This window comes from Bacillus sp. DHT2 (genome assembly GCF_026241455.1).
Lineage (GTDB): Bacteria > Bacillota > Bacilli > Bacillales > Bacillaceae_G > Bacillus_A > Bacillus_A pseudomycoides.
Window position 1 is genome coordinate 1 of the sequence record NZ_JAPHWH010000015.1, and the last position, 57,671, is coordinate 57,671.

Below are 57,671 nucleotides of genomic sequence, written 5' to 3' on the forward strand. Positions count from 1 at the left end.
GCGAAGTCTTCAAAGAGACTCCGCCTTTTCAACGTACAATGAACTTCAACAATTACTAGCTACTTCCTAAACATTGTTCCTCATTTACCAACCTGTTTATGCTTTTTTCAAACTTCGCAACAGAACCCCATTTCTCTATCGTTAACTTGATGGGCATGGGGTTACCATATCATTTCGAGAAAATTGTACGCTAAAGAGTTTTAAAAAATTTGTGTAGATTTAATAAATGTAATAAATCTTGATTCTATAAGGAATATCCAAGATTTCGAGATTATTTGTAATTATCTTGAAGTATTTGCACTAGAACTTCATAAAAAGATCGTAAGCTAAATAACAGTAAAATTAGGCCAGATACTTTATTTATAATTATTAAAGAATATGCATTTATTCGGGTCTTTAATAAGCTAACAACAATACTAAGAAATAACCACCATAGTATTGAACCTAAAAAAACTCCTAATACTAATATTAATTTCACCATTAAGTCAATATCTAAATTGGCTATTCCGAGTCCTGAAAAGATAGCAATAAAGGACAAAATCGTTATGGGGTTAGTTATTGTTAAAAAGAAAGTAGATGCATATGCCTTAAAATTTTGTTGATTTTTACTTTTAGTAAGTGTATTTGAAGGTTTTGATTTATAAGTTTTAACACCGAAATAACCTAAAAAAACTCCGCCAATTAGTTGAAACCACAATTGTTGATTAATCAAGTAGTTAGTAATTACTGTTAAGCTTAAACCTGCAATTAAACCATATACACCATCTGCTGTTGCTGCACCTAAACCTGACATAAATCCAACTAATCTTCCATTTTCAAGCGTTCTACGAATACATAAAATTCCGATAGGTCCTACAGGAGCTGCAATGCTAAAACCAATGATAAGACCCTTGATTAGGAATTCACTTGCCATTTTTTCCTACCTCATCAATAAAAAACTTATCTTTTTGCAAAGGAATTTTAAACGTTTCTTTCATTGTATCCATCACTATTGTTGTTTTTGTTCGAAGTACTCCCTCCAGACTTTTAATCTCATAACTAATCACTCTGTCTAAATCCTTGGTATTACGACAACGAATTTTCAATAAGTAGTCATCATCCCCCGCAATATGATGGCATTCTTGTACTTCCTCTAAATTAGTAATAAGGCGTAAGAATTCTTCTCTATATTTTGGCTTTTCTAATGAGACTGTTACAAAAGCTGCACATCCTGTACCTACATTTTCTCCATCTATCTTAGCGCCAATCTCTTTAATTACTCCATTACTAATCAAACGATTAACGCGATCGGCGACTGCTGGGGAAGATAATCCAATGTGAGATGCCAATTCAGCCCAAGTGATCCTACCATTATTCATTATTGATTGTATTATTTTATAATCATAAGAATCCAAGTTAATCAGCCTTTCTTTATTAAGTTTCACTCATTTTAATATTTATTTAACAAAGAATCAAGTGGAATTTTCCTTAATAATAAAAATATATCGTTTGAGTATTGCGAGGAAACAATGTTAAAGATAATAACTACTGCATTAAAGACAGTGAATTATTGGATTCAAATAGAAATATCAAGCTAAACTTGTTTTACTAAAGGGAAGCTCTAGTAAAACAAGCCCACCTAAAAAATCAAATTCTTAGTATACGAATTTCGCGTTTTGATAGTGAGCGCTCACAACCGTCAAATTCAATATTCAGACTATCCCCCAAATCAAAAGTGCATATTAAACAATAAAAGGCCCTAACACTCGATTTAATAGAGTATTAGGGCCTTTAAATATTATTATTTATTATTGTTGGTATGTGTAAAACAAAAAAACGGACCCAAGTATCAGTATAAATGCGATAAGGAAAATCTATTAGATTTATTTATCATATTTATTTAAAGGGCTCGTACCATGCCCCCATCAATAAGTAAGGCTTGGCCTGTTACATAAGAATTAGCTTCAGATCCAAGGAAAACAACCATCTTCGCAAATTCCTGAGGAGTACCATAACGACCGAGAGGTATATTTTTCTTTGACTGAGTCTGTATCTCATCTACTGTTTTTTCGGTTAATTCTGCTTTTAATTGATCAAGATGACGCGTACGGTCAGTATCAATTCTCCCTGGTGCTACAGTATTAATTAAAATATTCTCTGGAGCAAATTCGATTGATATTGATTTAGAGAGCCCTAGAATTCCAGCTCGGAATGTGTTGGAAAGTAGAAGGCCCTCAATTGGTTGCTTTACCGAAGTTGAGGCAATATTAATGATACGACCACCGCCTGAAGCACGCAGATGAGGTATTGCCCCTCTTATTAAGCGGACTACACTTAACAGATTCGTTTGAAAAACTTGCTCCCACACTTCATCTTCAAAATCATTAAATGTTCCTCCTGGAGGCCCCCCTGCACTAGTTATCAAAACATCCAATTTTCCAAAACGATTAATCGTTCTTTCAAATAAATTGTCGATATCTAAACGATTAGATACATCTGTAACACAATAATCTACTTCACTTCCTGTTAATGAAAAAATCTCATCAGCGGTCTTCTTTAATTCATCTTCATTACGTGCGGCAATCATTACCCGAGCACCTTCTCGTGCATATTCAGTTGCTATTGCTTTCCCCAAACCGCGACTTGACGCAGTAACTAATACTACTTTTTCTTTAAGACCTAAGTTCATCTTATTTTCCCCCTTATAATATTTTCCTAAGTTTTTAATAATATTTCATAATCAAATTACATCTTACGCATAGGAGAGGTAAGCGCTATAATTACCTCTAACGCTTTAGCTGATGCTGCAACAATGAAAACAGCTGCAGGATGATAAACATCTGAAATGAATGCACCTGCCATTGCACCTAAAGGCATAGCAAGGCGCGTTAAAACCCTTGAGAATCCTAATACTCTACCCATCATTTCCGATGGTACAGTTTCCTGTCTAACAGAGGTAGCGATAGTACTCCAAGCTACATTACAAGCTGCTACAGCAGCAAAAGCAATCCCAGGTGCTAACCAGAAATCACTCACAGCAGCAAAACTAAAACCAGCTACACCAACTGTTAGCAAAGATGGAATTAGAACGCGACGACGAAACCGCCTCTCTAACGGTACAACCATTAAACTTCCCAATAAACCACCAACTCCGAGGAGTGCATAGTTAAAGCTACTTTCCTCAGCACTTAATCCAAGTACTGAAATTAGGTAATACATTAAAACCCCAAATGCAGCAGTATAACCAAAATTTCCGACCATTGCTTGCAAAGATAAAGTGAGATTTAAACGATTATGAATTAGCCAGCGAAAACCTTCCCCCATTTCTCGGAATATACTACTTATTTTGTTATCTTTTGGGGAAGCCGAGTGTTTTAACGACGGTAACCACATCACAGCCAAGAGAGTCGCTACGAAGGAAATTGCATTTAACCATACGGTATTAAACCCACCAATTGCAGCTATTATTACCCCTGCGATTATAGGACCTATCATATCTGCAATTTGATTGATTGCTTGATATGAAGCGTTAGCTTTTGTTAAATCCTTACCAGCGATATTAGGGATAGCAGCAACAGTAGCCACATCAAACATTAATGAAAACACCGTAAGGATAAAAGAAATGACATATAAATGCCAAATTTCTAAAATCCCAAGTAGATGTAACCCTGGTATTAGGGCAACTAATAATGCACGAACTACATCAGTAATTATCATTATACGACGTCGATCCCAACGATCTACCACTACTCCGACAACAGGGCCAAATAAAACTATTGGTAAAACGCTAATGGCATATATTGAACCCATGATTACGACAGATTTAGTTAATTCATAAGCAATCCAAGGGATGGCGAATGTATAAAGTGAATCTCCTAACCTAGATATTAATAAACCCACTAAAAATGTTGTATATGATCGAGGGAAATTCAAAAGATGTTTTCTTTTGGAAGGCAACTCTAGCTCTTGGCTAGAGTGCTCCCCTTTACTCTTCTGCATTTCATTCTCCTCCTTTGTATTATTCTATTTTACGAATACATTCAAGTAGTTGATTAGCTAGTATATTTACCTGTGGAGATTTAATCATGGTAAAATGATTCCCAGGAACAATATAATGTTCTAATTTATTACCCGCCATGTTTTTCCACCCTAAAGTTATATCATCCTGCCAATGTTTAGCTGTATCAGAAGACACAAAGAGTTTAATATGTCCTGAGTAAGGTCCTGGGACATACTCATGCGTAGCTTTTGCATTATTTTGTAAAATAGAAATTCGCTTCCGAATCATAGAAGAATCGCTTATATTACCAAATCGATTCTGTATATCTGGATGGTTCATAAGGAAGTCTAGTTGATTTACCGGTGTCATCTGTGCAAATTCTTTTGGATTAATTGGTAATTCATCATCAAATAGGTTGACGAGTAAGGTTTCTATTTCACTATTTACATGGCTTGTTCCCTTATCAAAGATAGCCAGTAAAGACACTTCTTGCCCACGTTCTTCCAAGATACGAGCCATCTCATAAGCAATTATTCCTCCCATTGACCATCCACCAAGTAGGTATGGACCTTCAGGTTGGACATTTTGGATGGCTTTTATATACAAGTGGGCCATCTCTTCAACAGAAGATAAACATTGTTCTTTCTCCTCCAAATATACTGATTGTAAACCATAAAAATTTAGATCTTTACTAATACAACGTGCTAATTCTATATAATCAAAAACACTTCCCGTAATTGGATGTACACAGAAAAAGTTAGGCTTACCTGTACCAGTCCTGAATGGTACTAGAGCTGAATCGTAAAGGCGATTCTCCTGTGTATCATCAACATTAGTAGGCTGAACTTCAGTATGGTTCTTGCTTGAAGGCCGTGCAAGTTTCTTTAATTCATTTAAATACAATTCAGAAAGCATTTTAATTGTAGAACGTTTATATTGGCTCTTACTGTAGGACCACGTTATATGCAATTTGTTACCTTTTGCCACAGCATGAACGTTTAGAAGATGAGAACGATGATTATTCTGATCACGATCCGGTCCAGCTGATTCATTACTTAAAGTAAAATATTTTGTACTATTATCAAGTCGATCAAAATATCCTAAATAGTTAAACTTGATTTGTGGTTTCGGCAGGGAAGTAGCCTCATCACGCACGCCAGCTTCTGGATGAAGATAGCGAAGCATACTTAGACCAAATCCACCATGTTTCGGAATAGATTTTAATTGTTGATGAATATGAATAACACGCTCTTTTATTGATTGATTTTCCCATTCCTGTCCCAATTGTAATCGTATAGGGGTATGAGTAGTAAACCACCCCACTGTACGTGTAACATCAACGTCAGGAATATCAATCTGTCGACCATGTCCTTCAACATCTACTAACATCCCACTTCGTCCAGTCCAACCATTTAGAGTTTCAGAAAGAGCAGTGAGCAACATTGCATTTACATGTACCCCCCACTCGTTAGGCAATTTTTGTAAAATATAATTTGTTTCATCACAATCAAGAATCATTGTTTCTTCTTCAACCAATTCCTCTATATTACTTCCATCCTTGTAATCTATTGGTAGACTGGCCACACTATTCCCCAACAATCTTTTCCAATCTTGTAAGTCGATATATAAACTTTCATCTGAAGCAAACTCACTCATTCTCTTTGCCCAATCATGGAACGAAGTGAAGGGAGGTGATAATCTAGTAGGCTCACCTTGCAACAGCTGTTCACATAAACTATTTAAATCCTCTAACAGAACTCTCCATGAAACACTATCTACTGCCAAGTGATGAATTGTTATAAGTAGACGTGGAGTTCTGTTTTTTCCAAACCAGAAGTACACCATTCGGAAAATAGGCCCCTTCGTAAGATTTAGAGTTGATTGAGCCTCTTGTTTTGCCTTTTCAAACACTCGTACTATTTCATGTTCCGCTAATCCAGAAAGGTCTACGAATTGGAATGGTATAGGACTCACGTCCTCAACAACTTCTTGTTTCCATTCAGTTTCATTATTTTTAAAGCGCAAACGTAACGTATCATGATATAAAATCAATTCAGAAACTGCCTTTTGTAAAATCTCTGGTGGCAATGATTCTTTTACCTCGAGCAATAATGATTGATTCCAATGATGAGCAACTGAGAAATTTTGCTTAAAGAACCAATGCTGAATTGGTGTAAAAGGAACTTCTCCTACTGATGAAGTCTTAGGCGAACTAACTTCTGGCACCTCATTTATCACATTAGCAAGCTCAGATATTGTTTGATATTGGAACAAGAGACTCGGTGGAAGATGTAAACCTACTGCGTACGTTTTAGCCGTTAATTGCATACTCATAATTGAATCCCCACCAAGATCAAAGAAATTATCATGTATTCCAACTTGTTCTTTTCCCAGTACTTCGCTCCATATTTGAGCTAATATTTCTTCTCTTGAGTTCCGTGGCGGAACATAACCTTCCACAATTTCTATGCTAGGATTAGGTAACGCTTTACGATCTATTTTTCCATGAGCTGTGCGTGGGAGAATATCCAGCCAAACAAAAGCCACTGGGATAAGATGAGATGGTAGCCTTTCTTGTAAGAACTTACGTATTTCTCCAGTTTCTGGTTTTAAATGTTTTTTAGTAGGAACAAGATACGCTATTAAACGGTTCTCGTTATTTCCATATTGTTTTGGTATCACAATTACATCTTGAACTTCTGGATGTTTAAACAGCGTAGCTGCTACCTCACCTGGTTCGACGCGGTACCCATTGATTTTGATTTGATCGTCTATACGACCTAAGAACTCTAATGTACCATCCGACAAGAATCGAACTAAATCGCCAGTTCGATAGAGTTTTTCAGATGAATTAGATTGAAAAGGATTTAAAATAAATCTTTCTTTTGTAAACTCTTCATGATTTAAATATCCACGACTTACCAAGTTTCCGCTAATATAAAGTTCGCCAGTAACACCCCAAGGTACAGGCTCCATTTTTGAATCTAAGACGTAAACCTGTGTATTAGATAGCGGATAGCCAATAGGTACAGTATTTGTTTCGAATTTTTCCCCCGGTATAACTGGATAAACAAGAGCTCCTACTGTAGTTTCAGTAGGCCCATAATGATTATAGATTCTGCAAGAAGAAGCTTGTTCTTGTAACGAATATACCCATTGGGATAGAGAAGCTTCCCCTCCTAAAATTAAACAGTTCTTAGGCATAAAGGATTTAGCACCACACGCCGCTTCTAGTGCTGCAAAGTGTGAAGGCGCAATTTTTAAGCAATCAATAGTGTATTTTCTAAAATAATTCGCTAAAGAAAAAGCGTCCAATGCTCGTTCATAAGTAATTATATGCAAAGTTCCACCAGTGAGAAAACATGGAAAGAGAACAGTTTGGCTCGAATCTACTGTCAAAGGTTGGACCATTGCAAAGGTTTGACAGTCTTCTAGCTCACATGCCTTTACTACTGCATGCGCATAGTTAACAATTTGACTATGTTCGACAACAACACCTTTAGGGCGTCCCGTTGATCCAGTAGTATAGATAACATACGCGGCACAATCCGAATTAATATTTATTATTGGTGCAATATCACTTTCTTTCTCGATTCTATTCCATTCAGTGTCAATATTGACTTGATAACAATCGTAATTAAAAGTATCAGTAAGATAATGATGTGTTATTAGCGCTTTAATTTGGGCATCCTTTGACATAAACTCTAAGCGTTCAGCTGGATAATTAGTATCTAGAGGTACATAAGTACCGCCCGCTTTTAAAATACCTAACAAACCAATTATTGTATCTAAAGAACGTTCCATGTATAAACCAACTGTTACTTCTGGACCAATCCCTAACTTAAGAAGATAGTTAGCTAATTTATTAGAGAGATAATCTAATTCTCGGTAAGTAAGAGTTTCTTCCTCAAAGACACACGCTATCACTTCAGGCGTACGAGCGACTTGTCTTGTAAAGATATCAAGAAGAGATATCTCTTTGAAACTATTAAGAGTTGGACCTGAACCAATATCAAGAAGTTGCTGTTTTTGATGTGCTGTAGTTAATCCCAATTGTCGTATAGATAAATCCGGATAAGTAATAATACTTTCTAAAATGCCTTCATAGTTTTCTAACATTCTGATAATTGTTTGATGTTGGAAGAGAGTCGGATCATAAATAATTGTTGCCGTCAGTCCATCAGAAGTTTCCTGTAAATTTAAAGTAAGGTCGCATTTTGCTGTATCTGTAGTGAGATCAAGCTGTTCAATAATAAGATTTGGAAAACTCGGTAATTCTGATTTCTCCTCCATGACAAACATTACTTGGAATAATGGGCTGTAGCTCAAATTCCTTTCTGGCTTCAGAATAGACACAAGTTTCTCAAATGGTAAATCTGAATAGGCATGGGCTTCTAATACAGTTGATTTTACTTGTTCTAAAAATTTTTCGAATGATAATTCCTCTGATAACTTCGAGCGCAAGATAACTGTATTAACAAAGAATCCCACAGTATCCTCAGTCTCTAAGTGGCTTCGATTAGTAACGGGTGTACCAATGAGAATATCATCTTGATCTGAATACTTAGCTAGTAAAATTTTAAAAGCTGCAATTAATAATATAAACATGGTCACATCATTGGAACGTGCTAAATGACGTAGATGCTCTAGAAGTTGTTGCGAAAGATCATACTTTTGGATACTTCCCATATAATTTTTTATCTTTGGTCTCGTACTGTCAGTTGGTAGGGATAATAACTGTGGCGCATCCATTAAGCGTTCTTCCCAGTATTTAATATGATTATCCATTGTTTGATTTTCTAAAAGCTCTCGTTGCCATACAGCATAATCTACATATTGAATTTCCGGATCAGGCCAAGATAGTTGCTGTTCTTTATTTTGTGTTTCATAAGCAATTGCTAGGTCATTAAGTATAACCTTTACTGACCATCCATCTGTTATAATGTGGTGCATCGTCAAGAGTAAAATATACTCTTCTGGTTGCTGTTGTATTAAACAAGCCCTGAAAAGTGATCCTCCATCCAATTCGAAAGGTTTTTTTGCTTCCTTAGTTAACAATTCTTCTGTTTTCTGTTTATAGCTTGTTTTTGAAAGCCCGATAAGATTTACAAATTTCAAATCAACTTTAAGCTCTGTATCAATTACTTGAATTGGCCCATCTAAAGTTTTATGAAAAGTTGTTCTAAGGGCTTCATGTCTAGAGACAAGTTTTTTAAGGCTCTTCTCTAAGGCGATAACATCTAATTTTCCTGTGAGTCTTATACAAACTGGTACATTATAAGTTGCTGTACCAGGATGGAATTGCTCAAAAAACCAAAGTCTTTGCTGAGCATAAGAAAGTAACAACGGTTGATTTCGATCAATCCGTTTAGGTTGGCTATCTACTTTAAACTTAGATTGGTTCATAATAACCTTTGAAAGCTCTGCTACGGTAGGTGAAGCAAATAGGGAACGTAGCGGTAATTCTATCTGCAACGCTTTCCGAATACGTGCGATAACTTGAAGAGCAGTTAGTGATTCACCACCTAAATCAAAGAAGTTATCAAAAATGCCCACTTGATTCACCTTCATTACCTCAGCCATGATAGAAGCTACTGTATCTTCTACATCATTACGCGGAGGTACGTACTTAGTTCCAAAAGAAGAAGATGGGGCATCCAAAGATTCTAATGCTTGACGATCAACCTTACCATTAGGGGTAAGTGGTACCTCTTGGATTTGTACAAAAGTCATAGGAATCATATACTCCGGCAGTTTTCCTCTTAAAGATGAGCGTAATAACGGAGTAATCTCTACAATGTCCTGTTCTGTTAGCATTACATAGGCGATTATACGGTGCATACCAGGTTCTATCTCTGGCGCTAATACTACTGCATCTTTTACGCTAGGTAATTCTCGAAGTACCATTTCAATTTCTCCAAGTTCCACACGGAATCCTTTAATCTTTAATTGATGATCGGCCCGTCCTAAGAATTCAATTGTTCCGTCTGGCAAATAACGTGCTAAATCACCTGTTTTGTAAAGACGTGAATTGTCCTCGAAATCAAATGGATTATCAAAAAATCTTTCTTCTGTAAGTTCAGGACGATTAATATATCCTAGACCAACACATGCACCGCCAATGAATAATTCACCTATTACCCCAGGAGGTAACGGTTGTAAATCAGGTCCAAGAATGTAAGCTTTCATATTAGCAAAAGGACGACCGATTGGAATATTATTATTAAGCGGTAGTTCTTCTCCATTTCCCTCAAAGTAAATGCTATCAACTGTAGCTTCAGCAACTCCATATGAGTTGATAACCCGGGTTTGTGGACCACAAATTTTTTGAAGCTTGTTATATTCATCTGCATACCAATAATCTGCGCCAACAACCATAACTTTTATAATAGTGAAATCTTTACTTGTTTCCTCTACATACCTGATGAGATTCCGCATGATAGCAGGGAGGAAGAAAGCAAACTGAACATGTTCTTGACGAATAAGTTCATACAATTCAGGAGCGTCAAGCAACAATTCTTTTGGACATAGTAACAATTTTCCTCCTGAACACAGGGTCCGAAATACATCTGCTGTAAAAACATCGAAAGCGAAACTTGTCATTTGAAGGTTACAAGAAATTTCACTTAAGTTATAAGCTTTATCCCAAGCATGGTAGGCAGCAGTTAAACCACCATGTATATTCATTGCTCCTTTAGGTTTTCCAGTTGAACCCGAAGTAAATATCACATAAGCAAGATCTTCATTACAAGAAATATTAACAGGATTTTCACAACTTTCTTGATGAATTTTATAACAATCTTTATCCAACTGAATTATATTTACAGTTTGATTAGATAACTTGGAGGAAAGGTGTTCCCAAGTTACTATCATTTCCACACGTGCTTCTGCTAACATATGTGAGATTCTTTCTTCTGGATAATCCGGATCAAGTGGAATATATGCTCCTCCAGCTTTTAGTACCGCAAGGATAGAGACAACCGCATCTACTGATTTATCAAGGTATAATCCAACTAACGTATTCTGTTTCACTCCTAAACCTCGCAAATAATGGGCGAGATTGTTCGCACGTATATTTAGATCCCTATAGTTTAAACGTATATCTTTATCAACTATCGCAACCTTATCTGGTGTTAACATAACTTGATGTTCAAATAATTGATGTACCTTAATATCTTGTTCGTAAGGATCTTTTGTATCATTCCAATCTATTAATATATTCTTCTTTTCTTCAAATGAAAGTAAAGACTGTTCATCATGGCGAGCATGCGAACTTGCAGCCATATTATTTAAAGTACGGATGTAGTATTTTGCTATCATATCTAATTGGGGTTCATCAAACTCTGATGGATCCCAAGTTAAAACTAATTGAAGCTTGTCTTCTACTGTATCTTGAGTAAAATCTACTACAAACGGGTACAGTGGAGAAGATTGTTCGCATTTTTCAATTATCTTTATATCTGTTTGTTGTTCTAATTTGTCATAGACGTGAAAGTGAGTATAATTGAACATTGTTTCAAATAACTGATTTCCACCATTTATTTGAAATATTTTTGATAAAGGATATCGACGATAAGGTAATACCTTTCCTTCAGCATCTCTAACCGATTGAACTAAATCTATCCAAGTACCACCTTCTAGCTGAATACGAAGTGGTATGGTATTCAAAAATAATCCTATAAGACGATCGCTATCTGACGTTTCTGGGCGACCATGTAAAACTAAACCTGTTAGTACATCAGATTGCCCACTTAACATACTCAATACTTTTATATGTGCAGATAGTAGTACAGTGCGCAAAGATGAATAAGATTCTACGGCCAAATTCTTCAATCCATCTTGAATATCTTTAGAAATTGGGATAGTTAAACTATTATTTATATTTTCATTTACTACTTCTTTAGTAGACCAGCGTGGTATCTTTGTAACACTACAGTTTGCTAATTCCTCTTCCCAGAAAGACTCGAAATCCAATGAGGATGCAGCCTCTTTTTCTAACCTTACATATTCCGCGAAATTCAAATTAAGTGGTTCAAATTCTTTAACTTCTGTAGTAGTGCCTAACATTAGCTGATTATATATGCCCAGCAGTTCGGTAATCAGAATCGCTATACTCCAACCATCAATAATAGAATGATGGTCGCAAATTGTAAGTTGAAAGGTCTCTTCACAACGACGATGCACAGAACATCGTAGAAGGGGAGGATTTTTCCAATCTAACACATTTAATTCTTGATTCCACCAATCCTCCAGTTCAATAGACTGATGCTCCTGATTGAGGTGAGATATATCTTTAACCATTAATGGTATTCTTAATGATGACTGAACTAATTGGATTGGTTCGCTAAATTCTGTTAACGCAAAAGAGGTTCTAATAGTCGGATGCTTTTTCACCAATTTATCAAGTGCTTTCTCTAATGCAATTTTGTTAAAGGGAGCACGGATATGTAAAGAGATAACATGGTGATAAGCATTTCCTCCCTGACTATATTCACTATGGAAAATCATTCCCCGTTGCAGATGAGTTAGGGGATAGGCATCTTCTACTCCACCTGGTATTTGAGACTGATCGTCCTTGTTCAGTAGGTTAAATGGCTGATACTGTTCCTCCTGAATCGGTTTATTCTCCAGTTGTACAGCAAGAGCAAGCTCACGAATTGTCGGATATGAAAAGATTTGTTCAATCGTTAAATGGATATTGGATTTTCTCGCTATTGCAATTACTTGTATACTGCGAATGGAATCCCCACCAATTTGGAAAAAATTATGATCAATACCGACTGAATCTATATTTAATACATTTGACCAAATCTCTGAAAGTTTAACCTCTATTGGATGCTCTGGTGAAGTATAGATAGGCTCGTGGACAAGTTTTAAATTCGGTTTTGGTAGTGCTTTCTTGTCAACCTTCCCATTAGATGTTATAGGTAGGACAGGTAAAACTTCATAGACCGCCGGCACCATAAAAGCAGGTATCTTGCCCTTCAAGAAGTTGTATAATTCGGAAGAGGATGGGACATCTCCCTCATTTGGAACTACGTAAGCTACTAAACTTGAGATATTTGATTCAATAGAATGGACCACTACAGACTCTTTTATCATCGGATGCTCTCGTAAATTAGCTTCAATCTCATTTAGTTCAATCCGGAATCCCCGAATCTTAACTTGACTGTCTATTCTACCTACATAATCATAATCTCCATTAGACAACCTTCGAACTTGGTCACCTGTCCGATACAAACGGGCACCAGTATCAGGGGAAAATGGATTCGTAATGAATCGTTCGCTCTCAAGATCAGGACGATTATGATAACCTCGGGTCACACCAGCCCCACCTACATATAATTCTCCCGCTACTCCAACTGGAACTGGCTGTAAATATGGGTCTAGGACATATAGATCAAGATCAGATAAAGGCTTTCCTATATAACTTCGATTTCCACCTTTAATATCTTCCTTAGTAATCTTCCGGTAAGTTACATGTACTGTAGTTTCTGTAATACCGTACATATTAACAAGATCTAACTTTTCCCCCTCATGACGTTCCATCCAAGAACGTAATCGTGAAAACTCTAGTCGTTCTCCTCCAAAAATAATTAACCGTAAAGCTAGTCTATCGGATAAAGAAGAGTGTTTATCCACTTGGTCTAATTGCCAAAAAGCTGACGGAGTTTGGTTTAAAACGGTAACTCTTTCTTTAATTAAAAGTTTATAAAAATCTTCTGGTGAGCGTACAACTGAAGAAGGGACCACAACTAATTGTCCACCGTGTAATAACGCTCCCCATATTTCCCAAACTGAAAAGTCAAATGCATATGAATGAAATAGTGTCCAGACATCATTCTCATTAAAATGGAACCGATGGTTTGTTGAAGTGAAAAGGCGAACCACATTATCATGCTGAACCAAACAACCTTTTGGATTCCCAGTTGAACCAGAAGTATAGATAACATAAGCTAAATCCTTACCATGAGTTTTTAAGCTTGGATTTTTAGAGCTTTCTTTTTTTATTTCACACCAGTCTTTATCAATACAAATCATTCTTGTTTGATGAGGTGGTAGCTCTTGAACCAGATGTTCTTCTGTTACTAATATAGTTACATGAGAATCCTTTAACATAAAGGATAAACGTTCCTTCGGATAAGTAGGGTCAAGTGGTACATAGGCTCCACCTGCCTTTAAAATCCCAAGAATACCTATTATCATTGAAAGGGACCGTTCTACACAGAGACCAACCAAAGTGTCTGATTTCACACCAGACTTTCTAAGATAATGACCAAGACGATTCGCTTGTTCATTTAATTCGCGATACGTGATTCTTTGATCGCCATAAATAACAGCTATCGCATCCGGTGTCTTCTGAACCTGTAATTCAAACAATGTTTGTATACATGTGTCAGTAATCGGTTCATTATATGAATAATCATTTTTAGATAACAGCTGTGTAATTTCTTCTTTTTTCATAATTGGTAATTCTGATATTGACTGATCTACATTTGCTACAATACTTTCTAATAAAGTATTGTAATGAGTGGCCATTCTCCGTATTGTACTTTCATCAAATAAACTACTATTGTATTCTAATGATACTACAATCCCGTCTCTCTCATCTGAAACAAACATTGTAAAGTCAAATTTTGAAGTACCGTTATAAACTTCTTCGACACTCATAGTCAGTTCTGGTAATTGAATAACAGATAAGTTAGAGTTTTGTTGTGTGAACATAACCTGAAATAGAGGTGAATAGCTTCTATCTCGTTCAGGTTGCAATTTTTCTACGAGAGTCTCAAAAGGAAGATCTTGATGGCTATATGCATTGAGAGTCGTATCTCTCACACGTTGGAGCAACTCTCGAAAGGAAGGGTTGTTCGATAAGTCTGTCTTTAATATCAAAGTATTGACGAAAAAACCTATCAAGTTTTCGATTTCTTCTTGCTGTCGATTAGCAATTGGTGTTCCAATCGAAAGATTTTCCTGTCCTGTATAACGATACAGTAAAGTTTTAAATGCTGCGAGAAGTGTCATAAATAAAGTCGAATCTTCTTGGTGACTTAAGGCATGCAATTTACCACTCAGATCTTTTGACAAATAGAACTTTAAAAGATTTCCTCGATAAGTTTGTCTTTTAGGACGTGTATAATCTGTAGGAAGTTCTAATACAGAACTTTTGTCACCTAATTGCTGATTCCAATATTCTAATTGTTCCTTTAAAGTATCACTTTGTAACCATTCGTGTTGCCATAAAGAATAATCTGCATATTGAATTGGTAACTCGGGTAGGGTTACTGGTTTATTAAGTACATACCCTTCATATAGAGTTGATAACTCCCTGAAAAAGACTTTAGTCGACCAGCCGTCGAATACAATATGGTGTATATTTAAGATTAACCAATGTTCGTTTTTCTCAAGTTCCAGTATGCGCGTTCGTAAAAGTGGACCCTTCTGTAGGTTAAATGGACGTTTTGCTTCCTTCTCTGCAATTTTCATAGCTTCTTCTCTAATGTTTTCTTGTTTCATTACTGTAACATTAAAATCTAACTCTATAGAAGGATGAATTAATTGCATAATCTTATCTTTAGAAGTTACAAAAGTAGTTCTCAAAATTTCATGCCTCGAAATTATTTCTAGCAAACTTTTCTGCAAGGCATTCATGTTTAAATCCCCTTGAAACTTAAGAATAAAGGAGATGTTATAGGTAGCACTTAGGGGTAAGAATTGATCTAAAAACCATAAGCGCTGCTGTCCTGAAGAAGTCGGTAGTAGGAACAAATCTTCCTCTAGTAGACTATTTGGGGAACCATTATTTACAGAATCCATGCCTATTACTTCCTTTCTAATAATTTTCTCTCAATAAAATTATTTATATTTTAAATCAATGGTATGAGTGGAAAACAAATGGTTTTGATATCCCTACTATAAAAATGTTAATTTTCTGATTTCTAAGCTACTGCATCTTCTCTGACCAGTCCAAAGTTCTTCCATCCTAAATATCTTTCGTTAAGTGATATAAATAAAATCATCCCTGGTCCGACAGTAATAACAAATGCAAGTGTTCCAATACCAACTGGTCCGCCAAGGAGCCATCCTGATAAAACAAAAAGAACTTCAAATAGCATTTTGGCGTAAAAAAAATGCCACTTCCATTTATGAACAATTGTAATTGCTAACAAATCCATTGTACGAATTCCAATTCCACTCATAATAATGAGTGCTGAACCGTAAGCGGCAAATAATAACCCTATCACCATCACTAAATACGGAGAAAATAACAAATTAGTGAATTTCTCCATTCTTATTAGATTCCAAATATCGATTAGAGACCCTACGAAAAACATAGTGAAAAAGGGAGTAATAGGGGGAAGTTTTCGATTCCAAATGCTCCAGATTAATAAGAAGACAATAGCAATCAACCCAGATACTATACCTATTGTTAAACCAATATGTTTTACTATTCCTAATACCAGAACATCTAAAGGATCCGTGCCAAGTTTAGAATCAATAAAAAATTTGGCACCAAGTGAAAAGATAAAACATCCAGCAATATATAATAGGATTTTTTGCCTAGTCCAACCTAGTTCAATACTTTTCATGCCCAACCTCCATCACCATATTTTAGATTAAGAATAGAAATTCTCAACACCATCTATTTTTTTATCTAATTAGCTTTTTATATAATTCATAGAATTAAATTACGCTCATATGCAAGGCTGTTAATTACCCATCAACTTTTGCATATGAGCGATACAATTCAATTATTTACGAGAAAATTCTAGCGACGTAACAGGTGTAACATCACTTAAACCTTGGGTAACAGAAATATCTTCAGTAGGATAGTGAGCACGGTCAAATACTTCATAAACCCTTACCATAGTGCTATTAAGGTACTCAATGTCTATACCAACTTCTTCTGGAAAACCTTTAGAAATAATGAATCGATAGCTCGCTCCTGCTTTAACTGGAACGGAAATTGGCTGCCCGAGTGTTGAACCATCACTTGTTCGACGTCGGTAAATAACTGCACTATTTTTGTCTGAAAGGTTATTAATTTCCACATGACAAGCTTTAACATCTCCATGGTAGTTGAATTCCTTGGTGGAAATAGATTCACCTAAACCTGGTTGTAACTCTGGAACTTTTAAAGTTGCCGAACGCGCTGCCAGGTTAATAACCGGAAGTTCAGTTGTGCAATTTGCACAATATTTATCTGAAGCAAGACCGACAGAATGAGCATTAAGCCCGTAACGTTCAATCAATTTATGACCACATGAAGTACAGAAAGTATTCACACTCTCGGTATCATAACAATTCCCTAAATAAACATATTTAAGACCCATGCTCATAGCTAGCTCACGTTGTCTCTCCAAGCGGTCAATTGGAGTACGATCTACATGAGTATATTTATAATCCGGATGGAAGCGAACAAGATGTACTGGAGTTTCTGCTGAAAGATTGTTTAAAACCCAATCAGCTAGTCGCTTTGTACTTTCATCATTATCATTTTGATCGGTAACTAACAGGGAGCTGATTTCCACATGTTTTCCTTGATCAAAGACATATTTAGTAGCTTCTAATACCGGTGGAAGCCACCCTTTACTGATTTTTCGGTACCACTTTTCGTCCATTGATTTAAGAGAGACGCTAAAAATATCGATTACTTCACATAATTCGCGAGCACCTTCAAGGCTAATAAAGAAAGCCGATTTATATAAGTTAATTAGACCATGTTCTTTAGCAATGCGTCCGGTATCTAAAATAAATTCATGCCAAACCACAGGATCGTTATAAGTCCAAGAAATTATTGGAATCCCTCGCTCTAGAGCCGTTTCAACTACAAGTTCAGGTGTGTAGTATTGAACATCTTTATCTTTTACATATTTAGCTTGACTAGTCTGCCAGTTATGACAATAATCACAGTTCATCATACATCCTAAGTTTCCAAGAGATAAGATCTTTGATCCCGGAGCATAATGGAATACAGCTTCTGTTTCTACCGATTCCTCAGTGATTTGTGTCGCTTTACCATAATTTAGAGTTACCAATTTCCCATCTACATTTTTTCGAACATTACAAAATCCTGACTGTCCCTCAGACATAATACATTCACGAGGAGAAAGATGACATTGAACTCGACCATCCTCAAGCTTACTCCAAAGTTTTGCTTCATGATGCGTATTACGCCAATTTTGTTGATCCTGTGCCAATTTAAACAACTCCTTAATTTTTCAATTATAGATATTGAATATTAGAAAGAATAGCATTTCCTAGCTTACTAACACCCGAACGTATTTCTTCAGCAGAAGGGTAAGAGATTGTAAGTCTGCAAGCGTTATCATATTCACCCTCTGCAAAGAAAATTGGAGCTGAAGCGATAGATACTCCCTGTTCTAAAGCCGTTTGTTGCAGTTTTTGACTAGATAATCCCTCTGGAAGTTGTAGCCAAGCAAAAAAACCTCCGTCTGGTCTAGAACAATGTACTCCTTGTAAATCTAACTGTTGAAATGTTTCTAATAGCACATCACGTTTAACCCGATAAATTTCCCGTGCACGTGAGATATTATGATCTAAAAAACCATCCAAGCAGAGTTGATGAGCAACGCGCTGCATAATACCACTAGAACAGGTATCTGCAATATGTTTAAAATGCAAGGTTTTTTTCAATATTTCAGGTGATCCTATAATCCACCCCACACGTAAAGCTGGACAGAGTGTCTTCGAAAAAGTACCCAGTTGAATCACTAGATCAGGACCGCCTAATTCAAGTAGCGTAGGAGGCGGAGCTGAATCGTACCACAAATCATTGTATGGAACATCTTCAACAACCGGGATTCCATATTTTCCAGCAAGTTCAAGCAAACCCAGACGTCGTTCTAAAGTAGCGGTATAACCTGTTGGGTTGTGAAAGGTTGGTATTGTGTAAATGAATTTAGGTAACTTATTTTTTTTAGCCATCTCTTGTAACTTTGCTTCCAGTTTCTCTAAAATAATACCCTTTTCATCTATAGGAATAGAACAAATTTGAGCACCTGCAGCTTGAAATACCCAAAGCGCTCCATGAAAACTTGGAGATTCTGTCAAGACCCAATCTCCGGGATTTACCAAGACTTTAGTAATAACATCTAACCCTTGTTGAGCACCATGGGTTAGTAATATTTTCTCAGAGTTTATTTGAATTTTAGTTGTTGATGTTCTATCCGCAATCCAAGCACGTAAAGGTTCATCACCACTTGGTGAATTATACTGTAGAACTGAAGAACCTTCATGGTCAGTAAGTTTTTTTATAGCATAAGATACTTCCTGTACTGGAAATAGGCTAGGTTCAGGAAAACCTGCTGCCATTTGAATTACATTACTAGTAGCTCCAGATACAAGGTCACGATGATCTGAACGAGCTCGTTCAGCATATAGAGATTCCCAATTTATCATTTGAATCACCCTTTTAATTCTGCATGCTTAAGGGATTCTTCAGCCGCCTTAACTTCATCAACGTAATCTTCACGAACTGGCGCGAAGAAGTCCAATGCGATAGATTCCTCAAGAGCAAAGACTTGGTGTTCAACGCCTCCAGGAACAGTGAAACTATTGCCTTCTTCAACAAAATACTCCTTATTATCACAAATAACTTTAAGTCGTCCTTTTAAAAGGTATGCCAGCTGTTCGTGTGGATGACTGTGCAAAGGAAAGATTGATCCTTCACTCATGACATGTTCTACCAGCATTATTTTGTCATTATAAGCCAAAACTCGACGCTCAAGACCCTCAAATGGTTCCGTAAAAATTACACTTTCTCTTTTAATAATCATTTAAATTCCCCCTGTTTTACTGCCACTTAATAGGGCAGTATTGTTTATAGACTGGAACGATTTCCAATCTTTTACAAGAATACCATTTTTGTATTTTTTTTATCAATAGCAATTTTCTGACAAAATAATACAAAAATACTCATCCCCCCGTTTATCGTGTAATATTTTGTCGAAATTTACATAAACATAAACCGATTAGGGTGTTGATACACGACCCATTATTTGGTATATTCTGACTAGTTTAGAGGGGGCGATTTTATGAAAAAAAAATTCTGTTCAAAAACAAACAACACCTTTATATTACAGCTTCAATTAGATTCTGAGAAAAATAATAAATTAAACAAAAATCCTAATTTACAGCTTCCAATGTCTTCTAAGGATAACCACAAATGTGACAAAAAAATGAATAATTTTATCATCCCTAAAAAATTTAACCAAATGGTATCTGAATTTTGTTACGAAACAAAGATTCCAAAACAATTGTTTTTTTTAACAATTTTTAAATTTCTTCTTTATCGTTTTACAGGAAAAAAAGAAATCATTATTGGTTATGGATTAGAGATTCCTAAAAAGATTACTCCTTTGCATACACATATTACAGAAAGTAAAACATTTACCGAATTACTAGATTATGTGTATCAATGTTATATAAAAATTAATGAATATACGGAATCCCCTAATTTACAGGTAAGTAATTCGATTACAACTAGTGAAGATACATTAGTATCCCGATATTACAATATATTATTTCTATATAATGTTAGTGATGTAGATATCCTAAATCGTTTTGAGTTAATTCTCTCAATTGAAGAAGATCAAGAAAAAGTTGGATCTATCATATATGATATTAATTTATTTGAAGATACAGCTATCGAAAAGTTTATCGCCAGCTTTCAAGATTTACTAGTATCTATTCTAGCGAGTCCAAATGAACAACTATCTACTCTACTACTATCCGATACAAGCGAACAATATCAATTTTTAACTAAACCAAAAGAAACTTTTACTCCTTATCCAAATATAAGAGGTATTCATGAATTATTTGAAATACAGGCTTCACAAAATCCAGATGCTATCGCTGTTGTATATGAAAATAAAAAAATAACTTATGGTGAGCTAAATATGAAAAGCAATCAGCTAGCTCATTATTTAATTAATCTTGGAGTTGAACTAGATTCACTAATCGGACTTTACGTTGAACGTTCACCGGAAATGATTATTGGCATTTTGGCTATATTAAAAGCCGGAGGTGCATATGTACCAATTGATGCTAAATCTCCAAAAGAACGACTAATACATATGTTAAAAGACTCCGAAGTCTCAATAATGCTAACTCAAACAGATTTATTAACGAATCTACCAAAGAATAAAACTAAGCTTATATGTTTAGATAAAATGTCAGACGAAATCTCAAAAATGGATATACTTAATCCTCCGTTTCAAGGAACAGATCAAAACCTTGCATATGTAATCTACACATCCGGCACGACTGGAAACCCGAAGGGTGTTATGGTACAACATAGCTCTGTACTTAATCTTTCTAATGAACTACAAAATAAAGTGTTTGGTGCATATTCACAGAATCAAATGCAAATCAGTTTGAATGCTCCAATAACATTCGATGCATCTGTTCAACAGTTACAAATGCTTTTTTATGGGCATTGCCTATATATCTTGCCCGAAGAAGTTCGTCGTAATCCAGAAGTATTCTTATCTTTTATCCAAAGAAACAGGTTAGATGTTATTGACTGTACACCCTCTTTCCTCGAAGTATTAGTTCAATTGGGGTTACTTAACAATAGCCAAACTATACATAAACCAAGAATTGTTCTTGTTGGGGGAGAAGCTATTAATCCTCTTCTCTGGGAAAAATTAAAAGAATCAAATACTATCGATTTTTATAATATGTACGGTCCAACTGAATGTACTGTGGATTCCACATGTTGCAATATAAAAAAAGCTGGTAATATACCATCGATCGGAGAACCACTTGGTAATGTAGAAATTTATGTCTTAGATGAAAACCTATTACCAGTACCTATAGGAATTCCCGGAGAATTGTATATCGGGGGAGCTGGATTAGCGCGCGGCTATCTAAACCAGCAATCATTAACAGAAAAACATTTTCTTCTCAATCCTTTCTCTATAATACCGGGAGAACGATTGTATAAAACTGGGGATTGGGTACGTTATCTAGAGAATGGTGAACTTGAGTTTATAGGACGTCAAGACGAACAAGTTAAAATACGAGGATTCCGAATCGAATTAAAAGAAATTGAGATGGTCTTAGCCCGACACCCTCAAGTAAAACAGCAAGTTGTTCAAATTCACTATACTAAACAAAAAAACGCCAGAGTGATTGCCTATGTTGTTCAAGATAACGGAGCAAATACTTCTGAAATAAAGCTAAAAAAATTTTTAAAAGACTATTTACCCGACTACATGATTCCTACTTCAATTATTATATTGGACAGACTACCACTCACTTCTAACGGTAAATTAGATGTAGCTAATTTACCAGATCCCTATAACTATAACAGGGGAACACATAGCAAAGCTGTCGCAACTGAAATTGAATCTCAGTTGTTGAAAATTTGGAAAGAATTACTTGATATTCAATCTATTGCTGTTAACGATCACTTTTTCCATTTAGGAGGGAATTCTTTATTAGCCAGCCAAGTTATAGTACGTATTCGTAAGTTTTTTCAAGTTGAAATTCCAATGAACTTCATGTTAGAGAATCCCACCTTAGAAAAACTTGCAAATGAAATTACAAATCGAAAACAGATGGTTAGAAATCCGAACACCCCCTTAATTAACGCCGTTTCTCGAAAAGATTACTATGTAAAACAGTCTACAATTCAGGATGAATTAGAAAGTTCGAATAACCATGATAATACCTATAGTAGGGAAAAATACAATGGGAATGTCCAAAATGAAATTGAATTTGAAATAATGAAAATTTGGAACGAGTTACTTGGAATCCAATCTATTAATATAAACGATCATTTTTTCTATTTAGGAGGAAACTCTCTATTAGCCAGCTTGGTCGTGATACGCATGCGTAAAGTTTTTCAAATTGAAATTCCCATAAGCCTCATTTTTGATAATCCTACTTTATTAGGACTAGCAAACGAAGTCATAAATCGAAAAGATACGACCAAAAAACAGAATGTTTCTTTAATTAATCCTATTTCTCGTGAGAATTACCGTATAAAACGGCATATTATTCAAGGTGGATTAGAAAGCTTAAATGATAGTGAAAAATAGAATTCATCAATTTTTTCATGTTCTGAATTAAACAACATGAGCAGAATAAAAGTGAGGGAAATAATGATTGAATTATATGCTGTAAAAACTCCTACATATATTGAAAATCTTATATATGAAGAATTGTTGCACTCCATTTCATTAAAAAAACAAAAACGAATTCTAATGTATGCAAAACGAGAGGATGCTTATAAAACTTTAATCGCAGATATGCTCATAAGAACAATAATTTGCAGTAAATACAGCAATATAAAAAATCACGAATTAACTTTTACTTATAATATGTATGGTAAACCATCAGTGGAAAATTTATATTTTCCATTCAATGTATCTCATTCTGGAGATTGGATTGTGTGCGCCGTCCATAGGTTCCCCATTGGAGTTGATATTGAAAAGATACAACCTATTGATTTAAGTATTGCAGAGCATTTTTTTACTAAACAAGAATATGAATATCTATTTCAAATGAAGGACTATAAAGAGCAACTAAACTATTTTTATCAAATATGGACCATAAAAGAAAGTTATGTCAAAGCTCTTGGAAAAGGACTATCTGTTCCCTTAAACTCGTTTAAAATAGGAGAAGATTGTGAACAAGGGGCTAATTGGTTTATTAAGCAATATATGATTGATGAACTATATTGCTTATCGGTCTGTGCTAAAACAAACGAATTTCCCGAATACATAGACCACCAATTAGATTTCTCTCAATTATATAATTTGTACAAACAAATAAAAAATAACTAAATTTATATAAGGAAATCGATAATAGGAATTAAACCTTTTTGCCCTCCTTATGCTGGTAGTCCTGCTAACCTCTATTTGAAGTGGGAAAAGGTTTCAAAAGGCCTTTTATACAAATTTTATAGAATGTTATAAAAGGGATTATTATAAAAAACTATCCTTCCTTTCAAAAAAGGGGAGAGTTTTTTATTCTTATATATTATTACATCTTTAGATTCTTTAAACCCAATTTTTTTACACAAGTTACATTGAGAAATATTCATCTAATATAAAAAACAAGGAAATACAAGAACTATGTAAGAAATATTAAGATATAAAATTGAGCGGCTATTAATAGAGAATTATTATTTACATACATTGAATTTTAACTACATTAACAGGAAATTAATAAAGATAAAAAAATAGTTTGATAAATATCCATTAAGGAGTTGGAGAATGAAACAATCTAAAGTTGCTAATACAAAAGTTTTTGCATTAGGTGGTCTTGGTGAAATTGGGAAAAATATGTACGCGATTGAATATGAAAATGAAATTATTATTATTGATTCAGGCTTTAAATTTCCTGGACCAGAGTTACTAGGAATCGACTATGTTATACCGGATTATTCATATTTAGAAAATAATAAAGATAAAATAAAAGGAATCTTCATTACTCACGGGCATGAAGATCATATTGGAGGAATTCCATTTTTATTTAAACGTATAAAAACTACCATATACGCAGGAGATTTTGCCTTAGCTTTAATTCAAAGTAAATTAGAGGAGCATAATATCTCTGATATAGAAATGATAAACATTACTGATGATAAAGTGATAAATTTTCAATATATGAAGGTTCGTTTCTTTCAAACAACTCACAGTATTCCCGATTCATTTGGCATTGCTGTAACGACTCCTAATGGAAATATTGTACATACCGGGGATTTTAAATTTGATTTTACACCAGTAGGTACAGAAGCAAATCTACATAAAATTGCCGAAATTGGAAAAGAAGGAGTTTTATGCTTACTATCTGATAGCACAAATAGTGAAGTTAATGGTTTTTCAATGTCTGAGAATAACATAAAAAAATCGATAAAACAAATATTTTCTGAGTCAACAGGACGTATTTTATTTGCAACCTTTGCTTCTAATGTTCATAGAATTCAACAAGTTGTACAGGCCTCTATAGAAGAAAATCGGAAAATTTTGATTTTAGGAAGAAGTCTGGATAAGACCATTCTAATTGGAAAGCAATTAGGCTATATCCAAGCACCAGACAATATGTTTATTGGTGTACATGAAATAAATGATATTCCAAAGCAACAATTAACAATTATTTGTACAGGTTGTCAAGGAGAACCTATGGCCGCCTTATCTAGGATTGTTAGTGGTAATCATAAGCGCATTCAAATTATGCCGCAAGACACCATTGTACTTTCTTCTTCACCAATTCCCGGAAACATCTTGAGGGTAAATAGGATAATTAATCAATTATCTAAAATGCCCGTAAATATTTTTCATAACAAAATAAGTGCTATTCATACATCTGGACATGCTGCACAGGAAGAACAAAAATTAATGCTATCCTTATTTAAACCCCAGTATTTCATGCCTATTCATGGTGAATATCGCATGTTAAAAAAACACGCGGAATTAGCTGTGGAATGTGGAGTTTCTCCACAAAATTGTTTTATTATGGACAATGGACAAGTACTAGAAATTTCTAAAAATGAAGCAAAAATTAGTAAAGTCATTTCCAGCCAGGAAGTATATGTTGATGGTTTTGGTATAGGGGACGTTGGAAATATTGTATTACGAGACCGTAGATTACTATCTCAAGAAGGAGTAATTATTATAAGTATGAATTTAGATAGTAAAGAAAAACGACTAGTATCTTCACCTGCTATAGTAACACGTGGATTTGTATATATACGTCAATCCGATAGTTTGATAAAAAAGATAGAAAATCTCGTTTTACAGTGCATATCATCCTTGTTAATGGGGGGGATTATAAAATGGGCACAAATAAAACAAGCTGTTATAGAAGCATTAGAACCATTCTTATTAGCAGAGACTGGACGGCGTCCAATGATTCTTCCAATTATTATGGAAGTGTAAGAGGAAATCATTAAATGAAATATAGATATCTGGAAGAAGAAAAAGCAGACCGTACACGTCTCTTGAAAATTGGATGAGACCTATATTAGAGTAAAAAGAAAATGGTTTTATTTATACAAATAATCTCATAGAACAAGACCATCGGCATGTAAAGAGACGTTTTGCCAAATCCGCAGGATTTCAAAATCTTCGTCATGCTTCACGTACGATAAAAGGGGTTCTGGTGCAAAAATAAATTATAAAAAAAGTAGGACCTGAATTTCCTACTAAATTACAGATTATCATGCGATACCAAACAATTTATCAATGAAATCTTTTTGATTTTGGGCAGACTTTCCCCCTTGATGAAGTTGCTTCTTTTTCATCATATGCATCGCTTCTATGCTACTCAGTATGTAAGTGGCTGTACGGAATGATTTGAATCCTAACATCGAACGCACTCGCTTTTTAATAAATCGATGATCTTGTTCCACGATATTATTAAGATATTTCACTCGCCTTATTTGGATGCCTAATGGCATCTTTTTTTCATTCTTCAACTCTTCAATTGCTACAGGATAGGCGGGATTCTTATCGATGGTTATCACACGAGGCTGTGAAACATGAAAAGACTGCAAAGCTTTCTTGAAGAAACGCTTTGCAGCCTTGTGGTTTCTTGCTTTGCTTAGGTAAAAATCGATGGTATTTCCTTTCGAATCGACAGCACGATACAGGTACATCCATTGCCTTTTTACTTTGATATATGTTTCATCGACTCTCCAAGAGTCATTGGTTTTCTTGAGATGACGACGGATTCTTTTGTCTAATTCAGGACCATACTGATGAACCCAACGCATAATCGTTGTATGAGCAACGGATAAGCCCCGTTCCTCCATCATTTCCACCAAATCACGAAAGCTCAAGTTGTACCTTAGGTACCATCTTACTGTTTGCAAAATAATATCATGATGATAATGCTTCCACTTGAATAAATTTCGCTTTTCCATACTGATCACACACCTTTTTTAGAGTAATAGTATCAGTATGTCCAAGATTTAGAGATTACTTGCAATTATCTTGAAGTTTTCGCACCAGAACCAGATTTTTTGTATACATGTATAGCGTATGACTACCTTCTCAGCATAATATATACCTAATTTAAATTTTCACATGAGCATATCTAAGTTTTGGGTATAGAAAAGGCAAGCATTTAAATATGCTTGCCTTCGTTCTAACGACGATGCTCGACTAAATCAATTACCCCTAAAACAACATGAGCTAAACCAAATCCAAATACCGTATTAGCAATCATCTTATTAGAACCACGTGTCTGCTTAAGTGCATAACCTGCAGCTGTGACCGCTGTACCTAATGCAGTTGGAATTAATCCTTCACGAATATCCATCGTAATATCCTCCTAGCATCGTAGTTAGTAAAACATGTAGTATTTCACAATAAAATACTAACATAAAAATTAGTATGGTCGCTTTTTATATAAATATGTAAACACCAATATCAAGGAAATATATATAACTAAAAATCCTGAATTAATGTCCCAATCCATTCCAATAAAAATCTACAATGCTTACAGCTAAATCATCTATATTGGCAATCAGTGGCTTTTGATTTACATCTTTGTAATCACCTAAGTATAGCAAAGCAACAAAGGCATGAGTACTTAAAAGCGAGTGCCCTTTAGGGATTTCACCTTTTTGCATCGTTTTGTGTATTGCTTGATCCAATACTTGGTTCTGTTGCGAAGTTTGAAAAAAGCATAAACAGGTTGGTAAATGAGGAACAATGTTTAGGAAGTAGCTAGTAATTGTTGAAGTTCATTGTACGTTGAAAAGGCGGAGTCTCTTTGAAGACTTCGCCTTTGTTTATATAGGGCATGAATAGTCTCGATACCTTTTATCGTACGTGAAGCATGACGAAGATTTTGAAATCCTGCGGATTTGACAAAACGTCTCTTTACATGCCTATGATCCTGTTCTATGAGATTATTCAAATGTTTGATTGTACAATGGATTGTAGTTTGATAAAATCCTTGTTTTCTTAATTTGTTAAATGCGCAAAGTAATGCCGGCGCTTTGTCTGTAGTGAGAACCGTAGGTTCTCCAAAATGTTTTACTAATCTTTTCATGAAGGCATAGGCAGCCTGATGATCCCGTTTTTTACGAAGTTGAATATCCAATGTGTGTCCATCTTTATTAATTGCACGATAGAGATAACGCCATTCTCCCTTAACTTTGATATAAGTCTCATCCAAATGCCAAGATAAGCGTGCAGATTTATTTTTCACTTTCCAAATTTGATAGATGAGATTGCCATATTCATGAACCCATCGCATGATGGTTGTTGGGTGAACTGAAATACCACGTTCTTTCAGGATTTCAGATACATCGCGATAACTTAAAGAAAAGCGACAGTAGTAGCCGACAGCTACTAAAATAATATCTTTCTTGAATTGTTTTCCTTTAAAATATCTCATGTCTGATTCTCCTAGATCCTGTTTTCTAGAGTGTAGCTTCATGTAGAAAACTTTGCAACAGAACCCTTCTAATACTGATTGTGTTGCAGTACTTATAAATACTCAATAATGAATGCATATAAAAATCGCTTCTTATGAAAGTAATCTATCAAACTAGGTTCATATTTTATCATTTTTCCTCTTCTTCTTTGTATAAATCTTGATATTCTGTCAATACTCTTGATGACATGATACTTTTCCAATCCCCCTTGGAAAGCCGAGCAGTTAGCTTTTGCTAGCTGCTTTTTTTGTTCCTCAACATCAAACAAAATGGTTCTGGTGCAAAAACTCTTGTTAGGGGTCACCATACATGCCTATCTCCCGAAAAGGTTGCTTTTTTCTTAGATTGTTTAGAAAGAATACCGTTTTTTGTATTTAGGGGTAGTGAAAATTCTTAAGTTGATGGGCATGGGGGCACCATATCAAAAAAAGAAAATTGTACGTTTAGACATAATTTAGACACATTTTATCCGGTTCCCTGTACGTTAAGGGATTAGCTTGTATATTTGAGGAGATGTACTAGACAGATGTGAATTTAGGGGAATCCAATATTTTCTATTCAAATATGATAGAATAGAAATATATACAAAACGGAGGAAAAACAAATGAACTCAATCACAAAACAGTTTATTAATGATATCCGGCAAAGAAAGAACAATTATTTAGAAAATGTATTAATAGCAATACAACACCCTAAAAAAGAGCAATCTGAACAGGTCATTCAAAATATAGTAGAGAAGATGGATATGATGATCAGTTTAGTTACTACTTACATGGCTATTGAATCAGAATCTATAAAAGAATTAAAAGAGCTTCAGGAAGAAATTATTCATGCTCAAGCATATATTCAAAAACGAAAATTTGAAGAAACACAGAGATAAAACCCTGTGTTTTCACTTGGTCGTCTATGACGCTAATCTGTTATAAATCAAATTAGATGTAATTTGATTATTGTTTTGGCATAATCCATACAATTTGTTGAATGCGTACAATATACGGTACCGTATCTTCAATGAGCAAATGATCTGGTTTCACATCCTTTAACTTCCCTCTTACATTACCTCTTACAGTTTCAATAACCACATGTTTACCAATTACTGATTGTAATGTCTGATATACGTAGGGATTAGGTACACTTACCATATTTTGTTCACTAAAGTCATTTCCCTCCAAATAACTCATTCTATAAGACTCCTTTCTAACTTGCATTCTTTCTCTTAATATATGATATAAATCTTATAAATATGCTAGAAGGATAATTCATTATATGAACCAAAATAACATTTTAATAAGGTACGTTTTCTATTCCTAAATTACTAAAAAATTATTTATATAAGATTATTTTTACTAGTTAATAGGTAATGATATAGGGATATTTTGAATGTACATCTAGGTTGTTCCTTTCAAGATATTTATCATTTTATATACGTCCTTTATTAGAATACTGCTTATACTTTTTTTGAGATTCTTTAGTAATACGTACGTTAAGTAAAATTGCTAACAACAAAAACACTCCATATTTTCCCCCTGTAGCTCCTATGATAATCACACTACTACAAACAAGTACAATTAATAGGAAAAACGAAACTAAATAAATACGGTCATAGTTCTTTAACATCTTCTCGTATTTTATGCGTTCTTTCCTTGCATCCATCTAAATTCCTCCTTTAAATTATCCATTTCACTATAAAATAAATCTCGCTCTTAAAAAGAAAACAATATATCGTTTCAAATAATTAGTTTGTTTTTTTAGCAACTAATTTATATAACATAAAAAGAAATACTACCAATATTAAGCTTTCCACCATGATAATCCCGACCCTCTCCTTTCTTTCAATCCCATCACATCAGATGAAATTTATGTATATCCTATTATTATCAACAGCAAACAAAAAGGATCATCCCTTTTCGTAAAGGATCATCCTTTTCTTCGTTCATTCAACAATTTTTAGGTATTCCTGATTAATTAAAATAACAGCCGGTCCATCTATAAGAATTCCACCAACTTCAATTTTTTCATAAGACTCAACCTTAATAGAAGTAATCCCTTTCCGCTTCTTTAACTCGTTACTTAATTCTTGCGTTGGCATGTGTTTCATATCTTCACTCCTTCTTATTGTTTCATTAATCTTATTATGTTAAATGAATTATAAAAATGGTTTCTAGTTCTAGAAATTCCATCATTTTTTATCGTTGACCATATATTTAGATGTTAGCAACTCGCGTATCTCTTTTATGAAAAGAAGATAAATAATTACTATTCACTGTCTCAGTAAATGTAAAAAAATTCTTAAAGATAGAGATGAGATTGATTGTTTTTTCTTCTAGGAATAATGACTTAGATATATATACCTAAAACAATGAAAGCCCTACCTCTCTTTCATCCTTACGGCTCCTTGTCCGTGCCAGTGTGAATCAGGATTGCAAAAATCAAGTGACTATTTGATCGAGTTATTTGATGAAACTTCGAACGTTCGTAAAAGAAATGTAAAAATAAAAATGGATTAGATTGAAGTAATAACAAAAGAGGCTCCTACTCTAAAAGTGAGTTGCAGAAGTTGAATGTCTTTGAAATGATTTACTTTTAATAATAATCATATTCCCGAAAAATTCAGGATATTTTCGGGGGATGTAATACATTATCTATAATGAACCTTAACAGAAACTTTTTATTTGATTTTCAGTGATTCCTTTAATTAATCCTAGTTCACTAATCAAAAATTCATGTGCGTTATCCAACATTTTTTTTTCGCTTGTATTCAGTGCCTTTTCTTTCTTCATACGCATTAAATCACGTACAACTTCAGCACCTTCTTGTATTTCACCCGTTTTTATTTTGTCCGTGTTCACTTTATACCTTTGTTTCCACGGCAGTAATTTATCTGATTCTCCATGCTGAAAAATGTGTATAATGTGTTTTAATGCAAGTATATCAGTAACTGGGCGTATACTCGAACTCAATATTTTACCCGTAGGAATCATGACTTGCATATTACTGATTGACATTTTTATGACATAATACTGTTGTTTTTCCCCTGAGAATTCTTTTTCTTCTATGGCTTCAATTATACCTGCTCCGTGCATTGGATAAACAATGTTATCGCCAATTTGAAACATATAATCCACCTCCATATATGGTAACCTTCTTAACCTTAACATATATGTGATTTTTTATCAAATATTTAATAATATCATAAATTTATTTTTATCGTCAACCACTTTTTCTTTAAAAATAAAATTAAGTAAAAACAGCACCAAAATAATAGGAGGGAAGAGGAATTTCCCCGCGTATATTCTGAAACCTCTACTAATTAACGTAGATCAGTTTTCCCTTGAAAACGACCAAATCGATCCCGTATTTTTTTCAATCTTGTGTGGTACTCCAAAATCTCAATTCTTGCTTTTTCAGCTAGAAGTGCAATTGGTCGTAAGTCTTTTAACCCCCAATAATCAATCACTACATCAAGTACTTGATCAAAATATTGTAGTGGTCCATAGTTAGCTTCTTTTGCAATCACAGCCATTCTATTTTCAAAATCAGGCATGACAGCACCTGGCATTTTAAAATTTCTAATCACATTGGCAATATGATAGCAATAATTAGGTTCCAATTCCAAATGTGTTCGAATGACGTCTCGATAAAACGCATAATGAAGGGTTTCATCTTTTGCAAGACGGCGTAATAATGTAGCAAGATCTGGATCGTGCTTACTTGCAACCTTAGCTACATTATTGTAAAACACCATCGTTGCAAGTTCTTGTAGCGTCGTATACGTCATCGCTTCGATTGGTGTATGAAAATCAGCCTCAAATCCACCCTCAACGACTGACTTTCTTAATTCATGTAATCGTTTAGGGTTCACACTTCGAGTGAGTAGTAAATATGTCTCCAATAAATTCGAATGTTGATCCTCTTCTGAAGTCCAAGTATGTATAAAGTCTGTAATAACAGAAAGGGAGCCTTTAAAAGTCGCAGATAAATACGTTGTAAACCATGGTAAATTTACTTCTGTTAATAAAGCTGTTTCAATGGCCGTAATTACACCAGAAGGAAGAGTAACTTGACTTTCATCCCAAGGAACTCTTTTAAAGTCCATTCCCTTATCCCATGGTAAAAACTCATGATAACCCCAGTCTATCTTCTGCGCTCTTATTTTATGTTGTTCATGCAGTTCTTTTAAACGTGGTTCTAATCGGAAATCTAAATCATTTGTTAGCATATATAAGTGCCCCCTTTTCTTATCATAGATAGTAATTCTATTTTTACATTCATTTTTATCATTAAAAATTTTCTACAAATAAATATTACTTTCCTTTTTTTAAGTCAAACATAACAAATTTTTAACAAGCCTCTTTAAGAACGCTTTATTTCTATATGGGGTACAGACCGCAAATCAGAAAAAAACCACGTTAAGCAAATTTCAGCATAAAATGATGTGAATTTTGTCCCGTTAAGAGTATTTCAATGCAACACAACATCATTTAAACAGACTATAATAAAAAGAGGATACTATGTTCAATACGAGAGCATATTTCCTCTTTTTTTATACATAATGGAATTATTAATCAGATATTAATAGGATGGTATATGATATACACAATGTTTACAGAGGTTTATAAAAAAATCTAAGGGAACACCGTTCCACTCCCTTTTTAACTAAAGGGCAGTAGAGTTTAACAAGGGGGTACTTATGAGTTGTGAAAGTGTATTACACCAAATTGAAGTAGCTGTAAAAACAGTAATCGAAATAATAGGCAATTTAGAGGAAAACGATTTACAAAAAAGACCAACACCTAATAAGCATTCTATCGGGGAACTATTAGAACATATGGCAGTGATTTGTGAAGCTGATTGGCGTATTTCAAAAGAAGCAACGCAAGAAGAAATGGAAAATTTTTATTCAAGAGTATCATATAAAACCTTAGACTCAATAAAAGATGGTTTCCTTACCAATTTTGAATCATTAAAAAATAAATATATGAATTTATCCGAGGCAGAACTCCTATCTCAAACTACTTCATATTGGGATTTGACTTATACAAGATATGAATGGCTGTTAGAGATATTAGCACACGTTTATCATCATCGGGGACAATTACACGCTATGCTTGTTCACTGTTATGATAAAGACCCTAAAATCTTAATGTTTGAATGATATTTCTTCCATTAACGTGCGCTTTAGTTGAATTGCGTGTTACCTAGTAGGCTGTTTGACATATTGTACATGACCAGTATGCAAAATAGCTTATTTTCACAAGTTTTTTTGATATTAGGTCTTGATAAATGATGTTGTGTTGTATTACAGGGGTAGTGACAGGGTTCTTGCTATGAACCGCAAAGTAAATTCTTTAAATCATATAAAATAATAAGACCCGTTTTCATAAGTTTTCACTACTTTCTAATTTTGTTATTGGTAGTAAAAACTTAAAAGATTAATGCTATTTTACACACACTAACAACTTATTTAGATGTAAAATGTTAGATTAAGCGCTTGAAAATATATACAGTTGATGAGATAGCCTTAAAGGACAATTCGATCACTGAGCATTGACTATGATGGGGTTATTTACACGATTAGATCGTAGCACAAAGGGAAGAGGCGATAAACATGCAGTCAACGGAAGCGCATATGAAGGAAAAACAACGTAGAGAAAAAATAGAAATAATATTTAGTCACAGGGTAAAAGGAGAGAGTTATTTTCACGGTTCCTCCTATCAATGGAAAAACATTGTATACCAAAATTATAATAGGATACAACAAAAAGAGTTGAAAATTGAACAACTCATTTTCGAAATGGAAAAAGACGGGATTCGTTTTACGCAGCACCGTTCACTCATACACTATCCCGTCATTGATTTTGTAAAATATATAGCTAAGGTTTATAAGGAAACCCTCGAAATACAATAATCATATTCAAAGGAAACCTTTATAAAAAGTTTATTTTCGAAACTTTGTTAACAAAAAGCTCAAAAACTCATTACAATATTCTTTTTATTCTCAATACTCTTCGTTTTTGTTATAATATCAACCATAACGTATTATATTCGTTTGTATATCTTCATATTTTAGGGATTTTATTACACAAAAAGACAACTCTTAATTGGAGTTGTCTTTTATTTTTTTTGATATACATAATACTATTTTGATACAAAAACTTCAAGATTCTTACAACCAGAGAAAAAGTAGGATTTCTCATAGGAGAGATGCTACTTTAATTCCTCATATTCCTTCATTATTTTATAAAACGTGTTTTTCTTTAGCTCTAACATTTGCATAAACATAGTAGCTGTTATTTCTCCACTTTTCCATTTAGAATAAGTTTCTTCTATTATATGCATTTGTTGTTTGCTTAGGGTTGAAAGGTTCACTTGAGGACGTCCTAAATGTTTCCCTTGAGATTTAGCTACAGCAATCCCTTCTGCTTGTCGCTGATGGATTTTTTTACGCTCCTGATCTGCAACATAGGAAAGCAAAGATAAAAATTGATCTTCCATCAACCGACCCATGTCACCCATTTCACGAAACTTACGGCTATCGAATAAAGTTTCATTTTCTAACACAACAATATCAGCTTGTAATTCTCTTGTTATGTATTTCCACTCTGAAATTACTTCATCATAATTACGTCCCATACGATCTAAAGCATCTATGTAAACAATATCACCTGTACTTAATATTTTTCGTAATAATTGGTACTGAGGACGATCAAAATGTCGTCCACTTGCTTTATCGACAAAAATACGTCGAGCTTCCACTCCTCGTTCCATCATCTTATGTAATTGACGTTGTTCATTTTGATCTTTTGTACTTACACGTATATATCCATAAATATTTGCCACGTTTGAGACTCTCCTTACATTTGTTACCACAATTATACCACTTCCGTTTATAAAGGTATTCATTAAAAATAAACGTTTATAAAATAATTCCGTTCACCTTTATAAACTTGACATTTCAATGTTTCATAGATATTCTTTACATGTTTATAAAGGTATACCTTTGTAAACAGTGGTTTGTTTCACCAATTGGTAAAAGTAATATTCCAGTTGATATTTTAAAAACCATCGATTTTTCAGTACCAAATAGTCCATATTTGGCTGATAAATCGTCTTAGCGTACACCAAACACCTTGAATTGTGTCCGAATTGTGTCGTAACGTACAATTTTCTTTTTTTGATATGGTGAGGCCATGCCCATCAACTTAAGAATGGAAACAAAGTGTACTTTCATTTTGTGGGGTAAAGCATCCCTAAAGTAGAAGCATACTCTTAATAATACGCATACCAAATAAACCCTAACGGGTTTCATTTTTTAAATTATGCAACTTTCTTTTGTTTTTTCAATCCATTATACTCATAAACAACACCCATAATATCAAAGACAGTCTTCTTCTCATATCGATGAGATTTCCGTCCGTTCTTCTGTAGGAGGTGGAACAGGCGAATTAGGATCTTTGTTATTTCTTGGGTGTTTTGTTGTATGGCTTGATACAAAATCGATAAATGATCTTGAATCATTCCAATTGCTTTATATTCACTTAATTCTCTTTTCTTCTTTTTCAAAAGAAGTTCTCTCATTTTAAACATAGTAGAGGAGCACAGGAATATAGCGATTAGCTTCCCATATAATTGGCACTCCAATCGTTCTTGTTTTACATAACGATAATGGTCTATTTTGAAGAGGGATTTCCATGTTTTAAAAACAATCTCTATTTGCCAACGCAGCGTATATAACTCATGCACTTGTTCCATCGGAACCCATTCCCAAGGCGTATTCGTCACGTACACGTTTAATCCCGCTATAATTTTACTTTTCTCTGAGTACGTTCTATTTTTTAATTTTTCTTTTTCTGCAATCTTTGCTTGACGTTTTTGAAGTTGCTTTTCTGTTAATCGATGAAAAATAACACGTGCGAACAGTTGTTGTTTATCCCCAATATAAGCATTTTTTAATTCAAATGTTTCCCCGGGGTGTAGCTGTTTCAAAATCTGTTTCACATTGATTTGTATGTATTCCGTTTGTTTCTTCATCGCACCATTTTTGAAGTATTCTGGGGTTGGATTTTTCACATATATATTTGTGTTTAATTTTAAACGAGAAATATAGTATGTCCCTCGTTGATCCATTTGATCTAAGTCTTCCAATGAAAAATAGCCTAAATCACGTATACATAAATCTCCTGGTCGTAAGGTATCTAAACATTCTGTACCAAATGTTTTATCATTATTTTTCCCTGGTCCAACTTGAAAATTAAGAAATTGCCCACTATGCAAATCATATTCCAATTGAATTTTAATTCCGGCTGTTTGGGCACATCCTCCAGAACCTGGATATACATTCTCTAAAGTACTTGGTACTTGAAATACAGTAGCGTCTAGGATACGAATTCGTCCAAAATAAGAAAAAAGTTGATTGGAAATTTGAGTTTGTTCACATATTTTTTGTTGTAACAGTAAAGAAAAAATATGTTTTAAAAACAAAACTGCTTTAGCATTTAAACGTTTATTTAAGCCCTCAGGGCTGAGTAAAGTACCAGTAGCTGCATGGAAGCCTACTACATAATCGGACTAAAGGATCACTTGCCACCTGTTGACTGATCCAAATACAAATAGTAGCTAAGTCTGATCCAGAAAACTTACGTTTTCGCTTTATAAATCCGATTTCTCTTGCAAGTTCTTCTAAAAATACAGGTGTCACATATCGTTGTAATTCTTCCGCAAATGGTTGTAGTTCATCTTGAATCGAGAGATGCATAAAAAACGTCATCCTTTCTAATCTAGCTTGTTTAGAAAGGATATCGTTTTTTTGTATTGAAGGGTATTAAAATTTCTTAAGTTTGGGGGCATGTTATGTTAAGTCATATAGATAAAAAGAAATGCAAAAAAATCCCAGTATTCCAGCCTTCTTTTCAATAAATCAATAAGATATATTATTCAATTATTGAAAAGGTACGTCATATATAAACCATGTTCCATCTTTTTTATACATATGGAATTGAATATCTTTACCTCTCCATCGGGGCATATTAATAACTGCAGAATCTTTGTGAGCTTCGTTTATTACTACGGGTGATCTGGCAAACTTAAAAAATGAGAGCATTTTTTCATGGAGTTCAAGTCTTTCTTTTAAAAATTGCTTCTTCTCCTCAATCTTTTCTTCATCATTTTTATAGAAAAGGTAAGTTGTTTCATAATTTTTTTCTTGTATTGAATGTAAATATAATCTTACTACTGTTTTAGGGGTCTGATCTTTTAATGTATAAATGTCCTGAGTTTTTTGTAGTTTATTATATAATTTTTGTTCTGTATGATTTAAATCTGCTAAATACGGTGAAAGAGGGAATAAAATCCAAAGAAGAAAGATTACTAAAATAAATAAACCTATTTTTTTCTTATTCATCATATAAAAGCCTCTCATAAATTAATTAGGGATATATAAATATAATAATATATGTAATAGAGCCTTACTAGTTTTTTATTACAAAGGGACCCGACCCATACCCATCAAATTAAGAAAAACAAATACCCTAAAACGAGAAAATTGACATTTCTAGATGAAAATATACATTTTTTTTGTTTTGGGGGTGTTATAAGATTCTTAAGTTGATGGGCATGTATGGTGAGGCCTATATAAACAAAGGCGAAGTCTCTTTGAAGACTTCGCCTTTTCAACGTACAGTGAACTTCAACAATTACTAGCTACTTCTTAAACATTGCGCCTCATTTACCAACCTGTTTATGCTTTTTTCAAACTTTGCAACAGAACCGTGCTGGCCAATAATAAATATAATTCATATCGCACTTAAAAAGAGTAAAAGTAAGCAAATTAAACTTTTGAAAATCGAATGTAAACTTTTTATTATTTGTTTACATCTGTTTTTATTTTCATATAAAACTTTTAAGAAATAAATTTAGCAAACCATGCTATATAATATGCACCTGGAACTAATATAACCTGAGCAACTAATGTACCTAATAATCTCGAAATTAATATCATAAATGTGAAATTCTTAAGTTCCCAATAACTACGATTGTCTTGTACAACTTTGTCAGTTAAAAAAGATAATTTAGGATCAATAAGAAGTGTTAATAGTATCGTAGCTACTCCAGTAATAATATTAGATGAAGACATCGCTGCTTTATCATAATCAGGAATTAATAAAGTTGCATACAACGCAGACATAACACCTACTGTAAATACGGCAGAAACAATTGTATTAGTAACAAATAATTTAATTGATATATTTTTAAAATTTACCCCTTCCAAATTATTTTTATTTACTAAAACAAAATAGTTTTTCATTCTTTTCAAATTGGTACTATTTATTAATTTGAACATGTTTAAAAACGAACCATCTTTTGATAAAGATACAAGCGCTTTAGAAAAAACATTCATAAAAAATGGCACTAATAATCCGCCAAGTATTACTCCCATAGTAGAACCTAATAACAAAAATCTAAATTGTTTAATTAATAATTCTAACCCACCATTTTTTGCTGCACTATCAACCAAAGAAGCAGTAAATGGTTGTTGAAACATATTAGAAAATCGAGCAATTAAAGACATAATATTATATATAGCAAAAGCCGATGCAACTAAAGCTAATTTCGCTCCAACAAGTCGAACTCCATATCCTAAAACTTCTATAGAAGTCATAAGCATTAAAAATAAAAAGATACAAATTACTTTAAAAGTAATAAACTCCATAGTCATCTCCCTTAAGTTTCTATAAATACATAACTTAATAATTATATTACAAATATTCAATATTTTCTATATAATAACAAACCACTTTCTATTTTATAAGCAAAAAACATACTTTATTTGACATTTTAAAGTGCATTTTTAAAGTAAACTTTTAGATAGAAGTTTACTTTAAAAATACAAAAAGAATCCCGGAATTCCAGCATTCTTTTTGATAAATCAATAAGATATACTATTTAATTATTGAAAAGAGACGTCGTATATAAACCATGTTCTATTTTTTGGTTCTGGTGCAAAAACTCAAAAACTTTTGCAAGTAATCTCCTAAACTTGGACATACTGATAGAATTACTCTAGAAAAAGGTGTGTGATTGATATGGAAAAGGAAAATTTGTTTAAATGGAAGCATTATCAGCCGGAGCTAATCTTATTAACAAAAAAGTGGTACCTACGGTACAATTTGAGCTTCCGTAACCTGGTGGAAATGATGAAGGAACCAGGCTTATCCATAGCTCACACAACGATTATGCGATGGGTTCATCAATATGGACCTCAATTAGAAGAGAAAGTACGACATCATCTTAAAACAACAAATGATTCATGGAGAGTCAATGAAACTTATATTAAAGTGAAAGGGCAATGGATTTATGTATATCGTGCCATTGATTCAGAAGGGAATACCATTGATTTTTATCTAAGTAAATCAAGAGATAAACAAGCAGCCAAACGCTTTTTCAAAAACTTTGCAACAGCATCAAAATTTTTCTATGCATTATTCCTTGTATCTTAATAGTTCTCACCTATATTCTTGTTTATAAAAAATGATAAAACAAATATTATTATGAATGCTGTTAGAGACATAAGCGGAATTGTTATAAAACCTCCCCATTTTTCATAGATTGTTAAACAGCTACTTGTAACACCACAAAAGTTACTTTTGTGGTGAGTAAATTGAATAAAGTTATGGTAAGAAGAAATAATTATGCCTATCCCTGAAAAACAACGAAGGTAATATTTTATATTTTTATCGTTAGTTAGTATTGAAATAAAAATTAACAAGGGAATTGGGTACATTAAAATTCTTTGATACCAACATAGATTGCAAGGAACGTAGCCCTTTACTTCACTAAAATATAAACTCCCTATCGTTGCTACGATTGAAACAAGAAAAGAAAAATACACCATATATTTACTCCTTTGTAAAAATCATTTTAATTTTATTCCACTAAAAATTTCTTTAATCCAGCCTTAGATTGAAGCCCCTCTACACGATTTATTTCTTCCCCCTTTTTATAATGTAGTAAGGTTGGAGTTTTTTGTATATTTTCATCTTTCAAAAAATCAATATCCATATTTTCATCAGACTCCATATTTATAGCAAATACCTTTATTTCTTCTTCTTTAATCACTTCATTTAAGAATGGCTTTGTAGTTTGGCATGCTGTACAGCTAGTTTTGTATACGTAAATATAAAAATTATCTTTCGCGTTTAATTTATTTTTATATTCTTTCATATTAATATTGGTATAATTAGGTTTATCTAAGTCTTTTGAAGTGAATATAAAGAAGAGAGAACCTATACTTAGCAGAATAACGAAAGTGGAAAACAAGATTTTTTTTGACATTTCTTTCACCTCTAATTTAATTGTTTCACAGATTCTTTTTGCATTTCGAAGATAGATTTTTCTTTAAAAATAAATTTCTTATCATATTTTGTTATATGCTCAGGATTATGTGTAATAAAAATTACTATCGCATTTAAGTCTAATAAAGCATCATAAATTTTCATGAAGTTATCAGGATCCACATTACTAAGCGATTCATCTAAAATTAAAACACTTGGTTTATGGAGAATTGCTCTAGCAAGACATAATCGCTGCTTTTGTCCAGTAGACAAATTGGAATTACTATCATTTATTACAAAATTAGCTCCTTTGGGAAGTGAAGTGATTACATCATAAATGTGTGCGATTTTACAAGCCTTTATTATTTCATCTTCAGTAAAATATTCTCCCATACATAAATTCTCTTTAATTGTATCTTTGAAAAGAAATGGAGTTTCATTTAAATAAATAATTTCTTTTCTTAAGCTATTATCATTAATCTCATTAATATCAATACCATTAATATATATTTGCGATGAGTTAGTTTGATATAGTTTGTTTAATAATTTTGAAAATGTAGTTTTTCCTGAACCACTTTCACCAATTAAGATAACTTTTTCATTATCAAAAATATTCATATTAACATTTTTAATAATACAGTGATTATTAATATTAAAGTTTAAATTGTGAATAGATATTTCTTTAACTTTTGTAATATCTGTCTGTATCTTGTTTTGAACTACTGGATAATTTATCACATCAGTCAACCTTTCCTTAGCCACTAATGATTTTTGTATTTCTCCTTGTAATTCAATTAAGCCTGTCAAAGAGTTTAGCATAAACAGAGTTAAAGAATTTATAAAAAGCAAATCCCCTAATGATATAGTATCCGCCATAATTTGTTTAGCACCGACAAATAACAATATGATAGAAAATGAAGTTTGGACAAGCCTTTTAAGTCCATTATTATTTATTATTGTAATAGATTCTTTTAACGTTGAATTAAGTTCTATATTAAATACTTTGTTAAATGCAGAAAAAAAATATTCTTTCTTGTTTAAAGAATAAATATTAGTCATATTTCTTATAAATTGTATTAAAAAAGATTGTGTATCCGCATTTCTACTCATAGAATCTTTATTTCTTTTTTGGAGAATATCATAATACATAAAAGAAATTGCTATCAAAATTAACGTCAAAATAAGAACTGTAAAAAAAAGCAAAATATTGATACTATAAAGAACAAATCCTATACCTAAAAAAATTACAGTATTTAATATTACTGAAACAAAGGCTACGTTTACTAAATTTCTAATATAATAAATATCATTAAATCTCGATATAATATCTCCATCATCCCTATTCTCAAAAAAATTAATAGGTAATTTTAATATTTTCCGGAAAAATTCTTTCGATATAGATTGATCTAGTTTTATTGCGGCCTTATTAACTATATAAGATCTTAAATAATCAAATGCATTACTTAAAAAATTGATTCCTAAAAAAATTAAAGTGAATTGCAACAATAGGTAATCATAAGTATGAGGAATTATCTCATCTATTAAAAGTTTAAAGAAGAACGAGTTGCTAATTGAAAACATTACAAACAAAATAGATAAAACTAAGACAAACGAGGTACTTAATTTATTATTTCTTATCAATTCTTTAATGAAGTTATTGTGATAGCTTGTTTTTTTATCAGAATTACAGTTTTTTGATTCAATTAAAAGAAATATGCCCGTAGTATATTTTTTAAACTCCTCAATAGTAATTTTAGATATTTTATCATTACTTGGGTCGCTTATTACCAATTTATTGCCCTTTCTTTTATATATAATTATATAGTGGCCTTCGTAATATTCGTTGACCTCTTTATTTATTAAAGCTATACAAGGTCCATCAATATGTTTTAATGCTACCCCAATGTCCTGTTCACTTATCTCAACAGCTTTACAAGCAAAATAATTAATCTGATTGAATAACGATATCAAATCTTTTAAGCTATATCCATTTTTATAACCAATTTGATCTCTAAGATAATTAATACCATGATGTAAATTATAATATTTAAAAATAGATGCTACACAAGCAATTCCACAATCGTATTCTTCTTGTTGTTTTGTATGTATGTATTTCATTTTATTATCACCTTTATATAATATTCAGATTTTAATTTGGTCATTTTTACATTTAATAGTAACATATTCCAAAATATTTCTGTCCTAAACAGAGTTTTGGAATCTGTTACAAACAACTTTAGTAAACACCCAAATTGGTATCTAGACTGTAAATTGTATATAAAAAATAATCATTCAGACTTTTTATAGAAATTGCAATTTCTATAATCTTTGGTTTCTATTGAAAAATTACATAATATGTATTTTTCATCTTGTCCAGTTATCCTTAATATTCTTTATATAATATGATGCCGCTATATTAATTCATCAATATGGTTTATTTCCACTCTGGATAGCAAAATTGGTCAAATAAGCCACACGCCTTAAAATTCTTTAATATACATTGATTTAGTAAACTTTTACAATTAGGTCCTGCTCCACCACCATCATGGGTTTTCATTTCATTTGTTGGATCAATTCCTCCAACATGCTTTGTTAATTCTTCCGGTTTTAATTCACGCATAAATGTATTCATTTTAATCCCTCCTAAAATTAATAATATTTAAGGAAATTAGCAAAATTGGTCAAACAAGCCACATGACTTAAAATTCTTCAGTATACAAGAACTAGCCAGCCTTCTACAATCAGGCCCTGCTCCACCACCATCATGGGTTTTCATTTCATTTGTTGAATCAATTCCTCCGACATACTTTGTTAATTCTTCCGTTTTTAATTCACGCATAAATTCGTTCATATTACCCCTCCTTATTAGGTTTTTTATTACATAAATTACAATATATAACTAATTACAAGGTGTCAATAATAATATATGGAATTTTATAAATATTCTGATTTAAAAATAGATTAAGCTTATTTATGATCCTGTTTTCAAGATTACTAGGCACATTAATTGCTCAAATTATATTAGTTTCCAGTGCATATTATATAGTATGGTTTACTAAATTTATTTCTTAAGTGTTTATACAAAATATAACTAGATATTATTAAAAGATAAATTCCCCCTAGTTTGTAGCTAGGGGGAATTTTAGATTCGAAAACCTATAAATACCACTTTAATGTACTAATTTACTGTATGAGCCTCTTAATGGTTACTTACAAAATTGAAGTACTAAATCGCACTGTTGAGTGTAACCATGCATACACAACCATCCCAAGTGTTTACAATTCGGTCCTCCTCCATGACCACCATCATCGGTTTTCGTTTCATTTTTGACATTAATTCCACCTGTATGTTTCTCTAATTCTTCATTTTTTAGTTCGCGTATTAAATTTTTCATCTTAACTCCTCCTTTGTTTTTACATAAATTACAATATAAGGTTTTTTAGAGTTTGTCAAATTAAATTTTAAATTATATAAATGTTCAGAAATAAAAAAATACGGATGCTATCAAATAAATTTTATGGACAATACATGATTTTAATTAGTCTTTGATTTCTTAACGCTGAGTAATAAGAAAGATGTTTAAAAACATGTATATTGTTACTTTAAATGAACATATAGTGTAATGATGAAAATATAATATTCAAAGAAAATAATTGTATAAATCCGATTCAGAAAAAATGATGTGAGTCTAATCTATTGGAGCAGTGAGAATGTTTCCTATTTTAGAACAACTAGGTTTTATTAAGAATCTAAATGAATTTGAAGAGGATCTTAATGAAATTACTATATAGGGAGCAACAAAAAAACTTAAATAAATTATTACTTTTCCAAATAAGGATGTGATTTTACAATAACATTTAAATTTATACTAGTTTATTGTGGCATTATTAGGTTCAAAAAAATACTCCATTACAAAATATAACCCCGCTTTAAAATCAGCACGGGGTCATACGTGTTTTAGATTTTATAATTTTTTCTGTATACATTTAATTACAGTTAGTACAGTGAATAATCTAATTTATTTTAAAATTCATAAACACTGAATATTGACATAAAATAATTAACAGTTTATTGTATAATATGTAAAAAATACTAATGAATGGGTGGGAATGGATTTATAACAATCCCTATGATGTCTTTCACCGCATTTTCAATTATTTTTATCTCATCATTCTTGATGAACAATAATAAATGCTAAGAATAACTAAAATAATAAATAAGATTATAGAAATGTATGTATCCCTCTTCTATAAATATATAAATTGGTCTCTATAAAGATTTGAAACAAGAAAAAGTTTTTATTGATAGGTTCAAAAATAATGAAAACAAAATCATACTGATGTTATCATTAAAAAATATATATAAATAAAACAATAAATATTGATTACTTATGCAGCTGGTATATATTTACTTTACCATGATATCCCTAAATAGTAGTTAGTGTGAGCTAAGTAATGTTTTTAACAAATTAATGAACTGTATACTATGTTAAAGTTAAAGAAATGCCGGCATATTTATAATCAAATCTATTAGAAAGGTTTATAAAACAAACTAAACTGAGGAGTTGCATCGTATGGTTTTTGCTAAAAAGCTATCCTTTTTTATTGTTCGTTTACTTTTTATTGTATTAGGTATTATATGCATATGTTGTTTACCAAAATTACTTTTAACTGAATCCCAAAAAGGTATGACTGGTGTAGACATAAAGACTTCTCCGTTACTACAACTTAATTGGGATCAATATATAGAGTCTATAAAAAATGTAATTCACTCTTTAGTTCACCTTTCACAAGTTACATATGAATTAAATGGAATAGATCGTGAACTGTTTCCATATTTACTAGAACCTTATTTGTACACGTTAACTATTTTGACTGCTTCTTTATTTATTGCTATAGTCTTATCTACTTTTTTAACAAATTTTACATTCTATTTTTCAAAACAAGTTCAATCTCTAATTCTTAAAGTGTTAAATGTGTTAGAAACTTTACCTGATTTATTTTTTGTAATTTCTGTTCAATTAATAATTATTTTGATTTATAAAAATACGAATTGGTTGGTTATAATTCCCTTCTCAACGATACAAGGAAAGACTTACTTTTTACCAATTATAACCCTTTCAATCTTACCAACTATCTATCTTTATAGAATGAATTTACTTAATTACAAAACAGAGCTTACAAAAGACTATATCGATTTTGCAATTGCAAAAGGACTAAAACCTTTTTACATCTTATACAGACATGTTTTTATCAATGTAATTATATCAACTTTTTATAACGCAAAAGCTATATTTATATTTATGATTTCTAATATGATTGTGCTTGAATTTTTATTTAATTCATTTGGATTATTAAAATTCCTAATTAACCATCAAACCTCAGAAATCACGTCGATTGGAATTTTACTTTTAATGATACCGTTCTATCTTTCTTTTGAAATATCAAGATGGATTCTATCTGGGAGAAGGAATACATATGTTTAAAAATTTTTTTCGAAGTAAACAGTTTTTAGGAGGATTCTGCATTTTAGCCACAATTATCATTGCTAGTTATGCTATAGAAAACTACGTAAAAATTGGGCAATTTAAACTAACTTCTGAGGCTAGCCCAGCACCCCCATCTTTCGCACATCCACTTGGTGTTGGGGACTATGGTATAGATGTATTACAGCAGGTCCTTACTTTTGCAAAAACACCCATTTTCTATTCTTTACTTATTGCTTTTATACGGACACTTTTTTCACTTATATTTGGATTTTTACTTGCCTATTCTTATAAATGGACAAAGTGGTTAGATTGGATATTGGATCCATTCCAATATGTGCCAACTATATTGTTAGCACTTTTTTTACTATCACCTGTACCAATCATGCAAATCAAGCAAGATAATCAATGGATATTTTATACGATTACTGTTCTAGTTCTTATTGGTATACCCAATCTAACACAGCTCATTAGTAGTGAAATTCGGTTATTATTACAGCATGAATTTGTAACAAGTTCTAAAACAATGGGGGGAAGACCTTTTCACATATATAAACTACATCTTAAGCCCTATTTAATTCCAAAAATATGTATTTGGTTTAATCAACAAGTGTTACAAGTTTTCATTTTAATGATGCACTTAGCATTATTTCAAGCCATTTCAATTAGTATTGGTGGAACGGTCACTTTACTTAGCCAAACTAGCGAACACTTAATACGTCAACCATGGGTAGCTTTCGGTCCTGTTATTTTCTTTACTATTGTTATCTTAGCGATGTATATGATGATGTCTGGCATAAAACACGTTTTAGAAACTGATATAAATTATTCGGAAGAATCCCTTTTACTAAATAAGTTAGAGAGAGAAAGAAAAGAGAATAAAAGAATACATATTTAATTAAGCAATGGGTTCCTTAAGAAAGAGGTACGGAAAAAAAATCCTTTCTTTTGTAATCACTGATAAACCTAAAAAAGAGAGAAGGCTATATTTATTGAACTGTACCCCGAATCGTGGACACCAAAAAAAGGGTTCTGGTGCAAAAAGATAATGAAGAGTAAAAAGAATGATTCATTCCTAACGGAATGACTGCTTATGAGGTAAGGCCAAAGAGAATATTAATCAGTTGTATCTGCTTTTGGACAGACTTTTTGGTCTTACCCCCGTCAAGTGGACAGCTGTAAAAAAAGACTATGCAGCCATCAAGATTCGATATTCAATCGGAGCTCGATGGTTAAGCCTTTTTATTTTATAAAATAAATTAAAAGAAGTGTTTTAACAAATCAATTACCGAGTTCAGTAATTTAATGAACTGAATTGCTGCCTCTGAATGTTCCCACATTTTTTGATTAATTCTTTAATTTTTTTCATGATTAAAACCTCTATTTCTTAAATGTAACAGTTATATCTTATATCCGTCCATTGTTTAATAATCACTATCTAATGCAGGTCTAATTACAATTTGATAATAATTAATATTTAACATCCGTTTCGAAAGGTACACCTTTTGGTTCGTTTTTTAATAATACGTATTCAAAGACGTGAAGAATGCTTGACATGTTCGTAAATGTATACATTTACAGATATATAGAAAACTATAAAAATCCACGTCTGTCACTTTAGGAGATAATTTGCACTAATTTTAAGTGTTGAGTATACATAATAAAGTTATCTGTGTAGATTTCGTAATTACTGGAGTAAAGGTTATTAGGTTAAGATGTTCATAACTTAAAATTAATGACACAATTGATTTTGATGTTAATTTAAAAGAGACACCTGCAAGTTTTTATAAAGTAAAAAGTCCTGATGGAAAAAAGAATCTATAGCAGTATATGATGGAGAAAAGAAATTAGATGCGAATTCTGCTACAAAAGAATACATGATTGCTCCAGTCGTTAACGGGCAATCACCAGTGGTATCTCAAGCTATTCCTGCCAAAGAAAGATATATTAAAGATGAAAGCGGTAATTCAGAAGGTGTGAAATTACGTAAAGATCCCGCAAACATGGGGCTAGCTAGTGAAGTTCTATTTAGTCAAAATATTGCCCTTGGATTTTTAGAGGATTATAATAAGTGGAAATTTGAAGCAGATGAAACTTATCTCGGTTTACCTGCAAAAGTTATTACTGGCGAAGTATCAGATAATTTTAAATTACGTTTAAAATTCTTATGAATTAAGCTTATTCCCCTTTTTCTGGGGTTGTGCAAAGATACCCTTTATTCAACCTTTCCTGGAAAAAAGAATGAGAATGAAATAAAAAAAAGCTTTGCGAATTGTTTCGCAAAGCTTTTGTAATAGTACGGATTATAATAGTAGTTTTCGTATTTCTTCTGTACTTAGACCAGTGAATTTCGCAATGTCTTCTAACAGCATACCATTCTTATGCATACCACGTATTAATTGAACTTTCCCTTGTTCAATGCCTTGTTCAATGCCCTCTTCTCGTCCTTTTTGAATCCCTCTAAGCCTTCTTCACGAGCGTGAGCCAGCTTAGCTTGTTCATCAAGAAGTAGCTTCTCGCGAGCCTCATAAGCTGTTCGGAAAGAGGAGTCATGGCTCATATTTTCCCATTTATTTATTGCTTTTTGTAAAATTGGATCTTGATTCATTGCAATCTCCTCCAACGTTTGAGTTAAATGTTCATCTTCATGTGCTGGTAGTAATAACATCCAACGAACAAATGCATTTTCCCACGGGTTTACTTTTTCTTCACGCCACTGTTTGACCAATTTAGGTATCTCTACAAAATGGATTTCAATGTCATCACTTAATAGTTGTTGTAATTTTGTATTCCACAATTGTCCGATGGTATGAAATGCTTCATCGTGAGAAAACAAGATAAAATCTAATAAGTTAATGGTTATGGTTTTCCGAAGGGAACGATACGGCATCCCTTCTTGCATTTGGGATGTATAGAGTTTACTCCAATAATATAAAGATCGCTTTACCATATCATGTGTATTTCGAAGCTGAATTTCTATATTTACTTGTGTCCCATTATCTAGCGTTGCTAATAAGTCTAATATTGATAACTTATCATCTTCATAAGATTTATGAAGATGTGGATCTTCTAGTTGTAGAGATGTAATAGGTGAATCTAAAGATTCTTCTAGAATGGCGTTTAGAAATCCGGTTAAAATTTCTTCGTTCCCCTTCGTTCCGAATAACTGTTTAAAAGCAAAATCGATTCGTAAATTTACTAATTTTGTGGACATGGGTTTCCTCTCCCTGTCTTTCTGTTCTTCTTCTTATTTTATAATTGAACTCTCTATATAAGCAAATGCTACTTTTACCACTGTAGCTCCAATTCATCACAGTACGCATCTAACTCCGTAAAACAGTTTTGTGAATCCGCTTCAAAATCAATTTCATGAATTATGCTATCTACCTTTTGTTCTAAATCTGAAATTGTGGTGTAAGGAACATAAAATATATATTCTCCCGAACATTGTTCCATATTATATTGTGATATGAGAAAGGATTCGATATTCTTTCGAACTTTCCCCTTTCCCCGTACAAATTTATTATTATTTTCTACACGCAACAACATACGAATAGTTGCTGTTTTTTCTTCTGTTTCCTCATTCTTTTGTACTTACTTGTGTTTTCGTATGTATCGGTACAGTGTCGCTTGGCTAATGCCAGTCATATCTATAATTTCTCGAATACTATATTGCTCTGACTTATATAAATTTAATGCCTTTTGAATATAGGTATCTTTAATACGAGGACGACCACCAACCCTCCCTCTTGCTCTTGCACTTACAAGACCTTCTTGTGTTCGTTGAGCAATCAAGTCTCTTTCAAACTGGCTGAATGCTTGAAATACTGTTAACATCAATTTTCCTTGAGGTGTATTAGTATCAAATTGTTCTTTGATACTAATTAGCTTAACTCCCTTATTCTCAAAAAAATCAACAAGTTCAATTAAATCTTTGGTACTTCTTCCTAATCTAGAAAAGCTTTCTACAACTAATGTATCACCAGGTCTAATTTTATCTTTTAATCGAGTAAGCTCTGGACGATCACTTTTCGTACCTGTTATTTTTTCAGTTAAAATTTCAGTACAGTTATAATTTTGAAGCATGTCTAGTTGACGAATCAAATCTTGTTGTTGGGTACTTACTCGTGCATAACCATAAATGTATGAATTCATAAAATCACCTAACCTTTACATGATAATCTTATCATAAAGGGAGGTTAAAGTTAATTTGATTTTGACAATAGTTTTGATAACACAATTAAGCGATTTATAAGGATCAAATTTTGTTTGTTCTATAGTTATCAAAAACCATCGTTTTTGAGAATATAATTTCATTTTGGTATCTTTGTCCAACCCCCGAAAAAGGGGAATAAGCTTAATTCATAAGAAATTTAAACGTAATGTCAAAAAGTGTACCTTTTGGTACAGAAATTTTCTCAAGGCGAAATATCGATTTTTCAGGATAATTATTGCATCTTGATATTAAAAATCAATAATGAATAATATATAATACAACTAATCCCCTCTCCCAATTGTACGAGAAGCTTTCACCATTCAGGATTCAGAATTTTCTTTCACAAACTATTAAAATGAAAAATTTTCAAGAAACACAATTCGATGCTGAGAATACTTTTTATAGGAGGTTTTATGATGAATAAAAAAATATACTTAAGTATATTTTGTTCTTTAGCTGCGTTAACGAGTAGTAATACGATAGCATATGCTGAAAACGTTAATAAACCTTTTTCAGTACAAACAAATCAAAATCCATCAAATTTTTTAGCGACTTTACAATTTGACGGAACAGATTGGCTCGATTCCGGAGAACAAAATTTCCCGCAAGCTTTTAAGTTTCAATCTTATGATGAAAATATTGAGCACAACAAGGAAAATCTAATCAGATTTAAAATTGGAGAATCAATATTTGGAACCGGTTCAACAGGATGGGAAAATAGAGGTTCAAATGATCAAAGACCTGCTGTATACTTTCATAGTGTTACAAAAGGTGAATATGAAGTATATGAGTATTGGTTATATTATGCAGACAATGATTGGATTAATGATCATGAACATGATTGGGAAAAGTATTTTGTGTATTTAAAAAATGGAGAACCCACACATTTACTCATATCTAATCATAATAGCTATAAAATAAAGCCTTGGTCAGATATCCCTAAAGATAATGGTCATCCTCTTATTGGAGTAGATGGCGGTTCACATGCAATGAAATGGAAATCAGAAGATGGTGTGCAGATTCGCTATAATGGAGAAATTTCCAAAAATAATGGACGTTTAGATGAAGGGAATAATTCTATTCAGCCATGGATTATCTATAGTAATGATACTTTAAAAGGCGTAATACCATATTTGAATCAACCAGATGTTTTCTATTATGGTGATCCAGAATATAAATTGAATCCTAATGAAGATGGTGATCCTAGAGATGCTCCTTGGAAGAGATCTGAATGGAATAACCCTCCACTTCCATAAAGAATATAATCTTCTTTATAAGAACAGTATGTTTTATAAATGTTTTAACTTCATAAAAGTATAGTAGAATCAAAGTAATAGACTTCTATTCTGATGTTATGATGATTTTATAAAAATAAACCTCTTTACAAGAGGTTTATTTTTATAAAGTGATTCATATTCTAGATTTAATGTATTGCGTAAACATTAACAGTAAAGTTTCCATTCGCTCCGGATGGATTTGAGATATAAAAAGATCTGTGTGTTTTAACATCTGTAGAATTCCCGCTATAAATATTGTTCCAAATAACTGGGTCTTTACCAGCAGAAACATCTCTCATAACATTAAAACGAATCCCGTCTGATGCACCAACAATAACCCATTTTAATGCATATGTGTTCTCTGGTAAATTTTGAATACTGAAATTTCCACTTGAACGATTTTTTTGTCCGTCCATTGGAGTTGGTGCAGAAGTAACTGAAGCTACTAATGTTTCTGATGCTATTAATGATTTTCCTTGAGTGTTGTAGTTTGTTTGAATAATAGAGGCTGGATTAGCTGTATTAATTGTATCTGTAGAACTTACCTTTCCGCTAGTTGTTTGAGCACCAGCCATTGTTGTACCCCCTGATAAAATTGCTAAAGAACATAATGTGCTTACAAGTATTTTTTTCTTCATTGTAAAACCTCCATTTTTTTCATTTTCTTCTAATTGCATGTGTCTACAGGCTTGATAAATCCAATTACATTGCACAAATTATTAAACCTGTAGAGCGCATATCAATGACACGTTTCAACATTATTACTCCTGAATAAAAATAACTTGCAAGTTAATCATACAGCTATATAGAATCAATTGGAATATATGTAAAAATTTATCAACATATAGAATCTATTATAATAACAAAATATATGTATTTCCCTAACAATTAGATTCTAATTGTTATTAAAGGGGTAGCATCACATGCCCATCAACTTAAGAACAGAAACAAAATGAACTTTCGTTCATCAGGGCTAAAATATTCTTAAAGTAGAGATACACTCTTAAAAATGTGCATGCCAAATAAACCTATATAGGCATCATTTTAAAAAATTATGCAACTTTCTTTTGTCTTCTCAAACCACTATACTCATATACAATGCCCAGAATATCAAAGACGGTCTTCTTCTCATACCGATGAGATTTCCGTCCGTTTTTTTGCAAGAGATTAAAAAGCTGGAGAAAAACCTTTGTTATTTCTTTTGTATCTTTTTGTAGAGCTTCATACGCCAAATACAGATGATCTTGAATCATATAAATAGCTTTATATTCACTTAATTCTTTTTGCTTTTTCTGTAGTAACAGTTGTCTCATTTTGAACATAGTTGAAGAACAAAGAAAAATAGCGATTAATTGGCCATAAAGATGACATTCTAGACGTTCCCGCTTAACATTGTGACAACGATTGATACCAAAAAGAGATTTCCATGTTTTAAATACAATCTCTATTTGCCAACGTAGAGAGTAGATATCATGAATATGTTCCATCGGAACAACTTCCCATGGGATGTTGGTAATATAAACATTGATTTCTGTTAAACGTTTACTTTTTTCAGAGTATGTAACTCCTTTTTTCTTTTCAACATAAGTTTGTTGTTTCCTACGTTTATGAGTTTGAGTTGATGTGAGTCTATATATTACGACTCGTGAGGGTAATTTTTGTTGTCCAATATAGGCATTCTGAATTTCATAGGTATCTCCTGGTTTTATCTGATGCATAATATCTTCAAGGTTAAGCAAGACATATAAAGATTGCTTTTTTACTGTCCCATTCCGAAAGAATTCTGGAGATTCATTTTTTACATATACTCTATTATTTAATTTCAGCCGTGAAACGTAGAATACTCCCCGTTGATCCATCTGGTCTAAATCTTTTAGAGAAAAATATCCTAAATCTCGAATACATAAATCTCCTGGGCGTAAGGTATCCAAACAATCTGTACCAAAGGTTTTATCATTATTTTTACCTGGTTCCATTTGAAAATTGAGGAATTTCCCACTATGTAAATCATACTCTAGTTGAATCTTAATACCGGCTGTTTGTGCACATCCTCCTGAACCAGGATAAATAGGAGCTAAATGATTGGGTACTTGAAAAATAGTAGCATCTAAAATACGTATACGTTGAAAATAAGAAGTGTATTGGTTTGAAATTTGAGATGAATCGTTTAGTTTGCTTTTGACTAAAAGGGAAAATACGCGCTGTAGAAATAAAACAGCGTGTCGGTTAAAACGTTGATTAAGTCCTTCTGGACTCATGAGTGTAGCTGTATTTGCATAAAGTTGACTACATAATCGAGTGAGAGAGTCGCTTGCTACATGTTGACTAATCCAGATACATAAAGCAGCCAAATCTCGTGCGCCATACTTACTTTTACGTTTTACAAAACCTGTCTCTTGTGCGAGTTGTTGAAGAATATGTGGAGATAGATATTGCTGTAGCTCTTGAGCGAACAAATGAAACTCCTCTTGAATCGAAAGACTCATAAAAAACGCCATCCTTTCTATATATTTCTACAAAAAGAATAGCGTATTTTCATTATTTTTTCGGGTAAAATTCTAAAGTTTTATGGAAATGTATTTAAAAACCTAAAATATGGTTGACAATCAAGGATTACATTTGTAATATTTAATTATAGATTACAAATGTAATACAAGGAGTGGAATTTTATACAATGAAAGAATTACCTAAAATATCGGAAGCTGAATTGGAAATCATGAAGGTTCTTTGGTCAAAATCTCCCCAAACAGCGAATGAAGTGATTGAAGCGCTAGAGTCAACAATGGACTGGAAACCGAAAACGATTCGAACGCTTATTAATCGATTAGTCCAAAAAGAAGCTGTTTCTTACCAGCAAGATAAAGGGCGTATGTATGCATATTATCCTTTAGTGTCGCAAGATAGTTATCTACAAGTAGAAACAAAATCCCTCCTAAAACGTTTCTATGGTGCGGCATTTAAACCTTTACTTGTGAATTTCTTAAAAGAAGAAAAATTATCTTCAGAAGACATTAACGAACTTAAACGTATTCTGGATGAGAAGACTGAGGAAAATCAGAGGAAGGATAGATAATGATGATAGATATGTTTGTAAACGTCTATCTACCTCGATTTTTTGATTGGGTGATAGAAACATCCATTATGGCAAGTATATTAGTTGGTTTAATCTTATGTGTCAAAATCTTACTTAGAAACAAGTTAACCCCGCGATGGCAGTACATGTTATGGATGATTTTAATTGTAAGACTTCTATTACCATGGTCACCAGATAGTTCCTACAGTATTTATTCCCTTCTTTCATATAGCTCTGGTGTGTCTGAGGTTTTTCAAAAGAATACTACTTCTGCTATACCAAAAGAAAGCGTGTCAGAAGATAAAACGAATCATACAGTAACTACAAAAGAGGATAGTTACAAATCTAACTCAGTAAATATAATGAAAGAGAGTGACCAAACAGACAGTAATAAAAAGAAAGAAGATACTACATTTTCCGTTTATAAAGTCACTTTATATATTTGGCTTTTTGGAGTTGTCATTCTAGCAATGATAACTTGTATTATGAATAAACGGTTATTTTCTTACATAAAAAAGCAACCAAATATTACGGATGAAAAAATTGTTGGAATTTTTGAGAACTGTAAAAAGTCTATGGCAATTAAGAAGCATATTCCATTACGATTGGCTGGAAAAATCTCAAGTCCGACTGTTTTTGGATTCTTCCGCCCAAAAGTATTATTGTCAAGCAGACATATGAAAGTATTGAATGAGCAACAACTACAATATATTTTTTACCATGAGCTATCTCATATGAAACGAAGAGATATAGCTGTAAATTGGGTTATGTATAGTCTAATCATTTTAAATTGGTTTAATCCGATTCTTTGGTATGCCTATTCATGTATGAGAGAAGATCAAGAATTGGCCTGTGATGCATTTGCGCTTACTTTTATAGAATCAGAGGAACAAATTGCATATGGACATACAATTATTACTCTTTTAGAACATTATTCAAGTTATTATCAAGCACCGAATCTAGCTAATTTAAGTAGAAATAAACGAACGCTAAAAAGGAGAATTCTTATGATTAAGAAATTCCAGAAGAAATCCTATCGCTGGTCCGCGCTTGGAATTATTGCTATAGTTGCTGTTGCATCTTTTTCCTTATTCAATGCACGTGCAGTAGAAGGAGATGAAAGGCAGAAGGGACAAGCGATAGAAAAAAAGCAGAAATCTAAAGATGCTTTTCAAAATGCTGTAGATATGCTGTTTGGTACAGAAGAAAATGCGAGAAAAGAATATCGTTATTCAGCAAGAGTGTATGAACAAAAGACGGATTATTTATATTTAGCTGAAAAGGCTTTAACAAAAGATGAGTTCGAACAGTACATAAAATTATACAAAGAAATTATTAATATACAGAAAAAAGGTGCTCCTAGAGATTCTGACTCCGAGTCAATATTTTTTAGAGAAGAACGTTTAACAAAAGCTGATCGTGAAAAATTATATGCACTTTATGATCAGTCAAAACCATTTGATGACAAAGTATACGAATCTTTAAATTACACGGTAAAGGAAGCGCAGCAACATGTTGATTTCCAAATTAAGAAGCCAACTTACACAATTGAAGGATACAATCTTAAGGATGAAAAAGTAAGTTGTTTTATTAAGAGAAGGCCTGAATTAATTATTAAATTAGAATATACGAACGGAAAAGGAAACTATACAACTTATCAATCACAAGTATTTGGAGAAAGTAAAGATCCGTTCCATGCTTTGTTTGTTGTAGAAGAAAACATTGAACAGTACGAATTAGAAGGAAATCAAATATTTTACTCTACTCATCACTCGGATAGTAATTTACAAGGTATGAAGATGATAGTTCCTGCAAAAGGGAAAAATAGTGCATATCAAATCGTTATTATTAATCATAGTTTAGAGAAGCCAGGAGAAGCAGTATTCGATAAGAATGTAAATAAAGAAGAGTTAGAGAAAATTATGCTTTCAATGCTGAAATAATAAAGAAGTGTTTTGAAGGGTTTTATCCTTAGAACATCTTTTAGTTATATTAAACATAAATACGAGGAGAAAAAGATATGCATCCGAATAAATATAACACCTTATCATTAATTTGTATGATGTTGTTTTTTATTACTTGGGTATTAATATTTTTATATGGGAATTATAACTATTCTGCTACCGATGCTGGCAGTAATTTTACTCCTGCTGAAATGAGAATATCGATTGTACTTGATATTTTACAAATGACATTTCTAGTGGTGTCTTTTGTATTCGGTTTGATTGCATATTATGTTTCAGAGGACAATGGAGGATATGCAGGAATATATATCTTAACATCTCTCGTCTTGTTTATATTGACAGGGTTTTATGATGTTGTAATAGTTTACATATTAGTAACTGAGCCAATACATTGGAAGCTTTTTTTCATGTAATTATTAAATAAGAAGTGCTGATGAAAGATAACATCTCTTTCTAAATAGGGTACCGCCACATGCCCATCAACTTAAGAAAAATAAACGCCAAAACGAAAAAAAATTAGCTGACTTCTCAAAGTAACTACCTATAGAGAAAGAAAAGTTTCATTTAGGGGATACTTCAAAATCTTAGCTTGATAGGCATGTATAGTGACCCCATTTATGAAATCTTACAACACTGTCACCTTTATGTAAGGTTATTAGATAGTTTAACTATTATTTCAATGTGATAATAAAAGTATAAGAAATACACACATAAAAAAATATATTATACAGAGGTAACCATACGATGATTTTAAAACTAGCATTTATACTTTTTGGTGTAGTCTTAGTATTATGGGGTATATATAGTACGAAAACATATGAATCATTTTTAGACAAAATCACTGGAATAGGACAGTTATTAGGCGGAATTACATGCATAATTGCTGGGATTTTATCCTTTATAATTAAATAATTTATAAAGGA

The 57,671-nt window shown here is 32.7% G+C and carries 43 protein-coding genes and 6 pseudogenes; 17 read left to right on the top strand and 32 right to left on the bottom strand.

Annotation, left to right across the window (positions count from 1 at the left end):
- Positions 1-271: 271 nt before the first annotated feature.
- The 9 genes from ORL93_RS25580 to ORL93_RS25620 form a co-directional block, all read right to left on the bottom strand.
- Positions 272-913: a LysE family translocator gene (locus ORL93_RS25580; RefSeq protein ID WP_265959735.1), complete on the bottom strand. Its 642-nt coding sequence runs from the start codon at positions 911-913 to the stop codon at positions 272-274.
- Positions 903-1,424: an Lrp/AsnC family transcriptional regulator gene (locus ORL93_RS25585; protein ID WP_265959736.1), complete on the bottom strand. Its 522-nt coding sequence runs from the start codon at positions 1,422-1,424 to the stop codon at positions 903-905. The genes ORL93_RS25580 and ORL93_RS25585 overlap by 11 nt, the downstream gene beginning before the upstream one ends.
- 455 nt (positions 1,425-1,879) lie before the next feature.
- A complete protein-coding gene (locus tag ORL93_RS25590; protein ID WP_098610512.1) occupies positions 1,880-2,668 on the bottom strand; it encodes an SDR family oxidoreductase in 789 nt (262 codons plus the stop codon).
- A gap of 56 nt (positions 2,669-2,724) precedes the next feature.
- Entirely contained in the window at positions 2,725-3,978 is a 1,254-nt protein-coding gene (locus ORL93_RS25595; RefSeq protein ID WP_265959737.1) for an MFS transporter, read from the bottom strand.
- Between the two features lie 19 nt (positions 3,979-3,997).
- Positions 3,998-15,796, bottom strand: a complete 11,799-nt coding sequence (locus ORL93_RS25600) for a non-ribosomal peptide synthetase (RefSeq protein WP_265959738.1) — start codon at positions 15,794-15,796, stop codon at positions 3,998-4,000.
- Between the two features lie 122 nt (positions 15,797-15,918).
- Positions 15,919-16,569: a YczE/YyaS/YitT family protein gene (locus ORL93_RS25605; RefSeq protein WP_265959739.1), complete on the bottom strand. Its 651-nt coding sequence runs from the start codon at positions 16,567-16,569 to the stop codon at positions 15,919-15,921.
- A gap of 162 nt (positions 16,570-16,731) precedes the next feature.
- Entirely contained in the window at positions 16,732-18,180 is a 1,449-nt protein-coding gene (amrS, locus tag ORL93_RS25610) for an AmmeMemoRadiSam system radical SAM enzyme (protein ID WP_265959740.1), read from the bottom strand.
- Positions 18,181-18,205: 25 nt separating this feature from the next.
- Complete coding sequence (locus tag ORL93_RS25615; RefSeq protein ID WP_265959741.1) at positions 18,206-19,402, bottom strand: aminotransferase-like domain-containing protein; 1,197 nt, start codon at positions 19,400-19,402, stop codon at positions 18,206-18,208.
- A gap of 5 nt (positions 19,403-19,407) precedes the next feature.
- A complete protein-coding gene (locus tag ORL93_RS25620; RefSeq protein WP_098610517.1) occupies positions 19,408-19,779 on the bottom strand; it encodes a cupin domain-containing protein in 372 nt (123 codons plus the stop codon).
- Positions 19,780-20,037: 258 nt separating this feature from the next.
- Here ORL93_RS25620 and ORL93_RS25625 point away from each other — a divergent pair, with 258 nt between their 5' ends.
- The 4 genes and pseudogenes from ORL93_RS25625 to ORL93_RS31605 form a co-directional block, all read left to right on the top strand.
- On the top strand, positions 20,038-23,049 hold the full coding sequence (locus ORL93_RS25625) for a non-ribosomal peptide synthetase (protein WP_265959742.1): 3,012 nt from the start codon (positions 20,038-20,040) through the stop codon (positions 23,047-23,049).
- Between the two features lie 63 nt (positions 23,050-23,112).
- Positions 23,113-23,796: a 4'-phosphopantetheinyl transferase family protein gene (locus tag ORL93_RS25630; protein ID WP_265959743.1), complete on the top strand. Its 684-nt coding sequence runs from the start codon at positions 23,113-23,115 to the stop codon at positions 23,794-23,796.
- Positions 23,797-24,228: 432 nt separating this feature from the next.
- Complete coding sequence (gene rnjA, locus ORL93_RS25635; protein WP_265959744.1) at positions 24,229-25,893, top strand: ribonuclease J1; 1,665 nt, start codon at positions 24,229-24,231, stop codon at positions 25,891-25,893.
- A gap of 112 nt (positions 25,894-26,005) precedes the next feature.
- Positions 26,006-26,113, top strand: a pseudogene (locus ORL93_RS31605) (DDE-type integrase/transposase/recombinase); the annotation flags it as partial.
- A 61-nt stretch (positions 26,114-26,174) separates the two neighbouring features.
- On the opposite strand, the gene ORL93_RS25645 reads toward ORL93_RS31605, so the two are convergent.
- The 4 genes from ORL93_RS25645 to ORL93_RS25660 form a co-directional block, all read right to left on the bottom strand.
- Positions 26,175-26,879: an IS6 family transposase gene (locus tag ORL93_RS25645; RefSeq protein WP_265959745.1), complete on the bottom strand. Its 705-nt coding sequence runs from the start codon at positions 26,877-26,879 to the stop codon at positions 26,175-26,177.
- A 224-nt stretch (positions 26,880-27,103) separates the two neighbouring features.
- The gene (locus ORL93_RS25650; protein WP_006096976.1) at positions 27,104-27,277 is read right to left on the bottom strand and encodes a hypothetical protein; all 174 of its coding nucleotides are present in this window, start codon (positions 27,275-27,277) and stop codon (positions 27,104-27,106) included.
- A 142-nt stretch (positions 27,278-27,419) separates the two neighbouring features.
- On the bottom strand, positions 27,420-27,590 hold the full coding sequence (locus ORL93_RS25655) for a hypothetical protein (protein WP_265959747.1): 171 nt from the start codon (positions 27,588-27,590) through the stop codon (positions 27,420-27,422).
- A gap of 86 nt (positions 27,591-27,676) precedes the next feature.
- Positions 27,677-28,363, bottom strand: a complete 687-nt coding sequence (locus ORL93_RS25660; RefSeq protein WP_265959748.1) for an IS6 family transposase — start codon at positions 28,361-28,363, stop codon at positions 27,677-27,679.
- Positions 28,364-29,007: 644 nt separating this feature from the next.
- On the opposite strand from ORL93_RS25660, the gene ORL93_RS25665 reads away from it, so the two are divergent.
- Positions 29,008-29,283: a hypothetical protein gene (locus tag ORL93_RS25665; protein ID WP_265959750.1), complete on the top strand. Its 276-nt coding sequence runs from the start codon at positions 29,008-29,010 to the stop codon at positions 29,281-29,283.
- A gap of 67 nt (positions 29,284-29,350) precedes the next feature.
- On the opposite strand, the gene ORL93_RS25670 is transcribed toward ORL93_RS25665, so the two are convergent.
- From ORL93_RS25670 to ORL93_RS25690, 5 genes are all read right to left on the bottom strand, one after another.
- Positions 29,351-29,584 (bottom strand): YuzF family protein, encoded by a 234-nt coding sequence (locus tag ORL93_RS25670; RefSeq protein WP_002068860.1) that lies wholly within the window; start codon positions 29,582-29,584, stop codon positions 29,351-29,353.
- 238 nt (positions 29,585-29,822) lie between these two features.
- Entirely contained in the window at positions 29,823-30,056 is a 234-nt protein-coding gene (locus ORL93_RS25675) for a hypothetical protein (protein WP_265959753.1), read from the bottom strand.
- Positions 30,057-30,336: 280 nt separating this feature from the next.
- Positions 30,337-30,501 carry a BC1881 family protein gene (locus ORL93_RS25680; protein WP_265959754.1) on the bottom strand — a complete coding sequence of 55 codons (165 nt, stop codon included), beginning with the start codon at positions 30,499-30,501 and terminating at the stop codon, positions 30,337-30,339.
- A 556-nt stretch (positions 30,502-31,057) separates the two neighbouring features.
- Entirely contained in the window at positions 31,058-31,519 is a 462-nt protein-coding gene (locus tag ORL93_RS25685; RefSeq protein WP_265959755.1) for a CarD family transcriptional regulator, read from the bottom strand.
- A 194-nt stretch (positions 31,520-31,713) separates the two neighbouring features.
- Entirely contained in the window at positions 31,714-32,622 is a 909-nt protein-coding gene (locus ORL93_RS25690; protein ID WP_265959757.1) for an acyl-ACP desaturase, read from the bottom strand.
- A 471-nt stretch (positions 32,623-33,093) separates the two neighbouring features.
- Here ORL93_RS25690 and ORL93_RS25695 point away from each other — a divergent pair, with 471 nt between their 5' ends.
- Together ORL93_RS25695 and ORL93_RS25700 are read left to right on the top strand one after the other, a co-directional pair.
- Positions 33,094-33,558 carry a DinB family protein gene (locus tag ORL93_RS25695; RefSeq protein WP_265959758.1) on the top strand — a complete coding sequence of 155 codons (465 nt, stop codon included), beginning with the start codon at positions 33,094-33,096 and terminating at the stop codon, positions 33,556-33,558.
- Positions 33,559-34,011: 453 nt separating this feature from the next.
- On the top strand, positions 34,012-34,311 hold the full coding sequence (locus tag ORL93_RS25700; protein ID WP_265959759.1) for a hypothetical protein: 300 nt from the start codon (positions 34,012-34,014) through the stop codon (positions 34,309-34,311).
- Positions 34,312-34,610: 299 nt separating this feature from the next.
- On the opposite strand, the gene ORL93_RS25705 is transcribed toward ORL93_RS25700, so the two are convergent.
- The 3 genes and pseudogenes from ORL93_RS25705 to ORL93_RS25715 all read right to left on the bottom strand — a co-directional run bounded on the left by ORL93_RS25705 (position 34,611) and on the right by ORL93_RS25715 (position 37,803).
- Positions 34,611-35,243 carry a recombinase family protein gene (locus ORL93_RS25705; RefSeq protein WP_265959760.1) on the bottom strand — a complete coding sequence of 211 codons (633 nt, stop codon included), beginning with the start codon at positions 35,241-35,243 and terminating at the stop codon, positions 34,611-34,613.
- Between the two features lie 477 nt (positions 35,244-35,720).
- Positions 35,721-37,158 (bottom strand): annotated as a pseudogene (locus ORL93_RS25710) (IS4 family transposase).
- Between the two features lie 183 nt (positions 37,159-37,341).
- Positions 37,342-37,803, bottom strand: coding sequence for a hypothetical protein (locus ORL93_RS25715; RefSeq protein ID WP_323055354.1), 462 nt, complete (start codon positions 37,801-37,803; stop codon positions 37,342-37,344).
- Positions 37,804-38,029: 226 nt separating this feature from the next.
- Here ORL93_RS25715 and ORL93_RS31610 point away from each other — a divergent pair.
- A pseudogene (locus ORL93_RS31610) lies at positions 38,030-38,113 on the top strand (IS6 family transposase); the annotation flags it as partial.
- 188 nt (positions 38,114-38,301) lie between these two features.
- Here the strand turns inward: ORL93_RS31610 and ORL93_RS25720 are convergent.
- Positions 38,302-39,111: a lipid II flippase family protein gene (locus ORL93_RS25720; protein ID WP_265959762.1), complete on the bottom strand. Its 810-nt coding sequence runs from the start codon at positions 39,109-39,111 to the stop codon at positions 38,302-38,304.
- A 373-nt stretch (positions 39,112-39,484) separates the two neighbouring features.
- Here ORL93_RS25720 and ORL93_RS25725 point away from each other — a divergent pair.
- Positions 39,485-39,865, top strand: a pseudogene (locus ORL93_RS25725) (IS6 family transposase); the annotation flags it as partial.
- A 29-nt stretch (positions 39,866-39,894) separates the two neighbouring features.
- Here ORL93_RS25725 and ORL93_RS25730 read toward each other — a convergent pair.
- The 5 genes from ORL93_RS25730 to ORL93_RS25750 all read right to left on the bottom strand — a co-directional run bounded on the left by ORL93_RS25730 (position 39,895) and on the right by ORL93_RS25750 (position 43,583).
- Positions 39,895-40,293: a disulfide bond formation protein B gene (locus ORL93_RS25730; RefSeq protein WP_265959764.1), complete on the bottom strand. Its 399-nt coding sequence runs from the start codon at positions 40,291-40,293 to the stop codon at positions 39,895-39,897.
- A gap of 32 nt (positions 40,294-40,325) precedes the next feature.
- Positions 40,326-40,733, bottom strand: coding sequence for a thioredoxin family protein (locus ORL93_RS25735; RefSeq protein ID WP_265959765.1), 408 nt, complete (start codon positions 40,731-40,733; stop codon positions 40,326-40,328).
- Positions 40,734-40,744: 11 nt separating this feature from the next.
- Positions 40,745-42,850 (bottom strand): peptidase domain-containing ABC transporter, encoded by a 2,106-nt coding sequence (locus tag ORL93_RS25740; RefSeq protein WP_265959766.1) that lies wholly within the window; start codon positions 42,848-42,850, stop codon positions 40,745-40,747.
- A gap of 316 nt (positions 42,851-43,166) precedes the next feature.
- Positions 43,167-43,364 (bottom strand): hypothetical protein, encoded by a 198-nt coding sequence (locus ORL93_RS25745; protein WP_265959767.1) that lies wholly within the window; start codon positions 43,362-43,364, stop codon positions 43,167-43,169.
- 36 nt (positions 43,365-43,400) lie between these two features.
- Positions 43,401-43,583, bottom strand: a complete 183-nt coding sequence (locus ORL93_RS25750; RefSeq protein ID WP_265959768.1) for a hypothetical protein — start codon at positions 43,581-43,583, stop codon at positions 43,401-43,403.
- 122 nt (positions 43,584-43,705) lie between these two features.
- Here ORL93_RS25750 and ORL93_RS25755 point away from each other — a divergent pair, with 122 nt between their 5' ends.
- Positions 43,706-43,804, top strand: a complete 99-nt coding sequence (locus ORL93_RS25755) for a hypothetical protein (protein WP_483298359.1) — start codon at positions 43,706-43,708, stop codon at positions 43,802-43,804.
- A gap of 134 nt (positions 43,805-43,938) precedes the next feature.
- On the opposite strand, the gene ORL93_RS25760 is transcribed toward ORL93_RS25755, so the two are convergent.
- Entirely contained in the window at positions 43,939-44,127 is a 189-nt protein-coding gene (locus ORL93_RS25760) for a hypothetical protein (protein ID WP_265959770.1), read from the bottom strand.
- Between the two features lie 1,179 nt (positions 44,128-45,306).
- Between ORL93_RS25760 and ORL93_RS25765 the strand changes: the two genes are divergently transcribed.
- The 3 genes from ORL93_RS25765 (at position 45,307) to ORL93_RS25775 (ending at position 48,389) form a co-directional block, all read left to right on the top strand.
- Positions 45,307-46,218, top strand: coding sequence for an ABC transporter permease subunit (locus tag ORL93_RS25765; protein ID WP_265959771.1), 912 nt, complete (start codon positions 45,307-45,309; stop codon positions 46,216-46,218).
- Positions 46,211-47,116: an ABC transporter permease gene (locus tag ORL93_RS25770; RefSeq protein ID WP_265959772.1), complete on the top strand. Its 906-nt coding sequence runs from the start codon at positions 46,211-46,213 to the stop codon at positions 47,114-47,116. The genes ORL93_RS25765 and ORL93_RS25770 overlap by 8 nt, the downstream gene beginning before the upstream one ends.
- A 979-nt stretch (positions 47,117-48,095) precedes the next feature.
- The gene (locus ORL93_RS25775; protein WP_265959773.1) at positions 48,096-48,389 is read left to right on the top strand and encodes a hypothetical protein; all 294 of its coding nucleotides are present in this window, start codon (positions 48,096-48,098) and stop codon (positions 48,387-48,389) included.
- A gap of 132 nt (positions 48,390-48,521) precedes the next feature.
- Here ORL93_RS25775 and ORL93_RS25780 read toward each other — a convergent pair.
- Together ORL93_RS25780 and ORL93_RS25785 are read right to left on the bottom strand one after the other, a co-directional pair.
- A pseudogene (locus tag ORL93_RS25780) lies at positions 48,522-49,432 on the bottom strand (Rpn family recombination-promoting nuclease/putative transposase).
- A gap of 74 nt (positions 49,433-49,506) precedes the next feature.
- Positions 49,507-50,373, bottom strand: a pseudogene (locus ORL93_RS25785) (recombinase family protein).
- Positions 50,374-50,850: 477 nt separating this feature from the next.
- Here ORL93_RS25785 and ORL93_RS25790 point away from each other — a divergent pair.
- On the top strand, positions 50,851-51,690 hold the full coding sequence (locus ORL93_RS25790; RefSeq protein ID WP_243526960.1) for an NPP1 family protein: 840 nt from the start codon (positions 50,851-50,853) through the stop codon (positions 51,688-51,690).
- Positions 51,691-51,857: 167 nt separating this feature from the next.
- On the opposite strand, the gene ORL93_RS25795 is transcribed toward ORL93_RS25790, so the two are convergent.
- The gene (locus ORL93_RS25795) at positions 51,858-52,349 is read right to left on the bottom strand and encodes a hypothetical protein (protein ID WP_265959774.1); all 492 of its coding nucleotides are present in this window, start codon (positions 52,347-52,349) and stop codon (positions 51,858-51,860) included.
- 414 nt (positions 52,350-52,763) lie between these two features.
- Positions 52,764-54,197, bottom strand: coding sequence for an IS4 family transposase (locus ORL93_RS25800; protein ID WP_265959775.1), 1,434 nt, complete (start codon positions 54,195-54,197; stop codon positions 52,764-52,766).
- 188 nt (positions 54,198-54,385) lie between these two features.
- On the opposite strand from ORL93_RS25800, the gene ORL93_RS25805 reads away from it, so the two are divergent.
- From ORL93_RS25805 to ORL93_RS25815, 3 genes are all read left to right on the top strand, one after another.
- Positions 54,386-54,784, top strand: a complete 399-nt coding sequence (locus ORL93_RS25805; protein WP_265959776.1) for a BlaI/MecI/CopY family transcriptional regulator — start codon at positions 54,386-54,388, stop codon at positions 54,782-54,784.
- A gap of 2 nt (positions 54,785-54,786) precedes the next feature.
- Positions 54,787-56,727 (top strand): M56 family metallopeptidase, encoded by a 1,941-nt coding sequence (locus ORL93_RS25810; protein ID WP_265959811.1) that lies wholly within the window; start codon positions 54,787-54,789, stop codon positions 56,725-56,727.
- Between the two features lie 77 nt (positions 56,728-56,804).
- Positions 56,805-57,161 (top strand): hypothetical protein, encoded by a 357-nt coding sequence (locus ORL93_RS25815; RefSeq protein ID WP_265959777.1) that lies wholly within the window; start codon positions 56,805-56,807, stop codon positions 57,159-57,161.
- Positions 57,162-57,671 lie beyond the last annotated feature (510 nt).

Excerpts from the sequence above, each read along its gene's own strand:
- ORL93_RS25685 (WP_265959755.1), bottom strand. The coding sequence starts at position 31,519 with ATGTTTCAAATTGGCGATAACATTGTTTATCCAATGCACGGAGCAGGT.
- ORL93_RS25775 (WP_265959773.1), top strand. The coding sequence starts at position 48,096 with ATGATTGCTCCAGTCGTTAACGGGCAATCACCAGTGGTATCTCAAGCT.
- ORL93_RS25595 (WP_265959737.1), bottom strand. The coding sequence starts at position 3,978 with ATGCAGAAGAGTAAAGGGGAGCACTCTAGCCAAGAGCTAGAGTTGCCT.
- ORL93_RS25695 (WP_265959758.1), top strand. The coding sequence starts at position 33,094 with ATGAGTTGTGAAAGTGTATTACACCAAATTGAAGTAGCTGTAAAAACA.
- ORL93_RS25800 (WP_265959775.1), bottom strand. The coding sequence starts at position 54,197 with ATGAGTCTTTCGATTCAAGAGGAGTTTCATTTGTTCGCTCAAGAGCTA.
- ORL93_RS25630 (WP_265959743.1), top strand. The coding sequence starts at position 23,113 with ATGATTGAATTATATGCTGTAAAAACTCCTACATATATTGAAAATCTT.
- ORL93_RS25615 (WP_265959741.1), bottom strand. The coding sequence starts at position 19,402 with ATGATAAATTGGGAATCTCTATATGCTGAACGAGCTCGTTCAGATCAT.
- ORL93_RS25730 (WP_265959764.1), bottom strand. The coding sequence starts at position 40,293 with ATGGTGTATTTTTCTTTTCTTGTTTCAATCGTAGCAACGATAGGGAGT.
- ORL93_RS25805 (WP_265959776.1), top strand. The coding sequence starts at position 54,386 with ATGAAAGAATTACCTAAAATATCGGAAGCTGAATTGGAAATCATGAAG.
- ORL93_RS25620 (WP_098610517.1), bottom strand. The coding sequence starts at position 19,779 with ATGATTATTAAAAGAGAAAGTGTAATTTTTACGGAACCATTTGAGGGT.
- ORL93_RS25600 (WP_265959738.1), bottom strand. The coding sequence starts at position 15,796 with ATGGATTCTGTAAATAATGGTTCCCCAAATAGTCTACTAGAGGAAGAT.
- ORL93_RS25660 (WP_265959748.1), bottom strand. The coding sequence starts at position 28,363 with ATGAGATATTTTAAAGGAAAACAATTCAAGAAAGATATTATTTTAGTA.
- ORL93_RS25590 (WP_098610512.1), bottom strand. The coding sequence starts at position 2,668 with ATGAACTTAGGTCTTAAAGAAAAAGTAGTATTAGTTACTGCGTCAAGT.
- ORL93_RS25760 (WP_265959770.1), bottom strand. The coding sequence starts at position 44,127 with ATGAAAAATTTAATACGCGAACTAAAAAATGAAGAATTAGAGAAACAT.
- ORL93_RS25750 (WP_265959768.1), bottom strand. The coding sequence starts at position 43,583 with ATGAACGAATTTATGCGTGAATTAAAAACGGAAGAATTAACAAAGTAT.
- ORL93_RS25665 (WP_265959750.1), top strand. The coding sequence starts at position 29,008 with ATGAACTCAATCACAAAACAGTTTATTAATGATATCCGGCAAAGAAAG.
- ORL93_RS25650 (WP_006096976.1), bottom strand. The coding sequence starts at position 27,277 with ATGGATATTCGTGAAGGATTAATTCCAACTGCATTAGGTACAGCGGTC.
- ORL93_RS25605 (WP_265959739.1), bottom strand. The coding sequence starts at position 16,569 with ATGAAAAGTATTGAACTAGGTTGGACTAGGCAAAAAATCCTATTATAT.
- ORL93_RS25680 (WP_265959754.1), bottom strand. The coding sequence starts at position 30,501 with ATGAAACACATGCCAACGCAAGAATTAAGTAACGAGTTAAAGAAGCGG.
- ORL93_RS25765 (WP_265959771.1), top strand. The coding sequence starts at position 45,307 with ATGGTTTTTGCTAAAAAGCTATCCTTTTTTATTGTTCGTTTACTTTTT.
- ORL93_RS25770 (WP_265959772.1), top strand. The coding sequence starts at position 46,211 with ATGTTTAAAAATTTTTTTCGAAGTAAACAGTTTTTAGGAGGATTCTGC.
- ORL93_RS25795 (WP_265959774.1), bottom strand. The coding sequence starts at position 52,349 with ATGAAGAAAAAAATACTTGTAAGCACATTATGTTCTTTAGCAATTTTA.
- rnjA (WP_265959744.1), top strand. The coding sequence starts at position 24,229 with ATGAAACAATCTAAAGTTGCTAATACAAAAGTTTTTGCATTAGGTGGT.
- ORL93_RS25810 (WP_265959811.1), top strand. The coding sequence starts at position 54,787 with ATGATAGATATGTTTGTAAACGTCTATCTACCTCGATTTTTTGATTGG.
- ORL93_RS25745 (WP_265959767.1), bottom strand. The coding sequence starts at position 43,364 with ATGAATACATTTATGCGTGAATTAAAACCGGAAGAATTAACAAAGCAT.
- ORL93_RS25790 (WP_243526960.1), top strand. The coding sequence starts at position 50,851 with ATGAATAAAAAAATATACTTAAGTATATTTTGTTCTTTAGCTGCGTTA.
- ORL93_RS25625 (WP_265959742.1), top strand. The coding sequence starts at position 20,038 with ATGAAAAAAAAATTCTGTTCAAAAACAAACAACACCTTTATATTACAG.
- ORL93_RS25755 (WP_483298359.1), top strand. The coding sequence starts at position 43,706 with ATGATCCTGTTTTCAAGATTACTAGGCACATTAATTGCTCAAATTATA.
- ORL93_RS25655 (WP_265959747.1), bottom strand. The coding sequence starts at position 27,590 with ATGCAAAAAGGTGAAATCCCTAAAGGGCACTCGCTTTTAAGTACTCAT.
- ORL93_RS25740 (WP_265959766.1), bottom strand. The coding sequence starts at position 42,850 with ATGAAATACATACATACAAAACAACAAGAAGAATACGATTGTGGAATT.
- ORL93_RS25700 (WP_265959759.1), top strand. The coding sequence starts at position 34,012 with ATGCAGTCAACGGAAGCGCATATGAAGGAAAAACAACGTAGAGAAAAA.
- ORL93_RS25645 (WP_265959745.1), bottom strand. The coding sequence starts at position 26,879 with ATGGAAAAGCGAAATTTATTCAAGTGGAAGCATTATCATCATGATATT.
- ORL93_RS25715 (WP_323055354.1), bottom strand. The coding sequence starts at position 37,803 with ATGAATAAGAAAAAAATAGGTTTATTTATTTTAGTAATCTTTCTTCTT.
- ORL93_RS25690 (WP_265959757.1), bottom strand. The coding sequence starts at position 32,622 with ATGCTAACAAATGATTTAGATTTCCGATTAGAACCACGTTTAAAAGAA.
- ORL93_RS25720 (WP_265959762.1), bottom strand. The coding sequence starts at position 39,111 with ATGGAGTTTATTACTTTTAAAGTAATTTGTATCTTTTTATTTTTAATG.
- ORL93_RS25735 (WP_265959765.1), bottom strand. The coding sequence starts at position 40,733 with ATGTCAAAAAAAATCTTGTTTTCCACTTTCGTTATTCTGCTAAGTATA.
- ORL93_RS25580 (WP_265959735.1), bottom strand. The coding sequence starts at position 913 with ATGGCAAGTGAATTCCTAATCAAGGGTCTTATCATTGGTTTTAGCATT.
- ORL93_RS25670 (WP_002068860.1), bottom strand. The coding sequence starts at position 29,584 with ATGAGTTATTTGGAGGGAAATGACTTTAGTGAACAAAATATGGTAAGT.
- ORL93_RS25675 (WP_265959753.1), bottom strand. The coding sequence starts at position 30,056 with ATGGATGCAAGGAAAGAACGCATAAAATACGAGAAGATGTTAAAGAAC.
- ORL93_RS25815 (WP_265959777.1), top strand. The coding sequence starts at position 56,805 with ATGCATCCGAATAAATATAACACCTTATCATTAATTTGTATGATGTTG.